Origin of the sequence: Myxococcus sp. MISCRS1, from assembly GCF_026626605.1 — a bacterium.
Lineage (GTDB): Bacteria > Myxococcota > Myxococcia > Myxococcales > Myxococcaceae > Myxococcus > Myxococcus fulvus.
On record NZ_JAPNKB010000001.1, the window covers coordinates 5,002,999 to 5,058,598 of the forward strand.

The 55,600-nt window shown below is 70.3% G+C and carries 51 protein-coding genes (2 of these 51 running past the window's edge); 19 read left to right on the forward strand and 32 right to left on the reverse strand.

The features are described from left to right. On the forward strand, positions 1-358 hold the final stretch of the coding sequence (locus tag OWM54_RS19725) for an ATP-grasp domain-containing protein (RefSeq protein ID WP_267698481.1). Its footprint begins 581 nt before the window's first position; 358 of the gene's 939 nt are visible here — the last part of the coding sequence; its start codon lies off the left edge, out of view; its stop codon occupies positions 356-358. Positions 359-364: 6 nt separating this feature from the next. On the opposite strand, the gene OWM54_RS19730 is transcribed toward OWM54_RS19725, so the two are convergent. The 4 genes from OWM54_RS19730 to OWM54_RS19745 all read right to left on the reverse strand — a co-directional run bounded on the left by OWM54_RS19730 (position 365) and on the right by OWM54_RS19745 (position 5,212). Continuing rightward, positions 365-544 (reverse strand): hypothetical protein, encoded by a 180-nt coding sequence (locus OWM54_RS19730; RefSeq protein WP_223751872.1) that lies wholly within the window; start codon positions 542-544, stop codon positions 365-367. Next, positions 541-2,754 (reverse strand): peptidase domain-containing ABC transporter, encoded by a 2,214-nt coding sequence (locus OWM54_RS19735; RefSeq protein ID WP_267698482.1) that lies wholly within the window; start codon positions 2,752-2,754, stop codon positions 541-543. Before OWM54_RS19735 ends, OWM54_RS19730 begins: the two co-directional genes overlap by 4 nt. Before the next feature lie 85 nt (positions 2,755-2,839). Further along, complete coding sequence (locus OWM54_RS19740; RefSeq protein ID WP_267698483.1) at positions 2,840-3,859, reverse strand: terpene synthase family protein; 1,020 nt, start codon at positions 3,857-3,859, stop codon at positions 2,840-2,842. 15 nt (positions 3,860-3,874) lie between these two features. Then, positions 3,875-5,212 (reverse strand): hydroxymethylglutaryl-CoA reductase, degradative, encoded by a 1,338-nt coding sequence (locus OWM54_RS19745; RefSeq protein ID WP_267698484.1) that lies wholly within the window; start codon positions 5,210-5,212, stop codon positions 3,875-3,877. Between the two features lie 492 nt (positions 5,213-5,704). Here OWM54_RS19745 and OWM54_RS19750 point away from each other — a divergent pair, with 492 nt between their 5' ends. Both OWM54_RS19750 and OWM54_RS19755 read left to right on the forward strand, forming a co-directional pair. Continuing rightward, on the forward strand, positions 5,705-6,367 hold the full coding sequence (locus OWM54_RS19750; protein WP_267698485.1) for a TIGR02269 family lipoprotein: 663 nt from the start codon (positions 5,705-5,707) through the stop codon (positions 6,365-6,367). Positions 6,368-6,381: 14 nt separating this feature from the next. Then, a complete protein-coding gene (locus OWM54_RS19755) occupies positions 6,382-7,107 on the forward strand; it encodes a double-CXXCG motif protein (protein ID WP_267698486.1) in 726 nt (241 codons plus the stop codon). A 14-nt stretch (positions 7,108-7,121) separates the two neighbouring features. Here OWM54_RS19755 and OWM54_RS19760 read toward each other — a convergent pair whose 3' ends face one another. From OWM54_RS19760 to OWM54_RS19775, 4 genes are read right to left on the reverse strand one after another with little or no spacing between them, the layout of a single operon-like run. Beyond that, positions 7,122-8,384: an MlaD family protein gene (locus tag OWM54_RS19760; protein ID WP_267698487.1), complete on the reverse strand. Its 1,263-nt coding sequence runs from the start codon at positions 8,382-8,384 to the stop codon at positions 7,122-7,124. After that, the gene (locus OWM54_RS19765) at positions 8,381-9,205 is read right to left on the reverse strand and encodes an ABC transporter ATP-binding protein (RefSeq protein ID WP_223751880.1); all 825 of its coding nucleotides are present in this window, start codon (positions 9,203-9,205) and stop codon (positions 8,381-8,383) included. The genes OWM54_RS19760 and OWM54_RS19765 overlap by 4 nt, the downstream gene beginning before the upstream one ends. Positions 9,206-9,211: 6 nt before the next feature. Next, on the reverse strand, positions 9,212-10,024 hold the full coding sequence (locus OWM54_RS19770) for an MlaE family ABC transporter permease (protein WP_141324118.1): 813 nt from the start codon (positions 10,022-10,024) through the stop codon (positions 9,212-9,214). After that, entirely contained in the window at positions 10,021-10,524 is a 504-nt protein-coding gene (locus OWM54_RS19775) for a hypothetical protein (protein ID WP_174816692.1), read from the reverse strand. The genes OWM54_RS19770 and OWM54_RS19775 overlap by 4 nt, the downstream gene beginning before the upstream one ends. Before the next feature lie 327 nt (positions 10,525-10,851). Here OWM54_RS19775 and OWM54_RS19780 point away from each other — a divergent pair, with 327 nt between their 5' ends. Then, complete coding sequence (locus tag OWM54_RS19780) at positions 10,852-11,250, forward strand: hypothetical protein (protein ID WP_223751882.1); 399 nt, start codon at positions 10,852-10,854, stop codon at positions 11,248-11,250. A 7-nt stretch (positions 11,251-11,257) separates the two neighbouring features. Here OWM54_RS19780 and recF read toward each other — a convergent pair whose 3' ends face one another. Further along, positions 11,258-12,397: a DNA replication/repair protein RecF gene (gene recF / locus OWM54_RS19785; RefSeq protein WP_223751883.1), complete on the reverse strand. Its 1,140-nt coding sequence runs from the start codon at positions 12,395-12,397 to the stop codon at positions 11,258-11,260. 353 nt (positions 12,398-12,750) lie between these two features. Here recF and OWM54_RS19790 point away from each other — a divergent pair, with 353 nt between their 5' ends. After that, positions 12,751-13,593 (forward strand): SDR family oxidoreductase, encoded by an 843-nt coding sequence (locus OWM54_RS19790; RefSeq protein WP_223782128.1) that lies wholly within the window; start codon positions 12,751-12,753, stop codon positions 13,591-13,593. Between the two features lies 1 nt (position 13,594). Here OWM54_RS19790 and OWM54_RS19795 read toward each other — a convergent pair whose 3' ends face one another. Next, a complete protein-coding gene (locus OWM54_RS19795; RefSeq protein ID WP_267701149.1) occupies positions 13,595-15,577 on the reverse strand; it encodes a PAS domain-containing sensor histidine kinase in 1,983 nt (660 codons plus the stop codon). A 157-nt stretch (positions 15,578-15,734) separates the two neighbouring features. Between OWM54_RS19795 and OWM54_RS19800 the strand changes: the two genes are divergently transcribed. Then, positions 15,735-16,847, forward strand: coding sequence for a DNA alkylation repair protein (locus OWM54_RS19800; protein ID WP_267698488.1), 1,113 nt, complete (start codon positions 15,735-15,737; stop codon positions 16,845-16,847). Positions 16,848-16,860: 13 nt separating this feature from the next. Here OWM54_RS19800 and OWM54_RS19805 read toward each other — a convergent pair whose 3' ends face one another. Beyond that, complete coding sequence (locus tag OWM54_RS19805; protein ID WP_141324112.1) at positions 16,861-17,151, reverse strand: hypothetical protein; 291 nt, start codon at positions 17,149-17,151, stop codon at positions 16,861-16,863. A 59-nt stretch (positions 17,152-17,210) separates the two neighbouring features. Here OWM54_RS19805 and OWM54_RS19810 point away from each other — a divergent pair, with 59 nt between their 5' ends. Together OWM54_RS19810 and OWM54_RS19815 are read left to right on the forward strand one after the other, a co-directional pair. Next, entirely contained in the window at positions 17,211-17,903 is a 693-nt protein-coding gene (locus tag OWM54_RS19810; protein ID WP_267698489.1) for a DUF1990 family protein, read from the forward strand. Next, on the forward strand, positions 17,896-19,158 hold the full coding sequence (locus OWM54_RS19815; RefSeq protein ID WP_223751887.1) for a DUF1990 family protein: 1,263 nt from the start codon (positions 17,896-17,898) through the stop codon (positions 19,156-19,158). Before OWM54_RS19810 ends, OWM54_RS19815 begins: the two co-directional genes overlap by 8 nt. Before the next feature lie 359 nt (positions 19,159-19,517). On the opposite strand, the gene OWM54_RS19820 is transcribed toward OWM54_RS19815, so the two are convergent. Both OWM54_RS19820 and dnaN read right to left on the reverse strand, forming a co-directional pair. After that, complete coding sequence (locus tag OWM54_RS19820) at positions 19,518-20,726, reverse strand: hypothetical protein (RefSeq protein WP_267698490.1); 1,209 nt, start codon at positions 20,724-20,726, stop codon at positions 19,518-19,520. A gap of 425 nt (positions 20,727-21,151) precedes the next feature. Next, on the reverse strand, positions 21,152-22,258 hold the full coding sequence (dnaN, locus tag OWM54_RS19825) for a DNA polymerase III subunit beta (RefSeq protein WP_074948321.1): 1,107 nt from the start codon (positions 22,256-22,258) through the stop codon (positions 21,152-21,154). Between the two features lie 270 nt (positions 22,259-22,528). On the opposite strand from dnaN, the gene OWM54_RS19830 reads away from it, so the two are divergent. Further along, complete coding sequence (locus OWM54_RS19830; protein ID WP_267698491.1) at positions 22,529-23,029, forward strand: DUF6748 domain-containing protein; 501 nt, start codon at positions 22,529-22,531, stop codon at positions 23,027-23,029. A gap of 5 nt (positions 23,030-23,034) precedes the next feature. On the opposite strand, the gene OWM54_RS19835 is transcribed toward OWM54_RS19830, so the two are convergent. Genes OWM54_RS19835 through OWM54_RS19845 form a run of 3 tightly spaced genes read right to left on the reverse strand, consistent with a single transcriptional unit; the run spans position 23,035 to position 24,931 of the window. Then, on the reverse strand, positions 23,035-23,646 hold the full coding sequence (locus OWM54_RS19835; RefSeq protein WP_223751945.1) for a peptidase: 612 nt from the start codon (positions 23,644-23,646) through the stop codon (positions 23,035-23,037). Beyond that, positions 23,646-24,449 carry an ActD-like protein gene (locus OWM54_RS19840; RefSeq protein ID WP_223782124.1) on the reverse strand — a complete coding sequence of 268 codons (804 nt, stop codon included), beginning with the start codon at positions 24,447-24,449 and terminating at the stop codon, positions 23,646-23,648. Before OWM54_RS19840 ends, OWM54_RS19835 begins: the two co-directional genes overlap by 1 nt. Continuing rightward, on the reverse strand, positions 24,446-24,931 hold the full coding sequence (locus OWM54_RS19845) for an RNA polymerase sigma factor (protein ID WP_046710437.1): 486 nt from the start codon (positions 24,929-24,931) through the stop codon (positions 24,446-24,448). Before OWM54_RS19845 ends, OWM54_RS19840 begins: the two co-directional genes overlap by 4 nt. Positions 24,932-25,225: 294 nt before the next feature. Here OWM54_RS19845 and OWM54_RS19850 point away from each other — a divergent pair, with 294 nt between their 5' ends. From OWM54_RS19850 to OWM54_RS19865, 4 genes are read left to right on the forward strand one after another with little or no spacing between them, the layout of a single operon-like run. Beyond that, positions 25,226-25,879 carry a cobalamin B12-binding domain-containing protein gene (locus OWM54_RS19850; protein WP_267698492.1) on the forward strand — a complete coding sequence of 218 codons (654 nt, stop codon included), beginning with the start codon at positions 25,226-25,228 and terminating at the stop codon, positions 25,877-25,879. A 9-nt stretch (positions 25,880-25,888) separates the two neighbouring features. Then, a complete protein-coding gene (locus tag OWM54_RS19855) occupies positions 25,889-26,593 on the forward strand; it encodes a hypothetical protein (RefSeq protein WP_141327985.1) in 705 nt (234 codons plus the stop codon). Further along, positions 26,590-28,635, forward strand: a complete 2,046-nt coding sequence (locus OWM54_RS19860; protein ID WP_267698493.1) for a hybrid sensor histidine kinase/response regulator — start codon at positions 26,590-26,592, stop codon at positions 28,633-28,635. Before OWM54_RS19855 ends, OWM54_RS19860 begins: the two co-directional genes overlap by 4 nt. Continuing rightward, positions 28,628-30,154: a response regulator gene (locus OWM54_RS19865; protein ID WP_267698494.1), complete on the forward strand. Its 1,527-nt coding sequence runs from the start codon at positions 28,628-28,630 to the stop codon at positions 30,152-30,154. Before OWM54_RS19860 ends, OWM54_RS19865 begins: the two co-directional genes overlap by 8 nt. A 54-nt stretch (positions 30,155-30,208) precedes the next feature. On the opposite strand, the gene OWM54_RS19870 is transcribed toward OWM54_RS19865, so the two are convergent. After that, positions 30,209-30,574 (reverse strand): helix-turn-helix transcriptional regulator, encoded by a 366-nt coding sequence (locus OWM54_RS19870; RefSeq protein WP_223751950.1) that lies wholly within the window; start codon positions 30,572-30,574, stop codon positions 30,209-30,211. A 500-nt stretch (positions 30,575-31,074) separates the two neighbouring features. Here OWM54_RS19870 and OWM54_RS19875 point away from each other — a divergent pair, with 500 nt between their 5' ends. Both OWM54_RS19875 and OWM54_RS19880 read left to right on the forward strand, forming a co-directional pair. Beyond that, the gene (locus OWM54_RS19875) at positions 31,075-32,727 is read left to right on the forward strand and encodes a methyl-accepting chemotaxis protein (protein WP_267698495.1); all 1,653 of its coding nucleotides are present in this window, start codon (positions 31,075-31,077) and stop codon (positions 32,725-32,727) included. 100 nt (positions 32,728-32,827) lie between these two features. Continuing rightward, complete coding sequence (locus tag OWM54_RS19880; RefSeq protein WP_267698496.1) at positions 32,828-33,427, forward strand: DUF2378 family protein; 600 nt, start codon at positions 32,828-32,830, stop codon at positions 33,425-33,427. Here OWM54_RS19880 and OWM54_RS19885 read toward each other — a convergent pair. From OWM54_RS19885 to OWM54_RS19910, 6 genes are all read right to left on the reverse strand, one after another. Further along, positions 33,375-34,808 (reverse strand): sensor histidine kinase, encoded by a 1,434-nt coding sequence (locus OWM54_RS19885; RefSeq protein ID WP_267698497.1) that lies wholly within the window; start codon positions 34,806-34,808, stop codon positions 33,375-33,377. The genes OWM54_RS19880 and OWM54_RS19885 overlap by 53 nt on opposite strands. After that, positions 34,805-35,533 carry a response regulator transcription factor gene (locus OWM54_RS19890; RefSeq protein WP_267698498.1) on the reverse strand — a complete coding sequence of 243 codons (729 nt, stop codon included), beginning with the start codon at positions 35,531-35,533 and terminating at the stop codon, positions 34,805-34,807. Before OWM54_RS19890 ends, OWM54_RS19885 begins: the two co-directional genes overlap by 4 nt. 270 nt (positions 35,534-35,803) lie before the next feature. After that, positions 35,804-37,306, reverse strand: a complete 1,503-nt coding sequence (locus OWM54_RS19895; RefSeq protein ID WP_223782120.1) for a ricin-type beta-trefoil lectin domain protein — start codon at positions 37,304-37,306, stop codon at positions 35,804-35,806. 491 nt (positions 37,307-37,797) lie between these two features. Then, positions 37,798-39,318 carry an acyl-CoA synthetase gene (locus OWM54_RS19900; RefSeq protein WP_267701151.1) on the reverse strand — a complete coding sequence of 507 codons (1,521 nt, stop codon included), beginning with the start codon at positions 39,316-39,318 and terminating at the stop codon, positions 37,798-37,800. 31 nt (positions 39,319-39,349) lie between these two features. Further along, the gene (locus OWM54_RS19905) at positions 39,350-40,909 is read right to left on the reverse strand and encodes an LVIVD repeat-containing protein (protein WP_267698499.1); all 1,560 of its coding nucleotides are present in this window, start codon (positions 40,907-40,909) and stop codon (positions 39,350-39,352) included. Between the two features lie 324 nt (positions 40,910-41,233). Beyond that, positions 41,234-42,271 (reverse strand): synaptic vesicle VAT-1 family membrane protein, encoded by a 1,038-nt coding sequence (locus tag OWM54_RS19910; protein WP_267698500.1) that lies wholly within the window; start codon positions 42,269-42,271, stop codon positions 41,234-41,236. A gap of 156 nt (positions 42,272-42,427) precedes the next feature. Between OWM54_RS19910 and OWM54_RS19915 the strand changes: the two genes are divergently transcribed. Beyond that, positions 42,428-43,447 carry a lipase gene (locus OWM54_RS19915; RefSeq protein WP_267698501.1) on the forward strand — a complete coding sequence of 340 codons (1,020 nt, stop codon included), beginning with the start codon at positions 42,428-42,430 and terminating at the stop codon, positions 43,445-43,447. A gap of 520 nt (positions 43,448-43,967) precedes the next feature. On the opposite strand, the gene OWM54_RS19920 is transcribed toward OWM54_RS19915, so the two are convergent. From OWM54_RS19920 to OWM54_RS19950, 7 genes are all read right to left on the reverse strand, one after another. Beyond that, complete coding sequence (locus tag OWM54_RS19920) at positions 43,968-45,149, reverse strand: alpha/beta fold hydrolase (protein WP_267698502.1); 1,182 nt, start codon at positions 45,147-45,149, stop codon at positions 43,968-43,970. A 2-nt stretch (positions 45,150-45,151) separates the two neighbouring features. Next, positions 45,152-46,810, reverse strand: a complete 1,659-nt coding sequence (locus OWM54_RS19925; protein ID WP_267698503.1) for a hypothetical protein — start codon at positions 46,808-46,810, stop codon at positions 45,152-45,154. Positions 46,811-46,990: 180 nt separating this feature from the next. After that, on the reverse strand, positions 46,991-47,197 hold the full coding sequence (locus OWM54_RS19930) for a hypothetical protein (RefSeq protein WP_267698504.1): 207 nt from the start codon (positions 47,195-47,197) through the stop codon (positions 46,991-46,993). Further along, the gene (locus OWM54_RS19935) at positions 47,194-47,592 is read right to left on the reverse strand and encodes a hypothetical protein (RefSeq protein WP_267698505.1); all 399 of its coding nucleotides are present in this window, start codon (positions 47,590-47,592) and stop codon (positions 47,194-47,196) included. Before OWM54_RS19935 ends, OWM54_RS19930 begins: the two co-directional genes overlap by 4 nt. Before the next feature lie 124 nt (positions 47,593-47,716). Beyond that, positions 47,717-49,270 carry a class I adenylate-forming enzyme family protein gene (locus tag OWM54_RS19940; RefSeq protein ID WP_267698506.1) on the reverse strand — a complete coding sequence of 518 codons (1,554 nt, stop codon included), beginning with the start codon at positions 49,268-49,270 and terminating at the stop codon, positions 47,717-47,719. 15 nt (positions 49,271-49,285) lie between these two features. Continuing rightward, on the reverse strand, positions 49,286-50,281 hold the full coding sequence (locus OWM54_RS19945) for a 3-oxoacyl-ACP synthase III family protein (protein ID WP_223751964.1): 996 nt from the start codon (positions 50,279-50,281) through the stop codon (positions 49,286-49,288). A gap of 9 nt (positions 50,282-50,290) precedes the next feature. After that, positions 50,291-51,043, reverse strand: a complete 753-nt coding sequence (locus OWM54_RS19950) for a TetR/AcrR family transcriptional regulator (RefSeq protein ID WP_267698507.1) — start codon at positions 51,041-51,043, stop codon at positions 50,291-50,293. 241 nt (positions 51,044-51,284) lie between these two features. On the opposite strand from OWM54_RS19950, the gene OWM54_RS19955 reads away from it, so the two are divergent. Continuing rightward, positions 51,285-52,223, forward strand: a complete 939-nt coding sequence (locus OWM54_RS19955; RefSeq protein WP_267698508.1) for a TraB/GumN family protein — start codon at positions 51,285-51,287, stop codon at positions 52,221-52,223. Between the two features lie 9 nt (positions 52,224-52,232). On the opposite strand, the gene OWM54_RS19960 is transcribed toward OWM54_RS19955, so the two are convergent. After that, the gene (locus tag OWM54_RS19960) at positions 52,233-52,799 is read right to left on the reverse strand and encodes an imm11 family protein (protein ID WP_141330985.1); all 567 of its coding nucleotides are present in this window, start codon (positions 52,797-52,799) and stop codon (positions 52,233-52,235) included. Between the two features lie 17 nt (positions 52,800-52,816). After that, on the reverse strand, positions 52,817-54,142 hold the full coding sequence (locus OWM54_RS19965) for an AHH domain-containing protein (RefSeq protein ID WP_267698509.1): 1,326 nt from the start codon (positions 54,140-54,142) through the stop codon (positions 52,817-52,819). Between the two features lie 600 nt (positions 54,143-54,742). Between OWM54_RS19965 and OWM54_RS19970 the strand changes: the two genes are divergently transcribed. Continuing rightward, complete coding sequence (locus OWM54_RS19970) at positions 54,743-55,138, forward strand: hypothetical protein (protein ID WP_223751967.1); 396 nt, start codon at positions 54,743-54,745, stop codon at positions 55,136-55,138. A gap of 62 nt (positions 55,139-55,200) precedes the next feature. Further along, positions 55,201-55,600, forward strand: the 5' portion of a protein-coding gene (locus OWM54_RS19975; protein ID WP_223751968.1) for a hypothetical protein. 101 nt of this gene lie beyond the right edge of the window; the window shows 400 of its 501 coding nt (coding positions 1-400); the start codon lies at positions 55,201-55,203; its stop codon lies off the right edge, out of view.

The window sequence follows — 55,600 nt, forward strand, 5'->3', positions numbered from 1 at the left end:
CGCGTCTCCCGTCACCTTCCAGGAGCTGCTGCCCGGCGAGGACATCCGCGTCTTCGTGCTGGATGGCGAGGTCATCGCGAGCCTGCACATCGTCACCTCCGCGCTGGACTTCCGGCAGAACGAGGAGCGCATCGAGCAGGTGGTGCTCCCGGACGCGGTGGCGCGGCAGTGCGTGAGGGCGTGCGAGGTGCTCGGCCTGCGCTGGACGGGGCTGGACCTCAAGCGGGGCGTGGACGGTGAGCTGAAGTTCCTGGAGCTCAACGGCTCGCCCATGTTCCTCGGCTTCGACGCGGGCGGAGGCACGGACGTGGCCGGGCACTTCACGCGGGCGCTGGCGAAGCACGCGCGGGGCGGCTGAGGCGCGCTATCGCCACAGCGCGGCGAGCACGGTGCGCGAGGCCCCCCACGCCAGCGCGCCGAGGACGAGCACCAGCGCGGCGGTGAACAGCAGCGGGCGATGGGGACGCGGGTGCATCACCGCGCGCAGCTCCTCCGTCATCGCCGGGTCCGCGTCCAGGTCCTCGTCGTCACGGGGGGACGTCATCGCTGCTCCATCTGGTTCTCGACGAGCGCGCGGTAGCGGCCGCCGGGGATGAGCACCAGCTCGTCGTGGGTGCCTTCCTCGACGACGCGCCCCTGGTCGAGCACGACAATCTTGTCCGCGCGGCGCACGGTGGACAGGCGGTGGGCCACGACGACGAGCGTGCGTCCGGCGGCCTCACGCTGGAGGGCCTCGGTGATCGCCCGCTCCAGGGATGCGTCCAGGTGGCTGGTGGCCTCGTCGAGGAAGAGCACGCGCGGATTGCGATAGATGGCGCGCGCGAGCTGGAGCCGCTGCTCCTCGCCACCGGACAGCCGCACGCCCGCTTCGCCGATGCGCGTCTTGAGGCCGTTGGGCAGCGCGAGCAGCTCATCCAGGCACGCGGTGCGCGCGGCGTGTAGCAGTCGCTCCGCGTCCGGCGTGTCATCGCCCAGGGCGATGTTCTCCGCGAGGGTGCCGTCGAAGATGTCGGTCTTCTGGAAGACGAAGGCCACCGAGCGGCGCAGCGCCACCGGGTCGAAGGTCTCCAGCGGCTGGCCGTCGTAGCGCACCTGCCCCTGCTCGGGGCGATACAGGCCGTAGAGCACCTGGGTGAGCGTCGTCTTGCCCGCGCCGGAGCGGCCGACGATGGCGGTCATCTTCCCCGCGGGCAGCGTGAAGCTCACGTCGTCCAGCACGGGCGGCTCGTTGGGAGAGCCGTAGCGGAAGGTGACGTGGTCCAGGCGCAGCTCGGGGGCGCGGGTGAGGGCGCCGGTGCCTTGCGCGGTGTCGTCGCGCAGCTCGGGCGTGGACTCGTAGACGATGTCCACGCGGCGCAGGGAGATGACCACGTCCTGGAGCTGGTGGATGAACATCACCAGGTTCTGCATGGGCGCGAGCGCGAGGCCGAGAATCGCGAGCGTCGCCACCATCTGCCCCAGCGTGAGCCGGCCCTCGAGGACCAGGTGCGCCTCGTAGACGAGGATGCCCATGGACACGGCCTGATTGACCAGCTGCGCGCCGGAGGTGTGCACGGTGTCGTGCAGCCAGATGCGGCGCGCGGCCTCGGCCTCGCGGGCCTGGAGCTTCTCCCAGCGCGTGCGGGCCTGTCGCTCGGCGCCGCAGGCCTTGAGCGTCTGGATGCCGCCGAGCATCTGCAGCTCCAGCCGGCTGGCCTCGGCCGCGACGCGGAAGCGCTGGTGGTCCAGCACCGTGCGACGCGGCATCAGCAAGAGCGTCCACACCGCGTACACCGCGGCCCCGCCCGCGAAGAGGCCGAAGACGGCGCGGTCGTAGAGGAAGAGCACGGCGCCGTAGCCCACGAGCATCACCAGGTCCAACAGCACGGACACGGACGCGCCCTGGAGGATGCGGCGGATGCGCTGGTGGTCCTCGATGCGTTTGAGCAGGTCTCCCCGGTGACGCCGCGCGAAGAACGTCACCGGCAGGGACAACAGGCGCCGCCAGAACTGCGCGAGCAGCAGCGCGGAGAAGCCTCGCGACAACAGGAAGAGGCCCGCGCCGCGCGCAATCGACACGGCGACCTGCGCGACGAGCAGCACCGCCAGCCCCACGCCCACGGCGGTGAGCAGGGAGATGTCCCGGCCGCCCACGGCCTTGTCCACGAGCCCCTGGATGAGCAGCGGCTGGGCGAGCGCGAGCGCCTGGAGCAGCAGCGTGGTGACGAACACCTGGAACAGCAGCAGGCGGTAGCGCAAGAGGCCCCGTCCGAAGCGTCGCAGCGCGCCGAAGCGGCGGGACGTGACGGGCGCGGTGGGGAGGGGACGGAAGAGGGCCTCGGTGGCCTCCAGCGAGAGGAGGATTCCATCCCAGTGCTCGCCGAGCTTCGCGCGCGGGATGCGCCGCAGGCCCTGCTCCGGGTCCCCGACGACGGCCTCCTTCGGGGTGACGGCGTAGAGGACGACGAAGTGGTGGTCGTCCCAGTGCGCGATGCCGGGGAGGAGCGCCTGGCCCTCCTCGTCCTCGAGGTCCGTGGGGTCGTCGACGTGGAAGGCGCGGACCTTGAAGCCGACCTTCTCCGCGGCGCTGGCGAGGTCCGGCAGCGAGGTGCCGACTGACTGGACGTGGGAGAGGTCCTTGAGCGCGGCGAGCGAGTGCGTGGCGCCGTGATACGCCGCAATCATCTCCAGACACGCGGGCCCGCAGTCCGCCTCCTCGAGCTGGTGGCGCAGTGGATACGGTTCCAGGGCGACGGCGAGCCGGGAGCGGGACACGCCGCAATCGCTATCACGGAGCGCCGGAGGCAACCAGCCACGGGCCGACACGACGCACGGCGGCTCGAGCCCGGAGCCGCGAGCGTCAGCGAGAGACCCGGGCCACGGGGCGCATCAGGTCGCTGGCGTACGCGGCCTCGCCCCTGGGAATCACTCCCTCGTAGCGCCGGGTGGTCCGATACCAGTCCGGGTGGCCTCCGATGTTCTCCTCGAGGCCCTGGACGAGACGAAGCAGGTTGTCCGTCTCCACGCGGGACAGCTGCTGCCGGGCGCAGGCCTCCGGGAGGCCGGCGGCAAGCTGGATGAACTCCTGGCACCAGCGCCGCATGGTGTCGTGGGTCTCCGCCAGGGCCTTCTCACAGGGCCCACCCCGCTCGGATTGCAGGACCAGGACCAGGTTGTGCACGTCACCGCGTGCGCGCTCCTTCTCGAAGGAGCAGACGTCGTTCATGGTGTCGATGAGGTCCGCGGTCAGGTCGAGCAGCGGTTGCACCCCAGGGACCTGTCGGGCCCGCTCGGTGGTCTCGAAGCCGTTCGCCTTCTCCGTCAGGTCCATCATCATGTAGACGAGACCGGACTTGCGGCGCAGCGCGAGAAAGCGGTCACGGGTCAGGCGCACGGAGCCCTGCCGCCACCGGGCCTCTTCGGGGAACGCCTCGAGGAACCATCGCCAATGACGTGCCGCGCGTCGCCGCCACTCGAGCGAGGCGCCACGACAGGTGCGCGCCCACACGTCGGCCAGCGCGGTGGCGAGGACCCCGACGGGAGACGAGGGCGGCCCTTCCACCTGGAGGACCGCGAGCAGCGTCTCGCAGTCCGCGCGGACCTGCTCGGGGGGAATGTCCCGGGCGCCGTCGAACTGCTCGTCGATGAGGGTTCCGACGACGATGGCGTCGACCGCCAGGTCGAGCCTGGCGCCTGAAGCCCGGGGGAGCCAACGGGCGGCGAGGTCGGCGATGTCCCAGGAGCCATAGCGACGCTCGTCGATTTCATTGGTCACCAGGCCGGACGCGCGGGCCCAGTCGAGGTTGCGCCGTCGAGCAGCGTCCCGGTCCGGACTGCAGCGGGACGGGAAGGGCATGGGGAAGTTCACGGCGACATTCATCACGTCCTCCGGACGTCAGGTGTCCTCGTTGTGCGGCGACACGAACGGCAGCACGCCCCCCTTCAGCTCCCCGAGCACGCGCCGGGCCTGGTCCACCTTCACCTCGCCCTGCTGGACGAGCAGCGCGGCGACGGTCTCCACCCACTCGGGCGGCGTGCCCGCGCTCACCGCCACCGAGCGCGCGTGCAACGCCATGTGGCCCTTCTGGATGCCCACCGAGCCCAGGGCGCGCACCGCCGCCAGGTTCTGCGCCAGCCCCACCGAGGCGAACAGGCACGCCAGCTCCCGGACTCCGGGATGCCCCAGCACCTTGAACGCGGCCTTCACCCCGGGGTGCACCAGCAGCGGCCCGCCCACCGTGCCCAGCGCGAGCGGCAGCTCGATTTCGCCCACCAGGTTCCCGTCCTCCCGCCTCCACGTGGACAGCGGCAGGTACCGGCCCGTGCGAGCCGCGTACGCATGCGCCCCCGCCTCGATGGCGCGCCAGTCCTGGCCCGTGGCGAGCGCGATGGCGTCGATGCCGTTCATGATGCCCTTGTTGTGCGTCGCCGCGCGGTAGGGGTCCGCCTGGGCGAAGCGGCTCGCCTGGACGATGCCCTCCGCGATGTCCGCTCCCGGCAGGCCGTAGTCGGCGAGCAGCTCCTCGGGGATGACACACCGCGAGCGCGCCAGCCGCCGGTCCGCGAGGTTGGAGAGGATGCGCAGGAAGACGCGGCCTCCGGTGAGCGCCTCGATGCGCGGCGCCACGCCCTCCATCATGGTGTTGATGAGGTTGGCGCCCATGGCCTCCTGGGTGTCGATGTGGAAGTGCACCACCAGGAGCGGCTCGCCCAGGGGGCCCTCGGGCGCGTCGATGAGACGGACCTCCAGGTCCTTCGCGCCGCCGCCGCGTCTCACCAACTGGGGTTGCAGCGCGTTGGCCAGCTCCAGCAGCTCCGAGCGCGCGGCGAGGATGCGCGCCCGCGCGGACTCCGGGTCGCCGTAACGGGTGAGCTGTACCTGTCCCACCATCAGCGACGGCTCGGCCCCCGCGACGAAGCCTCCCGCCGAGCCGACGAGCTTCGCGGCGAACGAGACGGCCGCGATGACGGACGCCTCCTCGATGACCATCGGCGCCACGTACGCGCGCCCGTTCACCTGCAGGTTGAGGCCCAACCCGAGCGGCAGGCTGAAGTAGCCCAGCGCGTTCTCCACCATCGAGTACGCCTTCTGCGCGCCCAGGCCCTCTTCCCCGGTGAGCGCGGCCAGGTCCGCCGCACTCAGGCCCAGCTCGGACGCGACCCGCGCGCAGCGCTCCTCCAAGGAGAGCCGGTGGAAACCTGAAAAGGGATTACGGCTGATATCGATGCCCATGGGGTTTCATCCTTGATGTATTTCTTTACCCGGGACTCACTCGCAAGCCGCCACGACATGGTTTCAAAACCATAATCAGTCTGACAACGTCTCGCAGTGGATTCCTTGAACATCTCTTCGTCACGAGAAGTCGACGTCTGATATCTCAAGACCCGCACCCAAACCCAGACAGCCCCGCACGCGGGACAGCAGGTTCCCCGCACCGTACACGGCGGAGGGATGTTGGGGCAGGGCCCGCTCCACCGTGAACACAGTCACGAGCCCCAGCCAAAGACATCAAGCCCCCAGACAGCCGCGACCGCGGCACAGCGCCCGTCCGTCCGTCGCTGGCCGCGGGGCCCGCCGTGAAGACGTGCCCCTCCCGAAGGTCGAGCCAGACACTGCCCGCAGGAACCGTGAGGACACCCGGCTCGCATGGCATCGTTTGACAGCTCCGCCCCACTTGACCACGCTCCACGAAAACCCTGGAACAGAGGGCTTCAAGAGAGCGCCATGCACAGGAGCTTGCGATACGTCGGGGGGCTCCTCGGAGTCCTGTTGATGGCGTGTGCGTCCTCTCCCGAGTCATCCTCCGGGAGCCAGCGGCACCTGGCCCACTTCGAGGGCGAGGATTGTGGAGAGACAGACCGGTGCGTCACGCTGGTCTGCGACGCGGACGCTCGCTGTGGGCTCTACTCATGTGAGGACGCGGGGCGCCTGCTGGCGCGAGGCGGGGGCCCCATCGCTCCACCCTCGGCCCCCGGGTCCGGGCCTCGCCGCCATTGGGGCAACGTCCAGAAGCTCCCCGGTGGGAATGGCCCCATCTTCGTCTTCGACTGGTACAACACGCCTCAGCCCCAGCATCGCTCGCCCGAGCTCCCCTCGGGCCCCGGATGGGTGCGGCAGCATCTGTTCCCTCAGGCAGAGTCCCTCGCACGGTGGTTCACCCGAGCGCCACGAGGGCTGAACGTGCATGACTTCACGATGGTGGTTCCCACGAGCATCCATCAGCGCATCCACAGCGGGCCTCGCGGCGGAGACTGGAACCGGGAGTGGTCGGACTTCGCGAGGCAGTACCCTGGAGCCAGTCAGGCCCAGGTCTGGGAGCATCTCGGAAAGCTCATCCAGAAGTACGACCTCGTGGGCCCCATCGTGCCGTACTACTACCTTCGCTGATGGCCGAGCCGCGCATGACCTTCTTCGAAGTGCTGCCCTCCGACGCACCGACCTTCAACGCCACCCTCGACGGCGTCAGCCGATGGACCCTCCCCAGCATCGACTGCTCGGTGTGCGGAGGCCATGGCGGAATGGGCGAGCACTACCCCACGGTCGCTCTCTCGGACTGGTCCGAGCGGGAGCACCTGGAGGAGCCACGAAGTCTCCAGGCTGTCTCCCTGGAAGAGTATCAGCGCCTGCATGCGCTGCTGCGTCCACGCGTCCCAGCAGGTGCGCCCCTGGAGCCGGGCACCCAGCTGGGGCCCGTCGACGCCCGCTCATCAGGGCGCTTCGGCGACATCTTCTTCCAGGAGCCGTGGCAGCCCTGGATGACACGCTCGGCACTGGAGCGACTCCAGTCCCGGAAGCTCCTGGGCCTCCGGGGGGCCCCCGGAAACCTGCGTCACCGCGGTGCCTCCGCGCCGCCCGAGCTGCTCACGTTGGAGATTCTGGTGCGAGGCGAGCTCCATCCCAGCTGTCGCCCTCCGGACTGGCAGCCCCCATGTCCTCGCTGCGGGAGCCATCGCAACGGATACCCCATGGAGGCCTCCGTCCTCGACGCGAACACGCTGCCCAAGGACGTGGACCTCTTCCGACTGCGGGAGTTCAAGACCGTCATCGTCGCGAGCGCGCGGTTCGTCGAGGCCGTGAACGACCTCGCACTCCGAGACATCCAGTTCCGCGAACTCCCCTCTCGCTGAGGGGCGCAGCACGCTCACTCCACGGCGGTCGCCGGCTCAGGCGGCTGCGTCGCCCCAGACGCGGGCGGCGTCACCGACTCCCCCACCGTCACGGAGGCAGCAGGCCGTGTCTCTCCCGCGGGCGAGGCGGGCGCCTCGGCCTTGGGCTCCACGCGCTTCACCTTGCCCATCTGCTCCAGGTCCTCGCGGTTGTTCAGCGAGAAGCGCACCAGCGCGCGCAAGATGCGGTTGCGCTTCACGTTGCCCAGCACCTCGCGCAGGTCCTCGTACACCGTGGGGTCGCTGATGAGCCCGCCCACCGTGCCCTCGCCCTTCGCCACCGTCGCGGTGATCTGCTTCAGGTCCGCCGCCGCGCTGCCCAGGTCCGCGAACATCCCGCTCGCATCCCCGTACACCAGCTGGTGCACCGCCCCGTTCGGGCTCTTCTTCGCGTCTTCAATCAGCCCCGCCAGCTGCCCCGCCGCCTCGCCCAGCTCGCGCAGCGCCGTGGCGCCCTCGTTGCCGTAGATGAGCGCGTGCGCCGTGCCGTCACCCGTGCGCACCTCGCGCAAGAGCGCCTCCACGTGCCCCACCGCGCCATCCACCCGCCTCGCCGCGCTCGACGCGTTCGCCATGAGCGCGCGCACCTCGCGCCCCGCCTCCTTGTCGTAGAGGAGCGCGTGCAACACCCCGTCCCCGTTCTGCACCTGCTCCAGGATCGCCCGGAGCGACGCCATGCCCCGCTGCACGTCACCCGCGAGCTTCGGGTCCCCGTACGCCTCCACCGTCTTCAGGAGCGACTTGCTGATGGCCACCGAGTTGTCCATCACCTCGCTCGCGCTGCTCAAGAGCTTGGACAAGTCCCCGCTCGTCGACGACGTCAGCACCCCGCCCGGCTCAATCGGCGGCGCCGTGGGCGTGCCCAGCGAGATGTCCACCGCCTTGTCCCCGAGCACCCCCATGCTGCTCAGCTGCGCCAGCGAGTCCGTCTTCACGCGGTCCGCATACCGGGCGGAGACTTGAAGCTGCACCTCCAGCTTCGGGTCGTTGGGGTCCTGGGAGAAGAAGATGCCCGTCACCTTCCCCACCTCCAGGCCCCCCAGCCACACCGGGGACTGGTCGCTCAGGCCCTGCACGTTGGTGAAGTACGCGCGGTACATCACCTGCCGCTGGAACAGCCGCGACTCCTGGCCGATGAAGAACACCACCACGCCCGCCACCGCCAGGCCGATGGCCACGAACAGCCCCGCCCTCAGCGCCAGCCGCTTCTCGCCCGACGTCGAAGTGAAGAGGCTCATGACGCCGCCTCCGGCTCCAGCTCCACCCGCCGCGCGTCCAGGAACGCCCGCACCTCCGGCACCGTCGAGCGCCGGAACTCGCCCGGCGTCCCCACCTGGACGATGCGCCTGTTGGCCAGCATCGCCATCCGGTCCCCCACCGCGAACGCGCTCACCAGGTCGTGCGTCACGACGATGGAGGTGCTGCCGAGCTTGGTCTTCATCGAGTTGATCATCGCGTTGATGGACTGCGTGGTCACCGGGTCCAACCCCGTGGTGGGCTCGTCCCAGAGGATGACTTCCGGATTGGTGGCGATGGCCCGCGCCAACCCCACCCGCTTCTTCATGCCGCCCGACAGGTCCGCCGGCATCAGCCGCTCCGTGCCCGGCAGGTTCACCAGCTCCAGCTTCTCCGCCACCCGGTCGCGCACCTCGGACAACGGCATGTCCGGGTAGTGCTCCCGCAGGGGATACGCCACGTTCTCCCCCACGCTCAGCGAGTCGAACAGCGCCGCGCCCTGGAACACCATCGCCACGTGCCGCCGCACCGGGATGAACTGCCCTTCCGAGAACCCCGTCACGTCCCGGCCCTGGAAGAGGATGCGGCCCGCGTCCGGCCGCTGCAGCCCGATGAGGCACTTGAGCAGCACGCTCTTGCCCGTGCCCGAGCCCCCCAGCACCACCAGCGTCTCCCCTGCCCGCACGTCCAGCTCCAGGTCGTCATAGACGCGCTTGGCGCCGAAGGACTTCTGGAGGTGCTGGAAGTGGATGAGCTGCTCGCCCGGCGTGGGCTGCTGGAACTCGAACGTGGGCGCTTCCTGGTGGCGAGAGGCGAAGGGCATGGCACGTCACAGGTACAGCGTCACCTTGGTGATGAAGAAGTCGGCCAGACACACCGCCACGGAAGTAATCGCCACCGTCTGCGTGGTGGCGCGGCCCACGCCCTCCGTGCCGCCCTCCACCGTCAGCCCCTTGAAGCACCCCACCAGGCCGATGATGAAGCCGAACACCGCGCCCTTGAACACGCCGGACACGAAGTCCTGCATGAACACGGCGTCCAGCGCGCCCTGGAAGAACAGGTCGAAGGAGATGGCGTACTGCGTGTTCACCACCACCGCGCCCGCCACCAGCCCCACCACGTCCGCGAACACCGTGAGCACCGGCATCACCAGCAGGCACGCCAGCACGCGCGGCACCACCAGCTTGCGCAGCGGGTCCGCCCCCAGCGCGCGGATGGCGTCCACCTGCTCCGTCACCGTCATGGCGCCCAGCTCCGCCGCCATGCCGCTGCCCAGCCTGGCGCCCACCGTCAGCGCCGTCAGCACCGGGGCCAGCTCGCGGAACAGCGTGAGGATGACCACGCGCCCCACCGTGTACTGCACCCCGAAGCGCGCCAGGAAGTAGCCGAACTGCAGTGAGATGACGAGCCCGGCGAACATCGCCGTCAGCAGCGCGATGGGCAGCGAGCGCACGCCCAAGGACTCGATGTGGAAGATGAGCGTCTTGCCGTCGAACGGCGGCCGCACCACGCGCTGGAGCACCTGCCCCGTCATCACCGTCATCGCGCCCAGCGACTCCAGCCGCTCCTTCGCCTTGTCCCAGAGCCCGGGGCGCGGGGCCGACACCTGCTCGCCCGCGTCCGCTTCCGTCGAGGCGTTCATCCGACGTGCTCCGACTCGAAGCCCGCCAGCAGCGCGTCGAAGTCCGCCATGCGCTCCATCGCCAGCCCCGGCGGCGCCACGTAGGAGAAGTCGAACACGCAGTTGTCCTTCTTGAGCACCACCAGCTCCAGCTCCACCGGCACGCCGTCCATCTTCGCCAGGTAGCGGCTGCGCAAGGCCTCGCGCCCGTCCATGGCGACCACGCTCTGGGCCACCTCCTGGCGCTCGGTGAAGCCCATCAGCAGGTGCCGGGTGAGCACCGGGAGCGGCGGGTCGTCGTGCCCCTCGCACGTGGCGTTGATGGAGAGCGCGCGGCCGGTGCCCTCCTCGGCGAAGGCCAGGTCGTTGCCGTCCAGCCACACGCGGCGCCAGTGCTTGGGCAGCTCGCCCACGCGGTAGCGCACGTCGGGCTTGGACAACACGGAGTCCTCGAAGCTCACGCGGCGGCAGCCCACGCAGGAGGCAAGAAGCAACACGAGCAGCAGCGTCATCCTCGGCATGGCACCGTTCTTCGCGGCATCTACGTCCGGCCCTTGCGGGCAAGTCATGCGACAGCCCAGCCGCCGCCGCAAGAAATTCCGTGTACTGGAACGTCCACTACCGCGCCCTTCCTCCCACCCCTGGATGGTGGGTACCGGACACTGAACCTCGCGGGTTGCACGCCCAAGGTGCGTGATACCGGAACACTGCCGTGGCATTCCCTCTGGGAGAAGGGGTGGCCCGTCCGCCCCGTCCCCGGTCGGATTCAGCCCGCCCGGGCCCCGGGGAGTGACGACCTGGCGCGAGCGTTCGCAGGTTCTCCTCATCACCCCTCGACAGGAGGCTCCATGGACGGCGGACTCGCGATATTCGGCTTCGGCCTCTTCCTGCTGTCCATCGCCGGCCTGTACGCCCGCACGGCGTACGGCCTGGTGGTCGCCCTGCTGGTGCTCGCGGTCGCCTCCATGGGGATGGCCTTCAGCGAGTCGAAGAAGCTGCGCGAGCTGTCGCTGGGGGTGAGCATCGCGCTGCTGCTGCTCGCCACGGTGTCACTCGCCACGGGCACGGTGTGGTGGCTCACCCTGGGGACGTTCCTGTTCGCCGTGGCCTTCGGCGTGCTGTGGGCGGAGTTCCGCTTCAGCGCCTTCGGCAACGTGCGGCGGGAGGACCTGCCGGTGCACCAGCACCACCCCGCGCGGCGGATGAACGTGCACTGGCCCTGGCACCGGCGTCGCTCGGTGCACTGAAGCGCCGTCAGCCGACCGGGGGCGCGTCCTCTTCGCGGAGCGTGACCTGCCCTGAGTGCACGGAGAGCCACAGCGTGTCCTCGGCCGCGGCGCCCCTCACCAGCGAGCCATCCGTGGTGGACAGGAAGACCTGCGCGCCGCTCCTCGCCAGGTAGTCCATCAGGTAGGCGTTGCGCTCCGGGTCCAGCTCGCTCGACACGTCGTCCAGCATCAACAGCGGCAGGAAGCCCGTGCAGGACTCCAGGTTCTCGATTTCGGCGATCTTCCAGCCGAGCACCAGCGCGCGCTGCTGCCCCTGGCTCGCGTAGGCCCGGGCGCTGCGGCCACCCAGCGTCACCGACACATCATCCGAGTGCGGCCCCACCGAGGTGAAGCCCCGGTCCAGGTCCCGCCGCATCCGGGCCGTCAATGACTCGCGCAGGGAGGAGGCCAGGACCGCCTCGTCCGCCGCGGCGAAGTCACAGGCCAGGTGCGCCGGGTGATAGCCATACACGGCCGGGTCCACCGTGCGGCCAATCGAGGCGAAGGTCGCCTGCGCGCGTGGCGCCAGCTCCGCCATCAGCGCGCGACGTCGCGAGTAGATGCGCGCGCCGGCCTTGGCCAGGGTCTCGTCGTAGGCGTCCAGGTAGGCGGGGTCCACCGCGCCGCCCTCGCGCAAGAGGCGGTTGCGGTTCTTCAGCGCGCGCGCGTACTCGCGGCTCTCGCGCAGGTACGCGGGGAAGCGGTTGAACACGGCGCGGTCCAGGAAGGCGCGCCGTGAATCCGGCCCGCCCTTGACCACCTCCAGGTCGTCCGGGGTGAAGGCCACCACGGAGACGCCGCCGAAGTACTCCTCCAGGCTCGCGGCCTTCTTGCCGTCCACGAAGGCCTGCCGGGTGCCGCCGCCCACCTCCACCGCGATTTCACGCTCGGCCCCCTTGAGCAGGAAGCGGCCGGACACGCGGGCCGTCTGGGTGCCCCAGCGCACCAGCTCCGACAGGCGCCCGGCGCGCAGCGGCTTGAGCGTGGCGAGGAAGTACAGCGCCTCCAGCAGGTTCGTCTTGCCCTGCCCGTTCTGCCCCACCGCGATGGTGGCGTGGGCACTCGGGGTGAGCGACACCTGGGCGAGATTGCGGAAGTCCTGGACGTGGAGTGCGAGGAGGCGCACGGCGCCCCCCGTATACCCGCCTTGGGGCCGACAGGGGAGGTTATCTCGCGGTCCCGAGGCAGGGCCGCGCGGCCTCCCCGCTCCCGCCCCCGCAAAGGCCCTCCACACCAGCGGGCCAGCCCGTGCCCCGCCGGGTCCTCCCGCTCATCCCACAACCAAAGACAAACATTCTACCGGGACATGGAACCAAAGGACACCTTGAAGACATACCCAAATCATAGCAATTCAATCTCCACATCCGTGCAGGGCCACCGGGAACCCAACCCCAAACAAGACAGCGCTGACGGCCGGGAGGAACGCTCCCGACCGCCGCGCCTCCTCGCGCGCCCCCGCGCCCGAAGGGAACGACACACATGGTGAAGAACAAGCGAGTCGTCATCACTGGCGGAGGCCGGGGTCTGGGCCTCGCCTTCGCCCGGAGCTTCCTCGAGCAGGGCGCGAAGGTCACCATCACCGGCCGCGACGCCGCGACGCTGGCCAAGGCCGCCCAGACGCTGGGAGGCCAGGTGCAGACCCAGGCCTTCGACATCTCCAACGCGATGGCCACCAAGGCCGCGTTCGACGACATCCACCAGCGGCAGGGTGCCATCGACGTGCTGGTGAACAACGCGGGCAGCTGGGGCCCCGTCGACTACTTCTGGAACACGTCGCTCGAGGAGTGGCAGGAGGCCATGGACATCAACGTGAAGGGGCCCGTCTACTGCACCCACGCCGTGCTCAGGCACCGCGTCGACCACCAGGTCGACTCCACGACCACCATCATCAACATCACCAGCCACGCGGGGGCCTACCGCTGGCCCACCGCGTCCTCCTACTCCATCAGCCGGGCCGCCATCATCAAGCTGACGGAGAACCTGGCGTTCGAGACGCGCCACAAGGGCGTCGCCCTCTTCGCCTACCATCCGGGCCTGGTGGTCGGCACGGGGCTCGTCGCCGATGGCCTCGCCATCTCCGAGGAGGAGGGGACACCCAGGCGCGCCATCCAGCAGTGGGTGCTGGCGGAGCAGGAGGCCGGCAGGACGGTGTCGGCCGAGCAGGGCGCGAAGAACCTGCTCCGGCTCGCCAGCGGGGGATACTCCGCCCTGAGCGGCTGCTACCTCACCGTCCAGGATGATTTGGACGCGCTGCTCGCCGACCAGCAGGCCATCCGCGCCGACGGCCTGCTCACGCTCCGGGTCAAGTCGCGCTCCGCCTGACTCAGGACGCCAGGTCCGTGGCGGCCGCTTCGGGGGGCGCCTCGGAGACGAGCGGGAGCTCCACGGTGAAGGTGGAGCCCTCGCCCGGGTGGCTGTCCACGCGGATGACGCCCCGCATGGCCTCCACCAGCGTGCGCGCGACGTACAGCCCCAGGCCCAGGCCGCCGTAGTTGCGCTCGGACACCGCGCGCTCGAACTTGTGGAAGATGCGCGCCTGGGCATCCCGGCTGATGCCGATGCCCTCGTCGCGCACGCTCAGGCGCGCCAGCCCCGCGTCCGCCTCCACGCGCAGCCGCACGGGCCGCCCCGCGCCGTACTTCAGCGCGTTGGACACCAGGTTGGTGACCACCTGCTCCAGCCGCATCCGGTCCCACGTCCCCACCGCGGGCGGCCCGCCCTCCAGCTCCACCTGACACTCCGCGCGCTCGGCCTCCGGCTGGAAGCGCGCCACCACCTCCTGCACCAGCGCGCGCAGGTCCACCTGCTCCAGCTCCAATCGCAGCCGCCCCGTGCCGATGCGCGACACGTCCAGGAGGCCATTGACCAGGTCCGCCAGCCGCATCACCTGCCGAAGCATCCCCTGCACCTCGCGGCCGTGGCGCAGCGCCCAGGGGGACTCCGGGTCCGACAGCGTCGCGCGCGCGAAGGCCTGCAGCCGGAGGCTCAGCACCGTCAGCGGCGTCTTCAGCTCGTGGCTCGCCACGGAGAGGAACTCGTCGCGCGCGCGGATGGCCTCCTGCAGCCGCTGCTCCACCGTCTTCAGCCGGGTGATGTCCAGGAAGGGCAGGAGCGTCACCGCGGGGTGGCCATGCATCGCGGGCAGCATCTCCGAGGAGATGCTCAACACCACCTCCCCCGCGCTCGTGTGCCACACCGCCTCCATGCCCTCCAGCTTCTCCCCCCGGGCCGCGCGCGAGGATGGCAGCTCGTCGGCCGTGAGCCTGCGCCCCTGCAGGTCCGTGACGTGGAACAGCGCGCCGTACTCCGACGCGGGCACGCGCGTGGGGATGTGCTGGCCATGCAGCCGGTCCGCCGCCGCGTTGGAGAAGACGAGGTTGCCCGTGCCCGGCTCCGCCATCACCACCGGCAGGGGCATGGAGTCCAGCACCGCCTCCAACCAGCGCTGCTGGTTCTCCACCGCGTGCCGGGCGAGCACCTGCTCGGTCACCTCGAAGGCGAACGTCACCAGCCCGTCCACCCGCCCCCGCTCGTCGCGCAAGGGCTCGTAGAGCATGTTCCAGTAGCGCGTCTCCACCTGGCCCTGGCCGGCGTAGTCGATGGCCAGCGGGTACTCGTGCGCCGCCACCGGCTCGCCCGTCTCCAGCACGCCCAGGTACAGGCTCACCAGCTCCGGGGAGATGTCTGGAATCGCCTCCAGGAGCGCGCGGCCCACCAGCGCGCGGCCGCCCATCAGCTTCTGCAGCAGCGGGTTGGCGAACTCGAACCGCAGCTCCGGGCCGCGCAGGAGGTTGATGGCCACGGGCGACTGCGTGAGCAGCTGGTAGAGTCGGCTCCTCTCCAGCTGCTCCGCCTCGCGCGCGGCCAGCTCCGCCGTCACGTCCTTGTAGGCCAGGGCGATGTGGCGCACCTCGCCTCCGGACGCGGACAGCGGGAAGCACGTACACGCGATGGCGATGCGGTGCGCGTCCTTCACGTCGATGTGCCGCAGCTCCTTCACGTCGTACCAGATGACCGGCGTCTGCACCGTCTCGCCCGCGAAGGCCCGGCGCAGGAGGACATCCAGCCCCAGCTTCGCCACCAGCTCGTCGCGAAAGAGGCTGTACTCGGGCGGCGGCACCGAGCCGAACATCGCCCGGTACGCCGGGTTGCTCAGCCGGCAGTGCCCCTCCACGTCGAAGATGGCGTAGGGCACGGGCGAGTGGAGGAACAAGCCCTCCAGGAGCGCCAGCGGGTCCGTCACGAAGGAGAGCTGTTCGCGAAGCGCGGGCTGGGGCGGGCGCACGACGTCGTCCACACCGGCCATGCGGCCCGTCTGCTTGCGCTGCTTCCCACCCCGAGAGCCGCGGCCTTTGCGTGTCGGCACGGAGCGTACGACTAGCAGAAGACTGTCATTCCTGGCAGCGCCGAAAGGTAGGACACGTCTTGTGGACCACGTCCTGACAGGGTTTGGTGGACCCATCATGGCGGAGCCTCTCAAGACCTTCTTCGACGCGCGGCTGGTGGAGCGGCTGGGCACCTCGCTGCACCGCGCGCACCCCGCGTTCCCAATCGACACGTTCCTGCGCGAGGCCCGAGAGGGCCTGGAGGCGCACGAGCTGGTGGGCCGGGCCCGGCACCTGTGTCTGGCCATGCGGCGCTCGCTGCCGGACGACTATCCCCAGGCGGTGCAGGTGCTGCTGCGCTCCCTGGGGCCGGTGCGGGAGGTGGACCGGGTGGGCGGCATGGAGGTCTTCTTCTACCTGCCCCACACCACCTTCGTGGCGGAGTACGGGTTGGGGCACTTCGAGGAGTCCATGCGGGCGCAGCACGCGCTCACCCAGCGCTTCACCGCGGAGTTCTCCATCCGGCCGTTCCTGGAGAAGCACCTGGAGAAGACGCTGGCGCGGCTCTCCGAGTGGGCCACGGACGAGAACGTGCATGTGCGGCGGCTCGTCTCCGAGGGCACGCGGCCGAGGCTGCCGTGGGGCTCCCGGCTGCGCGCCTTCCAGGAGGACCCGACGCCGGTGCTGGGGTTGTTGGAGCTGCTCAAGGACGACCCGGAGCTGTACGTGCGCCGCTCGGTGGCCAACAACCTCAACGACATCGGCAAGGACCACCCGGACGTGCTGGTGAAGGTGGCGAAGCGGTGGATGAAGGACGCCACGCCGGAGCGCGAGTGGCTGGTGCGCCACGCGCTGCGCTTCGCCATCAAGCGCGGCGAGCCCTCCGCGCTGGAGGTGGTGGGCGCGGGCAAGCCCTCGGGCATCGAGGTGCGGCCCACGCAGCTGCCCCGGCGCGCGAAGCTGGGCGGCGCCATGGACGTGCGCTTCGTGGTGGCCAACCGCTCCCGGAAGGAACAGTCGCTGGTGGTGGACCTGGCGGTGCACTTCTTCAAGTCGCGGGGCGAGGCGCCGCAGCCCAAGGTCTTCAAGGTGCGCGAGCTGGTGCTCGGCGCGGGCCAGGAGGAGGAGGTGGGCAAGCGCGTGTCGCTGGCGCAGCTGTCCACGCGCCGCCACTACGCGGGCCCGCATCGGCTGGAGGTGCGCGTCAACGGCGTGGACCTGCCGCTGGGCACGGTGGACGTGGTGGAGTGACCTGGCCGGGCCGTCAGCGCGAGCCGAGCAGCTTCACCAGCTTGTTGTAGACGCCCATCACCAGGAGGGGGGACACCCAGGAGCCGACGAAGCGCGCGGGCTGGGTGCGCCCCGTCAGCTCGAAGCCCAGGGACACGCCCATCGAGCAGAGGCTGGCGAACAGGAAGACGTGGGAGGGTATCTTGGCCGTCTGCTGCTCGAGCAGGCGGGTGAACGAGCTGTCGGCGTGCTCGGCGCGAACGACGGGCGGTGCCTCGTAGTCGTGCTTCGAGGCCTCGCTCGCGGGGTTGACGTCCAGGCTCATGCTCCCTCCCCTGGCGGCCGGTCAGGCCCGCCCATGCCCCGCACGGGCGGGCAGGCCCCATGCCTCCCGTCGTGGCGGTCCCCATCATGGTGGGACCGGACCAGGCAAAGGGCGAGAGGGTGCACCACACACCACACACGACAGAGGGCGAGGCGGGCGACCTGCAGCTGCCGAAGGCGGGCGCGGGGCCGCTGTTGCAGCGCGACTACTGGGCCGTCATCCGCCAATGCCATCACCGGCCGTCGGACCTGGTGGACTGGGTGGCCCGGCGCTTCCCGGAGCTGGCGCCGGACGAGCTGTGTGTCTTCGAGCGGGAGGACCGCTCGCGCGAGGGGCAGCCGCTGGAGCCAGGTGAGGGGCTCACGGTGCACATCCAGGGCGCGGGGACGTTCGGCGTGCGCGTCATCCACAAGGACCGGCAGAGCCTGACGCTCGCCACGCTGCCGGGGCACCCGGAGGCCGGGCGCATCACCTTCGGCGCGTACCGCAACGAGTACGGGGACGTGCTCTTCCACATCCGCAGCCGCGCGCGCTCGGGCTCGCCCGTCCACTACTGGGGGTTCGTGGCGGGGGGTGAGGCGATGCAGACGAACACCTGGACGGAGTTCGTGCTGCGCGTGGCGGTGTCCACGGGTGAGGGCGTGGTGGGGGCCATCCACGCGGAGACGGTGGAGCTGGAGGATGAGCCCGAGGGGGGCGACGTGACGGCGGGTCCCACGTTCCTCGCGCGAGGAGACGAAGCGGATGATTGAGTGGCGATGGCTCTCCGGGTGGACGGACGAGGAGCTGGCTCCGCGGCTGGCGGCGGCGCGGGCGCTGTCTCGCAACTTCGAGGCCGCGTCGGGGGAGATGACGCTGGAGGGGGGATGGAACCAGGTGCACTCGGTGGCCTCGCTGGGCCATGAGGCGCCGGGGCCTCCGGTGGCGGATGGACTCTTCGCGCGCGCGAAGGGGGTGCTGGAGACGTTCGACTTCTCGGACCCGCGCATCGTGCGGTGGCACTTCAACGCGGACTCGCCGCTGCATGGGCGCACGGTGGTGTTGGAGCTGAAGTCGCTGGCGCAGCGGCTGCGCTTTTTGTGCGCCGTGCGGGTGGGGGACACGCGCGAGGAGCATGGCGGGACGTGCAGCGTGTTCGGCTTCAGCTTCGAGACGCTGGAGGGGCACATCGAGGAGGGGCGCGAGTGGTTCCTGCTGCGCAAGAGCCACGAGACGGGCGAGGTGCGCTTCCACATCGAGGCGGCGTGGCGGCCCGGGAGGTTCCCCAACTGGTGGAGCCGGGTGGGCTTCACGGTGGTGGGGCGGCGTTATCAGCGCGCGTGGCATCGGCTCACGCATGCGCGCCTGCGCGCCTTGACGCTGCATCACCCGGAGCTGGCGGGGCGGCCCGCGGAGCACGGCAAGGTGGACCACTCCGGCCATGAGCTGGAGGAGCTGGGGCCGGTGCGCTTCTTCGCGCAGCGGGCGCCTGGGCGACTGAAGTCACAACTCGAGGAGGAGGTGGAAGCCGTGCAACGAGGACACTGGTTGACGCCCGTCGGGCTGGGAGTGATGGCGGGGATGCGGAGCATGAGCGCGCCGGCGCTGGTGAGCCACCGGCTGGCGGAGTCTCCGGAGCCGAGGACGGACCCGCTGTCGGTCGCGCTGTCGAAGCCCTGGGTGCCTCGGGTGCTGGAGGTGCTGACGCTGGGTGAGCTGGTGGGGGACAAGCTGCCGACGACGCCCGCGCGCGTGAAGCTGGTGCCGATGACGGGGCGCATCTTCATGGGGGCGGTGGCGGCGGCGACGTCGGTGTCAGGGCAGGCGCGAAGGCGCGTGGTGCTCGCGGCGGCGCTGGGTGGGCTCGCGGCGGCGGCGTCGACGTGGACGTTCTATTCGCTGCGCAAGCTGGCCACGACCCGGTTCCGGGTGCCGAGCATGGCGGCGGCGTTCGCGGAGGATGCGCTGGTGGCGGCGCTCGCCTCGCGGCTGATGCCGCTGGTCTCGAATCGCCCCGCGGAGGCGTGAGGGTCCGGGCCTCTCGCGCTCGCCGCGCGGGAGGCCCATGCGCAGGTGGAATCGCGCAACGACACGCGCATCGCGGCGTGGCGCGCACACCGACAAGCACATCGCGGCGGCGTGCGCGCATCGTGGCACGGCGCGCGCATCGACGAGCACATCGCGGCGTGGCGCGCGCATCAACGAGCACATCGCGGCGTGGCGCGCGCATCGACGAGCACATCGCGGCGTGGCGCGCGCATCGACGAGCACATCGCGGCGGGGCACGCGCACCGACGAGCACATCTTGGCGTAGCGAGCACATCGCGACGTGGCGCGCGCATCGACGAGCACCACGGCGCACGCTCGTCCTCATCCAGGCTCGACACTCAGCCGCGCCGAGTGGCTGCGTGCCTCGCGGCCTGGACGAGCGCGGGCAGGTCCTTCATGTCCCGCACATCGCGCCCCGGCTCCTCCGAGGCACGCGGCGACGCGCGGGACGGAGAGAACAGTCGGGCCGGTGTCTGCTCCGTGCCGCGCAGGATGACGAACAGGCGCAGGGCATCGCGCAGTCGCTCCACGTCCGCGCCGCCCTCGTCACGTGCTCGCTGCGCCGCGCTCCACAGCCGCGTCCACGCGGCCTCCTCGTTCCACGCGCCCGTGGGGCGCTCGTGCGACAGCGACGCCAGCTCCGCGGCCAGCTCGAACAGGCCCGCGCGTCCCTCGTCGAAGGATTCACCGGCGCTGAGCTTCGCCTCGCCGCCCGACGCGGCCTCGCGCGCTGCAATCCACGGCAGCAGCGCGGGCACCTCCGTCTCCAGCGGGGACACCGGCGCCAGTCGCTCCTCCAGCAACGCGCGCAACCTCGCTCGCGCTACGCCGTGCCAGAACGCCGCATGCAGCACCAGCTCCGGCCCGCTCCGAGGCGCATGCAGCGGCGTGCGCGAGGCCCGGCGCGACAGGAACTCCTTCACCCGCCCGCTCGTGTCGAAGTGCTCCAGCCGCGCCCACAGCGCCCCCAGCGCGGACTCCGCGAGCGGCAGGGCACGGCGCAGCTCATCCGCCTCCGCCTCACTGAACGGCAGGGCCCCCGGCCGCGTGGGCCGCTTGAACACACGCTCGAACACCTCGGCCGCGGCGCAAGCGGCGCGCAGCTCCGGGAGGTTCCGGGGCAACAGCTCGATGGCCCGCGCCCACGTGCGTCGGCCCAGCAGCGGCCCCGCCTCCAGCACCACCTCCTCGAGCCGCAGCAACATCTCGCCCAGCGACGTTGAGCGCTCCTCCTCCGGTAGCCGCTTCCGGGCCACCTGCTGTACGGCGTCCCGCAGCCGTGTCACCTCCGCCATCAACTTCATGGGCGCGGCGTCGCGCGGCCAGCTCTCGGCGGCGGCGCGACGCTGGAGCGCGGCGAGCGTGGCGTCCACCTCGGGCTGCACCTGCGCCACCTCGCGCAGCAGCTCGAAGTGCGCGCGCACCCGGTCCTTCCAGAAGAAGGCATCCAACATGCCGCGCAGGGCGACGTAGCGCAGGCGCGTGGCCTCCAGGAGGTCCGCGCGGTCCTCCAGTCGTGCGCGCAGGTCGTCCGGGTGCGTGGCCACGGCCTCACTATAAAAGCGCGGCCCTCATCTCGCAGGCCCCCCGGCCCCTCTCTCCTCGGAAGAGCGTGCACGATGTGTCACCCGGGACCGCGCCCCGCCCTCCCGAGTGCGAGCCCCGCGCGTTCCCCGTCCAGAATGAGGCATCCGGCGCGCCGCGCTCGGGCGAGGCCTCCCGCCCAAGTGCGCGTGTGGAGCACGTCCTCTCGTCGCGCACCACGCCGGACGAGCCGCTCTCGATCTCGGACTCCTCGCCCAAGCAAGCGCGGAGCAGTCCGCGTCCTCTCACGCCGGACGAGCGCGGCTCGAACCCGCACGCACCTCCGCGCGAGCACCCCGCCCCCGCGCCCACGAAAAAGCCCATGCGACCCCACCCCGAAGGCGGAGCACGCATGGGCTCGCACGGCGAGACGCCGGCCGTGGCCGACTCAGACGCGCATCGGCATGACCACCGCGGTGAACGTGCGGTCCCCCGGCGCGTGCAGCACGCCCGGGCTGTGCTCGTCACCCAGCTCGAAGCTCACCTCGTCCGTGTCCGTCACCGCGAGCACGTCCATCAGGTAGCGCGCGTTGAAGCCCACCGTGATGTCCTTGCCCTGGTACGCCAGCTCCACCTCGTCGCGCGCCTCGCCCAGGTCCGGGTTGCTCGCGGTGATGATGAGCTTGTTCTCCGCCAGCCCGATTCGCACCGCGTTGCTCTTGTCCGCGGACAACAGCGCGATGCGCTTGAGCCCCTCCAGGAGCCGCACCTTGGGAACGAGGACGACCTTCTCCCCCTCCTTCGGAATCACCCGCTGGTACTCCGGGAACTGCCCGTCGATGAGCCGCATCACCATCGTCAGGCCCGGCTTCTTGAAGAGCGCCGAGTTCTCCGCGAACCCCAGGTGGCACTCCGCGTCCGGCGCCTCGTCCAACAGGCGCTTCAACTCCATCAACCCCTTGCGCGGGATGATGACGCCGCTCTTGAGCTTGAAGTCCCCCGTCAGCTCCCGCTCGATGAGCGACAGCCGGTGACCGTCCGTGGCCACCATGCGGACCTTGCCGCTGGCCTGCGGCTCGAAGAAGACGCCGTTGAGGATGTAGCGCGTCTCGTCGCTGGAGATGGCGAACTGGGTCTTCTTGATCATCTCCAGGAGGGTGTTGCCGCCCACCTGCACCAGCGGGGCGTTCTCCTCCTTGGGCAGCTTCGGGTACTCCTCCGCCGCCATGCCGACAATCTTGAAGTGGGCGGAGCCGCTGGCGATGTCCACGTAGTTGTTCGCCAGCTTCTTGAGCGTCACCTGCGCGTCCGGCAGGTTCTGCACGATGTCGAAGACGTACTTGGCGCTCAGCGTGACGGCGCCCGTCTTGATGACCTCGGCGGGGTGCTCGGACACGATGCCGATGTCCAGGTCGAACGCGGTGACGGTGATGCCGCCCTTCGTCGCGTTGACGAGCACGTTGGCCAGGATGGGCATCGTCGTCTTGCGCTCCACGATGCCCTGGGCGCGGTAGAGGGCCTTCTTCAGCTCGTCGGCGGCGATGCGGAATTCCATCGGAGGTCGTCCTTGAATCCCGGCCCCCCAGAGGGAGCCGATCAGGCGGTCGATGTAGCCCGTGAGTCCAGGCGGGTCAACGCGCCAGAAGCACTCTGGACACGAGCGCCAGGACGTCAACTGAAGCACATCAGCCACCCTACCCGCCCTGTACGGGCATTCAGCCACGGGCAGTCCAATTGACCGCCAGTCAGCCGGGTGAACGGGAGACTGGCCCAATCGCCGGGGGCGATGGACACTGGGTGCCTTCCCGCCTTCCGGAGCCTTCCCATGAACGTCCGCCCGCTGTTGCTCGCCGCCCTCGCGCTGGGCTTCGCCGCCGGCTGCAGCAAGCCGTCCGCCTCCTCGTCGTCGGCCGCGGGCGAGCCCGGTACGCCCGCCCCGGGCGCCCCCCGCCCGGCCGCGGAGAACGCCGCCCCCGACAATGACCGCAGCGGCACCCCTGTCGCCCCGCCCCCCTCCAACGCCAACGGCGGCGAGGCCAAGCCGGGTGAGAGCGCCGTCTACATCGTCACGGACAGCGGCATCCGGTGCATCGCACCGCCGTGCCCCTCGTACAACGCGGTGCTGGCGGACAAGCCGGGCATGGACGCGATTCCCGTCCACGAGCTGGACCTGACGGCGGTGACGGGCGGCAACGAGCAGCAGATGGAGTCGCTCATGCAGCAGACCACCAGCGGAGGGCTGCGCATCCGCGCCACGCTGGAGACGCGCGCCAAGGCGGGCCCCGCGGGCGACGCCACGGTGCTGCGCGCCAGCAAGGTGGAGTAGCCCGACTAGAAGTGCAGTCCCAGCTGGAGGCCGGGCCAGTGCTGCAAGCGCTTGTCGGCCTTCGGGTGGCTCTCACGCACGGACATGCGCGTCACCGACGCGAAGTCCGGCTGTCCCCACACGAGCCACGCGTTGTACGTGGGGCCGACGAACACCGCGAAGCGCGGCATCACCTGGACGCCCAGCATCAAGCGCAGCTGGCCCAGCACGTTGCCGCCGTCGCCCTCGAGCGGCTTCTGCACCGGCTGCACCGCGCCGCCCGTCACGTCCAGGTCCAGCCAGAAGCGGTGCGACAGCACGATGTGCCCGCCCACGCCCAGGCCGAAGTTGAAGCGGGCCTCGTCGCGGCTGCCCGGCTCGATGCCCGCCAGCAGCGTCAGGTAGAAGGGGCCACCGCCCAGCTTCACCGCGAGGTTGGCGAGCTGGATGTCGCTCGACCACAGCTCCATGTGGACGTTGCCCTTGCGCAGCCCGCGACGCTCGGGCTCGGGGCCCGGGTCCGCCGACTGCGCGAACGCACCTTCACCCTCCTCCATCGCGAGGGGGCGCGCCGCCCTGACATCGGCGACCGCCGCCCCCGCCCACAGCCACAGTGCGAGAAGGGCTCGGGGTTTCATCACTCCTTCTTTTGAAGGGTGAAGGACACCTGCGTCAAGCCCTCGGGCAACATGAGCGACGCGGTGTCGGCCCCGGCCGACGCCGCCAGTCGCCGGGCCGCCTCCACCACGGGTTCCACCTCGAAGGGCGCGTCGGACGTCACCAGGAAGAAGCGCTCGAAGCCTGGCGCGTCATCCAGCTCGTAGGCCCCCGGCAGCCGCTGTGTGCCGGAGGGGGACAACGCCGCGGCCCGGGCCCCGTGCTCCGGCGCGTGCAGCGTGACGGCGCCCCGCCCGTCCACGGAGAGGATGACGCCGTGCGCCCGACCCGCCGCCACGTACGCCAGCTGCACCACGTCTCCCGGCGCCGCGCGCGCGCCGTCCTGGAGCGCCTCGTCCGCCTGCCCCCGCTGGCGGTGCACCTCCAGCTTCGGCTTCAGGCCCTTGGAGCGCGTGGTCTCCGTGTCCCACCCCGCCACCGGCGCCTCCACGCCGTCCGAGGGCCGGGACGCGGGCTTCACCACCATGAACAGCGCGAGCGCCGCCAGCACCGGCACCAGCCCCATCGCGGGCGTCAGCCACGCGGGACGAGTCGCACGACGCTCGGCGCCCCGGCGAAATCGCGCATCCACCTCGCGGGTCACGCGCTCGGCGGGCAGCCGCTCCAAAGTGGCGCGCGTGTCGGCCTCCAGCGCGGCCAGGCGCGCCAGGCCCTCCGGCTCCGACTCCAGCCGCGCGCGCGCGGCGGCCAGCTCCTCCGGGGGGAGCTCGCCCAGCAGGATTCGCTCCAGCAGCCAGTCCGGGGTGCGTTGGGGGGAAGTCATGCGGCCTCCAGCTCGAGCTCCTGCAACACGGACGTCAGCGCGCGCAGGCGCTTGCGCACACCGGACACGGACAGGCCCACCTCGCGCGCCGTCTCCTCCAGCGTCATCCCATCCACCAGGTGCAGCACCGCGATGTCGCGGCTGGACGCGGGCACCCGTCCGAACAGCCGGTCCAGCATGCCCCGCGCGCTCGCGCGCGACTCGGTGTCGTCCGCGGAGGCGATCTGCAGCACCAGCTCGTCCTCGCGGTCCTCCGGGCGGCGCCGGGCGCCGCGCAGGCGGTTGAGGCACACGGTGGTGGAGATGCGGTGAAGCAGGCTGGAGGGAGCGGCGTCCTTCAGCGCCCCCTGGTAGCGCAAGAGCTGCACGAACACGTCGTGCATGGCGTCCACGGCCTTCTCCTCGTCACGCAGGAGGAAGCGGCAGCGCCGGAGCACCTGGGGGCCGTAGCGGCGGTAGTAGGCCTCCACATCGATAGACACCGGCGTCGCGCCTCCCTCGTTCCGCGAAAGGGAACACCAGTGCCTTGCGAAAGTGTCACCGGCCTCTTCGCGCTCCGGTTTCCCTATCCCGATTCCCCCCGCCGGCGAAGCCCGATGGGCCCGCGCCACCTGCAAAATCTACAGGGCGGGCGGCTTCACGAGCGCTCGTCTTCCCGAGCGTTCAGTGTCAGGTTGTCGATGAAAACACCCCCGCCCGCGTGTACTCGACTGTATCGAGGCAGGTTCCCGTCACTACTTTCCGAAACTCGACGCCCCCGGCAGCTCGCGCCCCCTGTGACCGAAGACGCCCTCACCCAGCTCAGGACGCGCTACCTGGCGGCGCAGCTCGCGGGCAACCGACAGGAAGCCCTGCGCCTGCTGGTGGATGACGGTCTGCTGCGGGGCATCCCCCTGCAGCTCATCCACCTGGAGGTCATCCAGCAGGCCCAGTACGAGATTGGCCGGATGTGGCAGGAGAACGTCATCTCCGTGGCCCAGGAGCACCTGGCCACCGCCGTCTCCCAGCTCGCCCTGGCCCACCTCTACCGCCACCTGCCCCGCGACCCGCCCAACGGCAAGGTCGTCATGGTGTCGTGCGTGGAGGGGGAGCTGCACGAAGTCGGCGCGCGCATGGCCAGTGACTTCCTGGAGATGGCGGGCTTCGACGTGCGCTTCCTGGGCGCCAACGTCCCCCCCGAGCACCTGGCGCGCATGCTGCGCGAGCAGACGCCGCACCTGCTCGCCTTGTCCGTCACGATGTCGTACCACCTGCCCGCGCTGCGCCGCGCGGTGGAAGCCGCCAGAGAAGTCGCCCCCCACCTTCCCATCGCCGTCGGCGGACACGCCTTCCGATGGGCCCCCGGCCTGGAGAAGGAGCTCGACGTGACCTTCCACGGCAAGGACGCGCGCGAGCTCGTCTCGGCCGCGTGCCGCACGCTGGGAGTTTGAGGAAAACGCATGGAGAAACCCAGTCGCCAGTTGGCTGCGCGCGCTGACGCCATCGCCCAGGCCTCCGTCGAACCGATGTATCAAGACCCCTTCTGGGAAGCGCGCTACGGCCCCGAGCGCGCGCGCCGCTTCGGCGACGAGGATGCGCGCTTCCATGTGCGCTACCTTGTGCAATCCCTCGACGAGCAGCGCCCCTCGGTGATGGAGGGCTATGCGCGCTGGCTGCGCACCTTGCTGGTGTCGCGGGGAATGTCCACCTTCCATCTCGACGCGAACTTCGCCGGGCTGGCCTCCGCGCTGGAGGCCGAGGGGTGGGGCCCCGGCACCGAGCCGTACGAGCATGTGCGCGCCGCCCGGGAAGCCTTGCGCTACCCGGAAGGTCCCTCACGCACCCTGCAAGACGACGCGGCGGAGCTGTCCCGTGCCGCCACTGCCCGGCTGGCCCTCTACCTCACCCAGGAGGACCGCCCCCGATTGGAGGAAGAGCTGAGACTCCAGCTTTCATATCTGGCGGACGCGCTGGACGCGGACAAGCCCGAGCTGATGGCGGACCACGTGCGCTGGTACGTGGGCTTCTGGCCCCGGCGGGGCTTCGGCCTGCTCGCCTTCCCCACCGTGCTGGGGATGTTGAAGGCGGTGCTGGGAGGCCGGCATCCGCAGGCGCGCGCGCTGCTCGCCACCGCGGGTGTTTCGTGGGAGGAGACCCGCTCATGAGACTCTCCGCTCCCGACAAGAGCCCCCCCGTGGACGAGCTGAGCCGCGAGGTCGCGATGATGTGCGACGCGGAGGGCGTGCTCACCTGGGTGGACGCGCGCGCCCAGGGCGTGCTGGAGGCCGTCCCGGGCAAGACGCTGCGGGCCCTGGCGGCCCAGGGCACCGAGGACAAGGTGGACCGGCTGTTGATCCAAGCGCGCGACGAGCGCGTGGACGGCTGGGAGCTCATCCTGTGCCGCGGCCAGACGCCCACCACGTTCGCCTTCCGCGCGCGCCCGCACGAGGGCGGCGTGCTGCTGGTGGGCAGCCTGGTGCCGGAGGACTACGGCAACGCGCTGGAGCAGGTGAGCACGACGATGAGCGAGCTGTCCGCGCTGCATCGCGAGGCGGAGACCCAGCGCCGCGAGCTCAAGCGCCGCGCGGACGAACTGATGCGGCTCAACCGCGAGCTGGAGGAGTCCAACCGCGGCGTGAGGAGCCTGCACGCGGCCCTGGACGAGAAGGCGGAGGGGCTGCACCGCGCCGCCGAAATCAAGAGCCGCGTCGTCGCCAACGTCAGCCACGAGTTCCGCACGCCGCTGCACTCCATCCTCGGCCTGTCCAAGGTGCTGCTCAACCCCATCAACGGGCCGCTGTCCTCCGAGCAGGAGAAGCAGGTCCAGTTCATCCGCAACTCCGCCGAGTCGCTCTTCGAGCTGGTCAACGACCTGCTCGATTTGTCCAAGGTGGAGGCGGGCAAGACGACGCTGCGCCACAGCCGCTTCGTGGTGCACGACCTGCTCAGCGCGCTGCGCGGCATGATGAAGCCCATGCTGCCGCCGGGCTCGCCGGTGGACCTGCGCCTGGTGGAGCCGGAGGCGCCGCTGGAGCTGGAGACGGACGAGACGCGGCTGAGCCAGGTCCTGCGCAACCTGGTGTCCAACGCGCTGAAGTTCACCGAGGCCGGCCACGTCACGGTGAGCGCGGCGCCGGGCCCGCGCGACACGGTGGTCTTCACCGTGAAGGACACGGGCATCGGCATCGCGCCGGAGGACCACGAGCGCATCTTCGAGGAGTTCACCCAGCTCGACAGCCACCTGCAGCGCAAGGTGAAGGGCACGGGCCTGGGCCTGCCGCTGGCGCGCCGGCTGGTGGAGCTCTTGGGCGGCACGCTCACGCTGCAGAGCGCGCCCGGCGAGGGCTCCACCTTCACCATCACCCTGCCGCGCGTGCACATGGAAGTGTCGGAGATGGCGGGGCTGTCCGAGCGCAGCCAGCACCTGGACACCAGCCGCGCGCCGGTGCTGGTGCTGGAGGACGACCGGCAGACCCTGTTCCTCTACGAGAAGTACCTGGCCCGCTCGGGCTTCCAGGTGCTGCCGGTGCGCAGCACGGACGACGCGCGCCGGGTGCTCCAGCGCGTGCGGCCCGCCGCCATGGTGCTGGACGTGATGCTGGAGGGCGAGACGAGCTGGAACTTCCTGGCGGAGATGAAGAACGGCGACACCACGCGCGACATCCCCATCCTCGTGGTGACGGTGACGGACCGCGAGCAGAAGGCGCGCGCCCTGGGCGCGGACGAGTTCTGGCTCAAGCCGGTGGACGAGGTCCGCCTGCAGAAGAAGCTCCAGGAGCTGGCGCGCAACGGCCCCGTGGAGCGGCTGCTCATCATCGACGACGACGACGTGCACCGCTACCTGCTCAAGCAGCTGCTCAAGGACATGCCCTACGTGCTGCTGGAGGCCGCCGGTGGCAAGGACGGCGTGCGGCTGGCGCGCGAGCAGGTGCCACAGCTCATCTTCCTGGACTTCGTGCTGCCGGACATCACCGCCTTCGACGTGCTGGACGAGCTGAAGGCGGACCCGCGCACGCGGGAGATTCCCGTCATCCTCCACACCTCGCACGAGCTGCGCGAGGACGAGCGGGCACGACTGGCGAACGAGACGGCGGCCATCCTCGCCAAGCACACCCTGAGCCGCGAGGTGGCCATCAGTCGCATCCGCGACGCGCTGGCCAAGGCGGGCCTGGGCTCGCACACCCCACAGGAGGGGCGCCGTGGTTGAACCTCGACTGGCCACCGTCCTCAACGTCAACGACGACGACGCCAACCGATACCTGGTCAACCGCATCCTCGAGATGGCGGGCTACCACGTCATCGAGGCGGCCACCGGCATGTCCGCGCTGCTCATGGCCGAGCAGCACCGCCCGGACGTCGTCGTCCTCGACGTGAAGCTGCCGGACATCAGCGGCTACGAGGTCTGCGCGCGGCTGCGCGCCAACCCGGACACCGCCGCCATCGCGGTGATGCACACGTCCGCCACCTTCGTCACGTCCGACAAGAAGGCCCGCGGCCTGGACGGCGGCGCGGACGCGTACCTCACCCAGCCCTTTGAGTCCTCGGAGCTCATCGCCACGGTGCGCTCGCTCTTGCGGCTGCGGCACGCGGAGCAGGCGGCGCGCCGGCGCGCCGACGAGCTGGCGGAGATGGACCGGCGCAAGGACGAGTTCCTGGCCATGCTCGCGCACGAGCTGAGAAACCCGCTCGCCGCCATCATGACGGCCATCGGCATCCTGGAGCGCAAGCCCACGGATGACACGAAGGAAGCGCGGATGCGCGGCATCATCCACCGCCAGACGAACCACCTGGCGCGGCTGGTGGATGACCTCCTGGACGTGAGCCGGATCACCCGCGGCAAGGTGGAGCTGCGCTCGGGCCGGCTGGACCTGCGCGCGGTGCTCTTGCAGGTGGTGCAGGTCATCCGCCCCATCACCGAGGCGCGCGGGCTGGGGCTGGAGGTGTCGCTGCCCGAGGGGCCGCTGCTCATCAGCGGCGACGCCACGCGGCTGGAGCAGGTCTTCACCAACCTGCTCGACAACGCGGCCAAGTACACCGACAGCGGGCACATCTCGCTGCGCGTGGAGAAGGAGGGCGTGGACGGCACGGCGCAGGCGGTGGTGCGCGTGCGCGACACGGGCATCGGCATCCCTCCGGACGTGCTGCCGCGCATCTTCGATTTGTTCGCGCAGGCGGACACCTCGCTGGAGCGCACGCGCGGGGGCCTGGGCATCGGCCTCACGCTGGTGCGGCAGCTGGTGCACCTGCACGGGGGCCAGGTGCAGGCGGTGAGCCCCGGGCCCGGCATGGGCGCCGAGTTCGTGGTGCGGCTGCCGCTCCTGCACGTGCACGAGGTGTCGCTGGCGCCGCCCGTCAACACCGTGTCGCGCGGGGGCCGGCGCATCCTGCTGGTGGAGGACAACCCGGACGCGCGTCAGGCCATGCGCGAGCTGTTGGAGCTGTGGGGCCACGACGTCGAGGTGGCGCCGGACGGCCTGCAGGGCGTGGAGCTGGCGGTGAGGAAGCCACCGGAGCTGGCGCTGGTGGACATCGGCCTGCCGGGGCTGGATGGCTACCGGGTGGCGCGGGAGCTGCGCATGCGCATCGGCCGCGACATCCGCCTGGTGGCGATCACCGGCTACGGCGGGCCGGAGGGACATGACCGCGCGCTCGAGGCGGGGTTCGACCTGCACATCGTCAAGCCGGTGAAGCCCGACGAGCTGGATCGCCTGCTGTCCAATCTGTGAGGGATGCGGGGGTGGGCGCGGGCCGGCGCCCTTCACTGCTTCGGGCGGGGCGCTTCAGCGCCGGCCCAGGGCGTTGGCCACCAGCCCCAGGAGCTTCACGTGGGGGGCCTCGAGCTGACGCACGGTGCGAAGCAGGCGGCGCACCTCGGGCCGCTCGGGTGGGGACGACGACGACTCGCTGACGCGCGAGGGCTGCACGCCCTGCGAGGCGAGCCCCAACAGCTCGTCCGCGGAGACATGCAGCTCGTGACACAGCTTCAGCAGCGTCTGCACGCTGGGAAGCATGCCGCCGCGCTCCAGTCGCCCATACACCTCCGTGGCCACGTCGATGCGCTCGGCCACGTCAGCCTGGGTGAGCTCCAGCCGGGACCGCGCGGCTCTTGCTCCCGCTCCGATGGTGGTTGCCAGTTTCTTGTCCATGCCTTACCGACCCGAAACGTTTGGCCGCTGGCATAGGACGTATAGAGGCAGACAGACAGAACTTGTCGGGTCAGCCTCAGGTTGTTCACCCAGCGGGTCACCGCTGTAGAGGGAGACTTTCGGGGTTCCGAGGACCTCGATACCCGCCCCTTTCTCTCGACGGAAGAGCTGTCTTCCACGCTCAACCCGGCACCCCGAAGTCGGGGGGAGAGGCCCTGGGAGGGGACGACCTGAGACGTCGGGCGTCGATTTTCCTACGGTGCCTGGGAGTCCTGCCGCCAGGGCCACCCCGCAAGGTTGTATCCCCTGTCGGACGCGTCGCCCCGTCATCGCCCGCGTGTGGCGGCGGACCGGGGCAGGCAGGCGGGCCGCGACGCTCGCCCTGCCACACACGGCGTGCGCCGGGGATGATGAGACCTGGGACCACCGGTGGCAATCGACGGGGGGACGACCTTGGGAGTCGCGCGCGCCCAGGGCGGGAGGACTAGTCTTGCGCGCCGATGGCGCTCGGACAGCGCAACCTGCTGGTGAAGCTCTGTGTGGCGATGGGCGTGGTCGCCCTGCCGCTGCTCGTCGCCATCCTGGGCTACGTGTTGCCCCAGCTGCGCGCGCAGCTGCACGCGGACCGGGTGCGCGGCCTGCGGCAGGCGGTGGAGACGGCGTACGGAATCCTCCGGGTGTACGAGGCGCGCGAGCGCGAGGGCACGCTGACGCGCGACGAGGCCCAGCGGCAGGCGTCCGTGCTGCTGTCGACGCTGCGCTACTCGCAGGTGGAGTACTTCTGGGTCAACGATTTGGACACGCGGCTGGTCATGCACCCGCACCTGCCGAAGATGGTGGGGCAGGACATGAAGGGCTACCGCGACGTGCGCGGGCGGGCGGTGTTCTCGGACATCGTCGCGCTGGTGCGCGCGCGGGGCGAGGGCGCGCTGGGCTACGAGGCGACGCGGCCGGGCTCGCCGGACCCCATCCCGAAGGAGAGCTACGTGAAGCTCTTCGAGCCGTGGGGCTGGGTGCTGGGCACGGGCGTGTACGTGGAGGACATCGACCGGGAGGTGGCGGCGGTGCGCCAGCGCATCCTCATCGCCGTGGGCGGGGCGCTGGTGCTGGCGGCGCTGGCGGGGGTGTACGTCTCGCGGCGCGTGGTGAGGCCCGTGCGCGCGCTCGCGCTGGCGGCGCACCAGGTGGCGCGCGGAGACCTGTCCGTGCGCGTGGAGGCGCGGACCGAGGACGAGGTGGGCCAGCTCACCGGCGCGTTCAACACCATGGTGGCGGGGCTGGGCGAGGTGGTGGGCGCGCTGACGCGGGCGGCGGGTGACACGGCGGCGGACGCCGAGCGCATCCGTGTCTCGGCGGACGGCCTGTCGCGCACGACGCGCGAGCAGGCGGAATCCCTGGAGCGCGCGGCCAGCGCCGTCCAGGAGATGAGCCGTCATGTCTCGCTGGGCGCGGCGGACGCGCGGGTGGCGGCCCGCTCGGCGTCGAGCCACGGGCAGGTGGCGCGCGAGGGCGGCGCCGCGGTGGACCAGGCGTCGCGGAAGATGGTGGAGATTGTCGACGTGGTGGAGCGCTCGGCGCGCACGGTGGAGGAGCTGCAGGCCTCCGGCCGCGCGACGTCGCGGATGCTCCAGCTCATCCAGGCGGTGGCGGACGAGACGCGCATGCTCGCGGTGAACACCGCCATCGAGGCGGTGCGCGCGGGCCAGCACGGCAAGGGCTTCTCGGTGGTCGCCGGCGAGGTGCGCAAGCTGGCGGAGCGCACGCACGAGGCGGCGGACCAGGTGCAGGTGCTCCTGACGAAGCACGAGGCGGACACCACCGCGGCGGTGGAGCTGATGCGCCGGGGCACGTCGAAGGTGGACGAGGGCATGGGCCTGTCGTCCGCCGCGGCGCAGGCGCTGGCGCGGCTGTTGTCCGGCGTGAAGGAGCTGGGCGAGCGCGTGGAGGCGCTGGCGGAGCAGAACGCGCGTCAGTCCTCCTCGGGTGAGGCCATCGCCGAGCGCATCCAGGCGCTGTCGGAGCGCTCGGCCGAGTCCGTGTCGGGGGTGGAGCGCATCGCCCGCTCGGTGGAGGACCTGCGGGCCCGGGCGGGACGGCTCCAGGAGCTGGCCTCCCGCTTCACCCTGGGCGGGCCCCCAGGCTCCGGGCGTTAACCTTTCTTCACACCCGCGCAACGCCCGGGACAGCCGCGCCGGGCAGTCTGCTGCTCCAACCTGGATGGACGTCTTTCATCCCCACATGGAGGTAGCAGACATGGCGCTGGCATTGACGCGGGCCCCCGGGCGCGAGCCCGTGGTGTTCGGATACGCGCTGGAGACGCTGCTGTCGGCGGCGGCCCCCTTGACGGAGCTCACCCAGAAGGCGCTGGAGCGGCAGGGCATCTTCGCGCTGCGGCCCCTGCACACGGCCTACCCCTGCGCGGTGTGGCCGCAGAGCATCCAGTTGCTGGCCGCCACCACCCTGCCCCAACTGTCGCGCGAGGAGGCCGAGTACGAGCTGGGCCTGCGCTTCGGGCAGGCGTTCATCCAGGCGCGGCTGGGCACGGCGCTCCAGGACTTCGCCCAGGTGGTGGGCCCGGAGAAGATGTTGCTGCGGCTCGCGCGCTCGCTGCGCTCCATCAACAACTTCCTCGACGCCTCGGTGACGCCGACGGGCGACGACGGGGGCTGGGAGCTGAGCCTGTACCCGGTGCGGGAGTTCCTCGACCACCCCCGCCGCCGGGCGGATCCGCCGCACTTCATGCGGGGCCTGCTCACGTTCGCCTTCCAGCACAGCGGCGCGCCCACGGCCCGGGTGACGCTCACGCGCCACGACGATGCCCGGGCGGTGACGACGTTTCACGTCGGCCTGTAGTCAGCTCCGACGGAGGCAGGGGCAACAGGATGCGCGCCGTGGTGCCCACGCCCGGCTGGCTCTCCAGCGTCAGCGTGCCGCCGTGTGCATCGACGATGCGTCGGGCCAGCGCCAGGCCCATGCCGATGCCTCCGGTGCGCCGGGCGCGGCTGCGGTCCGTGCGGAAGAAGGGGGTGCCCACGCGCAGCAGGTCCTCCGACTCGATGCCGATGCCCTCGTCCGCCACCTCCAGCGAGAGCGTGTCCGGCGTCCCGGCGGCCTGGGCTCGCAGCCGCACCGGGCTCTTCGGCTCCGAGTACTTGCCCGCGTTGTCGAGCAGGTTGTCCAGCGCGCGGCGCAGCAGCACCGGGTCCACCTCCACGGGCGGCAGCGAGCCCTCCACGCTCACCTCCAGCACCCGGCCCGGCCGCGCGGTGCGGAAGCGCGAGGCGGCCTTGTCCACCAGGCTCTGGACCTCCACCTGCTCCTGGCGCAGCGGCGGCGCGCCCACGCCCGCGTTCCCCGTGGCCAGGTCCAGCCGCGCCGCGGTGAGCACGTCATCCACCAGCTGCTCCAGCTCGGCCAGGTCACTGGTGATGTCGGAGAGCATCTCGCGCGCGGTCTCCGCGTTGCCCTCCTCCGCCAGGTCCAGGGCCACGCGGATGCGCGCCAGCGGCGTGCGCAGCTCGTGCGACACGTTGGCCAGCAGCTCCTTCTGCGAGCGCAAGAGGTGGGTGAGCCGACAGGCCATCTCGTCGAAGGCCTCCGCCACCTGCCCCAGCTCATCGCGACGCCGGATGCCGGTGCGCGTGTCCAGCTTCCCCTCGCCCAGCGCGCGCGCCACCTCGGCGAGCCGCTGGAGCGGACGGGCCAGCGTGCGCGCGAAGGCCAGCGAGGTGATGGCCGTGGACAGCAGCACCGCGCACACCACCAGCGCGGTGTTCCCGGGCGGCGGCTCGGGGGGCCGGGTGATGATGGTGGCGTATGCCTCCAGCGGCCCCTCCTCCGGAATCGGCAGCGTGAGCGAGTGAGGCGGACGGCCGCGCGACAGCCGCTCGCCGTGCAGGGTCAGCTCGTCCAGCTCCACGGGGGTGAGCTCGGGCGAGGGCGCGGAGGTGTTGGTGGCGATGAGCCGACCGGACGCGTCTCGCAGCGTCACCTTCGCCTCGAGCAGCCGCGCGGCGCGGTCCAGCGAGGCCTGGAGCGCCACCGGGTCTTCGAGCAGCTCCTCCCACTCGCGGATGTTGTACGCGGCGTGACGGATGAAGCCGTGCCGCAGCGGCTTGTCGACAATGAACGAGCGCGCCGCGAACAGCGTGGCGACGACGAGCACGAGCTGGGCGATTCCCACCAGGTAGATGCGGAACAGCAGGCGGCCGGGAGTGCGCGGACGACGACTCACGACTCCTCTCCGGTCGCGAGCATGTAGCCGGCGCCGCGCACCGTCTTCAGCAACAGGGGGTTGCGAGGGTCCACCTCCAGCTTCTGGCGCAGGCGGAAGATGTGCACGTCCACCGAGCGGTCGAACACCTCGTCCGCGCTGCCCTTCACCAGATCCAGCAGCTGCTCGCGGCTGAGCACGCGACCGGCGCGCTCGGCCAGCACGCGCAGCAGGCTGAACTCGTAGGTGGTGAGGTGCAGCGCGCGGCCGTCGAGCGTGGCGCGCAGGCTGCGCGGGTCCATCATCAACCGTCCGGCCTGCACGGGCTGGGAGGAAGGCCCCGCCTTGCCCCGGGCGCGGCGCACCTGGGCGCGGATGCGGGCGAGCAGCTCCCGCGAGGAGTAGGGCTTGGCCAGGTAGTCGTCCGCGCCCGTCTCCAGGCCGAGCACGCGGTCGGCCTCCTCGCCGCGCGCGGTGACCATGATGATGGGGACGTCGGTGCGGCCTCGCAAATCCCGGCACACCTCCAGGCCATCGCGGCCGGGGAGCATCAGGTCCAGGAGGATGACGTCGAACACGTGGCGGTTGGACTCGACGAGCGCGTCGGAGCCGCTGTGCGCCAGCGTCACCACGAGGCCGTGCTCCTGCAGGTAGCGGGCGGTGAGCCGCGCCAGCCGCTCGTCATCCTCGACGAGCAGGACCTGGATGGTGCCCTCCTCCAGCGTGGGACGGCTGAGCTGTTCCATGGGTTCCAAGCCTCCTGCCTTTCCGCGGACCTTCCCACCGGGAGGGTAACAGCGGAGCGGTGGCCCGGGAGCAGGCGGGAGGAGTCTGTCGCCGCTCGCCGGGCCCCGGCCGGGTCCAGCGAGGGCAGTCGAGCTCCCGGGCCACGCTTCGAACGGTGGCACCGGGATGTGTCCGGGGTGCGTCCCCCGGATGACGATTTGTTACAAGACGACTCCGCCCGCCCAGGAGCCGGACGGGCATCCGCCGCCCCGTCCAGCCCGGCGCACAGGTCAGCGCAGGTACCACTTCTGGTTCGCGGTGCCGGCGCACTCCCAGATTTGCAGCCGCGTGCCGTTGTTGGTGTTCCACTCCGACACGTCCACGCACTTGTTGGCCTGCGGGTTGACCAGGTCCCCGGCGCCGCTCAAGACGAACTGCTGCGCGGGGTTGCCCGTGCAGTCGTGGAGCTGGATGAGCGCGCCGTTGGCCGTGGAGCCCCACGTCACGTCCATGCACTTGCCGAAGGCGCGCAGCGTCCCGTCGCCGTGGAAGGTCCACTTCTGCGCGTTGGAGCCGTTGCAGTCCCACAGCTGGATGGCCGTGCCGTTGGCCGTGTTGGAGTGGTCCACGTCGATGCACTTGCCCGCGAGCCCGACGATTTCACGGCCCCCGCCGCCGTTGGTGGTGAGCGACAGGCCGTAGACGGAGAGGATCTCGTTCACCGGCTGGAAGTACGTGGTGCCGCCGGTGGAGCAGTCGCCCGAGCCGCCCGACGTCACGCCCTGCGCCTGGTTGCCGGAGATGAACGAGCCGCCCGAGTCGCCGCCCGCCGCGCACGCGTTGCTGCGCGTGAGCCCGTACACGGGGCCGACGTCGTAGTTGACGGTGACGTTCTTCGCCTGGATGACGCCGCAGCGCCAGCCGGTGGTGGAGCCGGAGCGACACACGGACGCGTTGATGCCCGCCTCCGCGGAGCCCGCGACGATGACGTTGCCGCCCGCGTAGTTGTAGACCCACGGCTGCGAGGCCCAGTTGCCGTTGACCTGCACCCAGGCGTAGTCGTTGTTCGGGAAGGAGGAGCCGCGCACCGTGCCCTGGCCCGCGCCGTTGTGGCCCTGGGTGGAGGAGTTCACCCCGCCGCAGTGGCCCGCGGTGACGAAGCCTCCGGCCACGGGGAAGCCGATGGAGCAGCGCGTGTTGCCGTTGATGTAATACGCGTCACCGCCGCGCAGGTCGTAGAAGGGGCGGGGCTTCTCCTGGGAGATGACCACACGCACGGCGCTGTCGGCCGCGCCGCTCTCCGCGACGAAGCGCTCCGCGTTCACCACCGCCGCGTCCCGGGCGAGCACCACCACGCTGTTGGTGGGCAGGTCCACGTACCAGCCATGGATGTCCTTGCTGGCCACGTCGGCGCCCCGGTCCAGCGCCTCCTTGAGCGCGTCCAGCTCCCTCTCCGTGCGCGTCACCCAGCGAGGCTCCGCGCCCGCGCGCCGCGCCGCCTGCTCTCCCGCGGCGGTGGTGACGCCGACGACGAGCCGGTCTCCCGCCTCGTTCAGCCACGCGCCGCCGAAGGACGCACCCAGCTCGCTCCTCAGCGTCTGCTCCGCGCGCGCCGTGAGCGCCTCCGTCTCCAGTCGTTGACGTGCCTGCTCGGCGGTGAGCCCCAGGTCCCGCTGCATCGCGGTGAGCACCTCGGGAGAGACGTCCTCGCTCGCGGCGAGCGCGGCGCCAGGGAGGGTCAGGGTGGTGAACAACGCCGTCGCGGTCCGGAGCGCATGCAGTCTTCGGTTCATCGGGGGCTTCCTTTCTGAACGGGGGACCGGCGCACGCGGACACCTGCGTCCACGACGCCTCGCGGACCATCGGAAGCGGGATTTGTGACCCGAGTCAATCAATTCAAGTACTCACAGAAAATCACTACACTTTTGACGGACGGAGAATAAAGTCCCGGACACCACGCAGGTTGGACGGAACTGCCGAGCGGCCATGTTTCTCCACTCAGTGGAATAATTCAGAGGGTCGGCGCCCCGTTGAGACGTCTGCCCACACATCCAGCGCGCGACTCGGGAGCAGGCCCGCGGTCCGGATGCATCGGGCAAAACGCGTCATGGAGTGGGCGCCCGCACGAAGCGGGCGCAGGACGCGTCAGACGAAGGGCGCTCACACAAGGCGGACGCAAGACGCGTCAGAGGTCGGGCGCCTGCACGAGGCGGAGGCAAGACGCGTCAGACGATGGGTGCTCGCCCGAGACGGAGGCAAGACGCGTCAGGCGATGGGCGCTCGCTCAGGGCTGACCATGCGAGGCGGACAGCGCGCGACGGTCCACCTTGCCAGCGGAGGTGCGCGGCAGCGCATCGACGAAGCGCACGGAGCGCGGTGTCTTGTAGCGCGCCAGTCGTCCCTCGCAGAACGACAGCAGGGACTCGGCGGTGGGCGTCGTCCCGGCGCGAGGCACGACGAGCGCGCGCGGTGTCTCGCCCCACTTCGCGTCAGGCACGCCAATGACGGCGACCTCGGCGACGTCGGGGTGTCCGGCGAGCACGCTCTCCACCTCGGCGGGGTAGATGTTCTCGCCGCCGGAGATGATGAGGTCCTTGTGGCGGCCGACGATTCTGAAGCAGCCCTCCGCGTCGCGCAGGGCCAGGTCGCCGGTGTGCAGCCAGCCATCGACGATGGTGCGCGCGGTCTCCTCGGGACGCCGCCAGTAACCGGCGCACACGTGAGGCCCGCGCAGCAGCAACTCTCCCACGTCCCCGGGCTGACGCTCGCCGTCGATGCGGGCCTCCACCTGGAACAGCGGCACGCCGACGAAGCCCGGCTTGCGGCGCACGTCCGCGGGCGGGAGCCAGAAGTTGTTGGGCCCCGCCTCCGTGAGGCCGTAGCCCGTCTTGAAGGCCACGCCCTTGGCGAAGAAGCGCTCGAACACGGGCGGCGGACACGGCGCGCCGCCGCTGACGACGAGCTTGAGGCGGGAGAAGTCCATCGCCTCGAAGCGCGCGTGACGCTGCAGCTCGATGAACATGGTGGGCACGCCGAAGAAGAGGCTCACCTCGCGGCGCTCGATGAGGTCGAACACCTGCTCCACCTCGAAGCCCTTGCACACCACGGACGCGCCGCCCACGTACACCAGGGGCAGCGTGAAGACATTGAGTCCTCCCGTGTGGAACAGCGGCGCGTTGAGCACGGCCACGTCGTCGGACGTGAGCCCCCAGCTCACCACCGTGTTGACGGCGTTCGCGGCGATGGAGCCATGGGTGAGCACCGCGGCCTTGGGCACGCCGGTGCTGCCGCCCGTGTAGCAGAGCACCCACGGCGCCTCGGCCTCAAACTCCAGCGAGGGCAGCGGAGACTCGGGGGCCGCGTCCCGCTCGGAAACGAAGTGCCGCTCGTCCGCGCCCGGCGCGTCGAAGGTGAGCCAGTGGCGCACGAAGGGCGCATCCTCGCGCACGGCGAGGGCCTGGGCCCGCAGCTCCGAGCCATACACGAGCACGGCCGGCTCCCCGTCGATGAGGATGCCGGAGAGCTCCGGCGCGCTGAGGCGCCAGTTGAGCGGCTGGAGGATGGCGCCCAGCTTCGCGCAGGCGAAGAGCAGGTCCAGCGTCTCGACGCGGTTGTGGGCGAGCACCGCGACGCGCTCGCCTCTCCGGACACCGAGCACGTGGTGCAGGTACGCGGCGGTGCGCGAGGCACGGGCGTCCCACTCACGATACGAGGTGCGACGTCCGCCCTGGGTGGCGTCGACGAGGGCGAGGTGGTCGGGGTCCAGGGCCGCGCGTCGGGCCAGCCAGTCGTGGACGATGGGCATGGCCCGCACGGTAGCCGAGCACCCCTCCCGCTCAAATCTCCGGGAAGATGAGCAGCCCGCGCGTCGTGTCGACGACGTAGACGTAGCCATCACCCGGGAGCCGGATGCCGATGGCGCCGTCCCAGAAGTTCAGCCCCCGGTTCGGGTCCGACTCCCGCATCGTGTGGAAGTGGCCCAACTGCCGGAGCGCCCGAGGCTTGGAGACATCCAGCACGCGCACGCCGTGCTGATAGTGGGCGAGGTAGAGCCGTGAGCCCTTGAGTTCCATGTTGTGGATGGAGGCCCAACCGGGGAGCTGGTACTCGCCGATGAGCGTGGGGTTCGCCGGGTCATTGAGGTTGAGCACACGCAGGTGGCCACCCCAGTCTTCTCCCCCCTCGAAGGCGATGAGGTTGTTGTTGAAGTACGCCACGCGCGAGGCATGGCTCGTGGCGCGTGGGTACGTGTACGCGCCCAGCCGCTTCACGTTCGCCGGGTCCGCGGCGTCGAGGATGATCAACCCTCCGCGCATGTGACTGACGAAGAGGCGATGGTTCAGGGACGTGGCGTCATGCGGATAGGAGCCAGGGACCACCCTCACGGTCGAGTCGCGGTAGCGGCCGAGCAGCACCGGCTCGCGCGGATTCTTCACGTCGTGGATGTGCACCTCCCCACCGGGACTGAGCACCACGGAGTAGAGCCGGTCGCCGTCCACGAAGAGGGTGTGCACGTCGGCGCGCGCCCCTCCGGACAGGTCGCGCAGGAACCGTGGGTTCGCTGGGTCGGTGATGTCGAACACCAGCACGCCCCGGTCTCCGCTGGCGACGTAGAGCGCATCCCCTTTCGCCCACACACCGTTCCAGTAGGAGTCCTCGGGGAACTGGATGAACTTCACCAGGCGAGGCGCCTTGCGGTCCTTCACGTCGTAGACCTGGAGCGCGCCGGCCCCGAGGAAGTAGTCGTCGATGGAGACGACATAGGCGTGCTCCTTCGTGACATAGACATCCACGGCCCGCCCGCTGTGCCCGCCCGCCTCGCCGACGAGCTCCAGCCCTCCGGAGGACTCCGCCTCTCCAGGGAGCCACTGAATCCGTCGGGCCTCCCAGGTGTAGAGCTGCGGCGCGTCGCTCTCGGTGCAGGTCGCCATGCAGCCGGTCACGTGGTCCCCCGTCGGCGCCGTGCAGCCCACCATGGCGAAGTGGTAGGGCGTCCCGTCTGGAAAGGTATCCGGGTCGACGTTGTACAGCGGATGGTCGTTCCCTGGGCTCGGCGCCCAGCGTGAGAAGTCGTCGACCCCGATGAACTGCCACGAGTCATCCGTCGCGATGTCCACGCCATGGAAGCGCATGTTGTAGTTGCCCGTGCGCTTCAGCCCCTTGAGGCTCTGGAGGTCGCAGCCCGACAGGTCGAAGGACTCCACGGTTCCACAGGCCGGGAGCCGCTCCATTCCAGGCTTCAGCTTGCACGCGGCCAGCGGCACCGGCTCCCAGTCCGCCCGGTCCTGGATGGCGGGCCCGGGTGACAGGTCCACGGGAATCTCAACGACCTCGTGGTCCCGACTCTGGCACGACGTCGACGCGCCCGCGCACCACAGCGTGACAACAGCACTCACGATACGCTTCACCATGTCAGCCCCCGGGGTTGGGGCCGGCGACACAGGAGGCTCGAGCGAAGAGGGACTGCCGGCCTGCTTCCGACATCCTACGAGCGACGCGAGCCGCCCCCTCCGGATGCCCCTCATTCCAGAAGCGTCATCCCGGTCCTCACACCTCCGTCCGATTCCAGACCCTTGGCCTCACAACGCCAGACGCCCGGCGCAATGCCTCCCCGGGGCAGGGGGACAGCGACGTCACCCGCCTGTCCGCGAAGCTGCTTCCCCTGGGGCCCTTCCCTCCCAAGCGCGGGAGCCAGGGCACCGGCGACTGAAGCCCGCCGCTCACGGCACCAGCACCAGCTTGCCCACCGTCGTGCCGGACTCCAGCGCCTGGTGCGCCTGGGCCACGTCATCCAGCTTGAAGGTCGTCACCTTCGGCGACACCACCTTCCCCTCCTCCACCCACGCGAGCAGCCGCGCCATGCTCTCCTCCAGCACGAAGCGCTGCTCGAACAGGTACGACAGGTTGAACGCGAGCACGCTCGTGTTGTCGTTCGTCAGCGTCAGCGGGTCGAAGCGCGGCGTGCGCAGCCAATCCCACGCGAGCTTCGCGTAGTTCGGCTTGCCGCCCGTGCGCGGCAGCATCGAGTGGAACCCGTAGATGACCAGCTTCCCCGGCGACGCCAGGTGCCGGTAGCTGTCCTTCAGCGTCGACGGCCCGTTCGCGTCCAGCACCACCTCGTAGCCCTTGGGTGACGCCGCCTCCGCGGCCTTCCACAAATCCTCACGGCTCTTGTCGATGACCACGTCCGCGCCCAGCGCCCGCGCCGCCTCCACCTTGTGCGTGCCGCCCACCACGCCCACCATCCGGCACCCGGCGATGCGCCCCAGCTGCAACAACGCGCTGCCCACCCCGCCCGCCGCCGAGTGCACCAGCACATTCATTCCCGGCCTCGGGTGCGCCAGCTCGAACAGCGCGTAGTACGCCGTCAGGAACACCGCGGGAAACCCCGCCGCCTGCTCCATCGTCAGCTTCGACGGCAGCGAGAACACCTGGTGCCGGGGCACCACCACGTGCGTGGCGTACCCGCCGAACCGCGTCACGCCGAAGACGCGGTCGCCGGGTGCCAGGTCCGTCACGCCCTCGCCCACCGCGTCCACCGTGCCGGCGAACTCGAAGCCGGGGGTAATCGGCCACCCCACATACTCCTTCGCGGAGGCGTACAGGCCCATGCGGATGACGCAGTCCGCATAGTTCACCCCGATGGCCTGGGTGGCCACCCTCACCTCCCCGCTCCCAGGTGAAACCTGATTCAGGTTTTCGACGCGGAGCTGCTCGTAACCACCGGCCTTCGGGATGACCACCTTGCGTGCGCGCATGTCCCGATGACTATCACGCGACGCAGCGCGACAACGTGCGCGCGCGTCCACTCGGATGACGACGCTCGCGTGAGATGTCTCTACACTGCGTCTCGCGCTCGAAGACATGTCTCGGTCCGAGCGCGTTTGCATCCCCCACAACCGAAGGAGTCCACCATGCGATTGCGGCATTCGCTGTTCCTCATGGCCCCCCTCTTCGTCGGAGCCCTCACCGGCTGCGGCGAGGGGCTCGAGGAGCCCGTCACGCCCGAAGCGCCCATCACCGAGCAGCTCGGCGCCACCGAGTCCGCGGCATCCACCGCGGGCATCACGCCGCACTTCCAGCAGTGGCTCCTGGCCAACGGCTACAAGGACGACAACTTCGCGCGGTACGAGCTGGCCGGCGGCAGCTACGGCGGCAGGGCCAGCAGCACCGACACCGTGGTGAACACGCCGGTCATCTTCATCCACGGCAACTCCGACAAGGCGGTGGGCACCGGCACCGCGGGCCAGTCGGGGTGGAGCGCGTCGCTCGATTACTTCCTGGCCAATGGCTACAAGACGAGCGAGCTGTACGCGCTGACGTGGGGCCCGGCGGACATCATGCAGACCGCCGTGCAGTACCACTCGAAGCCGAACATCATGCGGGTGCGCCGCTTCATCGAGGCGGTGAAGGCGTACACCGGCGCGTCGAAGGTGGACATCATCTCCCACTCGATGGGCGTGACGCTCGCACGCAAGGCCATCCTCGGCGGCACCGCGAACGACTCCGCCAACGGGGGCGCGTACAACGTCGGCGCGCCGCTGACGAACTCCGTCGACACGTTCGTCGGCATCGCCGGCGCGAACCTGGGCCTGACGTCCTGCTACCAGACGGGCCCCACCACGCCGACGTGCGGCTCCACCAACGGCCTGTACCCGGGCTACCTGTACTTCGGCGTGGTGTACGGGCGCTCCACGTTCCTGGACAACCTGCGCGCCACGAGCGGCTACGAGGGCGCGTACCGCTACAGCATCTACTCCACGGCCGACGAAATCATCGGCTACGGCGGCATCGTGTACGGCGACTACACCTCGCGCATCCCCGGGCAGCAGGGTGAGAAGGTGTACTCGGCCTATCCCTACGGGCACTACAACTCGAAGGACCTGACCGGCGCGGTGCAGTACAGCATGGTGCGCAACCACGTCGTCCCGTAGCCACACCCCGCTCTCGTCTCCCGGCGCGTCGTCACCTGAGACGTCGCCGGGAGCACGGGCCCGACCCCTCGGGCCCACCTCGTGGGAGTCCCTTGATGTGAGAACCTTGGCGCGCCCGCCGTCGGGAGCGTGAGCCAGCATCCATCCACGCCGTGGGGGAGTGGACGTGAGCTGGCATCCGCCTCGCGAAGGCGCGCGAAGTCCCGGGCGGCCTCATCCAGGTTTCAGGATGAGGCCGCCCCACCCGCTTCCAGCGCGAACGCGGCATCTCGTCGCGGGGGACCTCTTCCCAGTCGGAGGTCACCTCCCCGCTTCGAGCCTTGCCGCGCGCTCACGACCCGGGTCCCCTATGTCCACACCCGGTAGCGCGCCGCTCGTCTTCACCACCTCCGACCTTCCGGCGCTGGCGGCCCTCCCGCCGCGCGTCTCCACGGAGGGCGTCGTCGCATCCTCCGGAGGGCGCCGTGCGCACCCTCGCGCCGAGGCCGGTCAACCTCTCGGCGCGAGGCCGTGCCTCACCTTACGGCCGCAGCCCGTCCGACGGCGCGGGCGCATCGTTCTGCGCGGGCGTCGGCGAAGGCTGCGTCTCCGGCGCGCCGGGCACGGGCGCGGGCTCGCTCGGCTTGGGCGCCTTGTCCTCGGGCTTCGTCCTCTCCACGAACGGCTTCGCCGCCGCGGGGTCCGCCAGGAACGCGAGCAACACCTCGTTGACGGGCTCCGGGCAGTCCAGCTGCACCGTGTGCCCGCAGCCCTTCATCGGCGCCAGCGCCGCGCCGGGGATGCGGGACGCGCCGTACTCCATGATTTCGCGCGCCTCGCCGCCGTGCAGGAACGGGTTGGGAATCAGCCGGTCATCCGTGCCGTAGACGATGAGCGTGGGCACCGAGACGCGGTGCAGGTTGTCGCGCACGAAGTCGTTGTTCGCCAGGCCCCGCACCGTGCGGACGTTGGCGTACGCGTACGCGTCGAACTCCGGCGACTTCGCCAGCCGCACGCGGTCCTGGATGAGCCATTCCAGCTCCGGCCGCCAGTGCATGAAGTTGCCCTGACGCACGCTGCCCCAGATGCCCGCCTCCGGCGCCGCCTTGATGAAGTCCGAGCTCATCACCCGGCGGAACCACTGCTTCTCCTTCCAGGAGAACTTCTCGAACCCGGCCGGAGACACCAGCACCAGCGCCTCCAGCGCGTCCGGGTAGCGCAGCGCGTACGACAGCGACGTCTGCCCGCCCATCGAGTGTCCCGCGAGGATGGGCTTCTCCACGCCCAGCACCCGCGCCAGCTCCGCCACCGCGTCCGCCATGGCTTCGGTGGTGTACGGGAACGTGGCCGGCTTGTCGGACTTGCCGTACCCCGGCAGGTCCACCGCGACGACGCGGTAGCCCTTCGCGTGGAACACGTCCAGCTGCGCCTGCCAGAACTTCAGATACGAGCCCAGGCCGTGCACGAAGATGACCGTCTTCGCCTCGGGCGAGGGCGCGGGCAGGTCCACGTACGAGACATGGAGCGGGCTGGCCAGGCCATACCGGGCGGTGACGTCCGGCAGGGCGACGCGGTGCACGGGCCAGGCCTGCTGGGTGCCGGCCGTGGAGTAGTCGAGGTCCTGGAAGGACAGCGCGGACTCGCCAGCATACGAGCGCACGCAACCGGCGGAGGACAGCCCCGCCGCGAGGAGCAACGCGGTGAAAGCGCGGGAGGAGCTCATGGTCAGAACGCGTACCAGGTGAAGGTGGTGAAGGCCGCCCACGGGTCGCTGCGCACGGTGGCCGCGCCGTCGTAGAAGCTGCCGCGGAAGAGGTAGCCGCCGTGGAGGCCCACGGTCATCAGGTAGCGGATGTGGTAGCGCAGCTCCGCGTTGACCTCCGCGCCGATGAACCGGCCGCGCCGCACCTCCGCCACCCAGGGCGTCGGGTCCGCGCCCGAGTTGGCCAGGCCCGTGGCCACCTTGAGGTTGAGCTTGTTGGGCACGATGTCCCACGACGCCGAGGCGATGCCCGCGCGCAGGCCGTAGCCCTGGTTGGAGATGTCCGTCACCGCGCCCGTGTAGTTGTTCACCGTGCTGGTGAACGGGAACAGGATGAGCATCTTGTGGTTGAACCACACCGCGCCCGGCAGGCCGTACTGGTTCAGCGTGAAGGCGCCCGTGTACTTGTCGTCCTCCAGGTTGGAGTCACCGGTGGAGAACATGCCCTCCAGCGTGACGACGTCGCCGGGGCCGCGGCCCCACTGGTACATGACCTCCAGGTTGGCGGACACGCCGGAGATGCTCAGCTCGTCGATGGGCGAGTTCTCCGGGTCGTCGCTCTTGTACTTGCCGCCGTTGTACATCACGAAGCCGGAGGCCCCGAGCCGGCCGTTGCGGAAGTCGATGTTGTGGTTGAAGTGCGCGCCCGCCCAGAAGACGGTGCCGGTGGGACGGTTGATGTTGAAGCGCGCCGTGCCGGTGAAGCCCGGCAGGCCCGTGGACGACGGGCCGCTCTTCACCAGGCCCTCGAAGGCGTACGCGTCACCCTTGGTGTCGTCGTTCAGCGCCCACGCGGACACGCCCACGTTGGTGTTGGGGCGCACCGGGTAGACGTAGTCCGCCATCGCCAGCCAGATGTACTTCAGGCGCGGGTCGTTGCGAGTGGCGCGGTCCGCCTGCGCGCTGCCCAGCGGGAACAGGCTCAGGCGCGCGTTGCCCTTCAGGCCGCTGAAGATGGACAGGCCCGTCGCGTCGCTGCCCAGGAAGGCCAGCTTGTAGCCGGTGCGCGTGAGGTCCGACAGCGGCGTGCGCGTCGGGTCATAGGCGCTGTCGTAGACGGGCTGGGTGCCCACCAGCAGCGTGAGCTGGTTGGGGTTGCGCGTCGGGTAGATGGCGACGTTGACGTTCTTGGTCTGGATGTTCACCTGGTCGGCGTTGAAGCCGCCGCCCTCGTTCTGGCCAATGGTGTTGGCCGAGCGCCCCCAGAGGAAGTCCACCTCGAACTGCGCGCGGAACGACGCCAGCCCGTCGACGAAGAACGGGCTGTACTCGATGACCGGAATCCAGCGCTGCTCGATGAAGTACGCCGAGCGGCCGGACTGCGTGCTCACCGCGCTGCCCACGGGCGAGCCGATGGGACCCAGCGCCACGCCACGCAGGCCGGCCGGGTCACCAATCTGGTTCGTCATCGAGACGCGGGTGAAGAAGTAGTTGATGAGGTTGAACTCACGAGGCTCGGCGTCCTCCTCGCGGCTCTTCTCCTCCTGCCATTCGGCGTACAGCCCCGGCACCGGGGTGCTCTGCGCGGCGGCCGGCGTCGCCAGTCCCACGAGGCCCAGCGCCGCGAGCATCCTCGCGTTGCGCCGCAGCGTCTCGCGTGCCTCGAACCCACTTCCCGTCATATCCACCTCGGCCCCGCACGGCGGGGCGCTCCCGGTACACCGGGCTCGGATGTCACCACTGTCGATGGCTCAGGTACGGCCAGGCTCCCCGAGGACGCGGGCGACGAGCACCCGCGTCCGGACCTCCGTCCGGAAGGGAGGGCGGGAGCGCACCCTCCCTCCGGCACGAGGTGAGGCGGGCTAGCGGATGGAGTACGTCTGCACGGCGTTGCCCGTGAAGGGCTGGCCGTTGAGCGTCACGGAGCTGGACGTGCCCACCGCGCCGTTGGCGCAGCGGCTGCCCGTCGCCTGGTTCTTGAAGTACAGCTCCAGCTTGAGCGTCTTCTGGTCCGCGGTGAAGCCGCCGCGGCCCTCCTGCACCAGGCCGCCCGGGAAGGAGAACGTCACGTCGAAGCAGCTCCCGTCGGCCGCCACGTTCTCGATGAGGACGGTGTTGGACGTGAAGGAGAGCGGGTTCTTCGGCGCGTTGTGGTCACAGACGTTGTTGGCGATGGTGCCCGGATGCTGTCGACCTTGAAGTTGCCACCGGCCACCGACATGGTGACGCTCTGGTAGCACTGGGACGCCGCGCCGTAGTCGACATCTTCGCTGAAGCCGTTGGGGTGGCTGGGGATGTTGGCCCCCTCCATGATCATCGACTTGCCCTCGAGGAACGCGAGGATGTTGGCGGAGCTGTCGAGCTTGGGGGCCTGGGGAGTCGGGGTGGGGTCGCCGTCGTCATCTCCGCAGCCGACGAAGCCCAGCGCGCAAACCATGACCGCGGACAGCAGCTTCTTCTTCATGTGGTGCTCCCTTCGTTCCGGCGTCACCGCCGGGGTGTCACGACAGACGACAGGCATGCAGGGCCAACCCCAGACATGCCCGCCCAGACAGTGTTTCAGCGCGGTGCGTCGGAGCCGGTGGGCGTCATCGCCCCTCGGCGTCGGCGGCGATGGCCGCCTCGCGAAGCTCGCGCTTGAGAATCTTCCCCGCCGCGGACACCGGCAGGCGCTCCACCAGCACCACCCGCTTGGGCACCTTGAAGCGCGCCACCTTGCCGCGCAGGTGCTCGAGCAGCGCATCACCCGTGCAGTCCACGCCGGGCTTGAGCACCACGAAGGCGCGCCCCACCTCGCCCCACTTCGCGTCCGGCACGCCGATGACCGAGCACTGCTGCACGGCCGCGTGCTCGTACAGCACGGACTCCAGCTCCAGCGGGTACACGTTCTCCCCGCCGGAGATGAACATGTCCTTCTTGCGGCCGGCGATGGTGAAGAAGCCGTCCGCGTCCTGGCGCGCGAGGTCGCCGGTGTGGAACCAGCCATCGGCGTCGATGGCCTCGCGCGTGGCGGCCTCGTCCTCGAAGTAGCCCGAGCACATGGAGGGGCCCTTCAGGACCAGCTCGCCCACGTCGCCCGTCGGCACCTCGCGGCCGTCGTCGTCCACCAGCTTCGCGGCGATGAAGTAGTTGGGGCGGCCGATGGAGCCCGCCTTGGACACCGCGAACTCGGGCCCCATGCTGAAGATTCCCGGGCCGAACTCGGTCATCCCGAAGCCCTGCTTGAAGGGCACCGCGTGCACCGCCTGCCACGCCTGGATGAGCGGCACCGGCAGCGCCGCCCCGCCGCTGGTCATGAAGCGCACCGACGAGAAGTCCGTCGACTGGAAGCGCGGCGAGTCGAGGAGCTGCTGGTACTGCGTGGGCACCGCGAAGAACAGCGACACCTTCTCGCGGGGAATCAGCGCGAGCAGCTCCTCCGGCTCCCAGCGGCGCATGATGACCACGGTGCCGCCCGCGGTGAGCAAAGGCAGCGTGTACACGAGCAGCCCGCCCGTGTGGAACATGGGCGTGTGCGTCACCGTGACGTCGCCGGGGCGCACCTCGTGCACCAGCGTGTTGAGCGTGTTCCACGCCACCATGCGGTAGCTGACGCACGCGCCCTTGGAGCGCCCCGTCGTCCCGCCGGTGAACAGCAGGCACAGCGTGTCCTCCTCGGACACGGCGTCGTTGCGCACGGGCGCGGTGGGGCGGTGCGCGAGCACCTGCGCATACGGGGCGGCGCCGGGCAGGCCCTGGGCCTCCAGCGCCACGAGGCAGAGCGAGTCCCCCACGCTCTCGCGCACCTGGGCCACGGCGTCGCGGAAGTCGTCGCCGAAGAGCAGCACGCGCGGGCGGATGGAGCGGACCAGGTCGGTCAGCTCGGCGGCGTGCAGACGCCAGTTGTAGGGGACGAAGATGGCGCCCAGCTTGCCGCAGGCGAAGAGGGCATCCAGGTACTCGACGCCGTTGTGGGCGACCAGGCCCACGCGGTCCCCGGGCTTCACCCCGGCGACGTCGCGCAGCCAGCCGCCGAGCGCCTCGGCGCGCGCGTTCAGGGTGCGGTAGGTGAAGCGGCCGGCGTCGCCCTTGGCCGTGTCCACCACCGCGACGTGCTCGGGCCAGTACAGGGCGCCCCGCCCCATCCAGTCTCCGATGAACATGCGCGCCTCCAAGGTTCAGGCCGTCCAGCGGTAGAGGGCGGAGGCCATGGCGAGCCCACCGCCGCTGGCACAGAAGGCCACCAGGTCCCCCGTCTTCACCTTCCCCTGCACCACCGCGTCATCCAGCGTCATGGGGATGCAGGCCGAGCCCGTGTAGCCCCACTTGTCCATCGTGTAGTGCGCCTTGGCCATGGGCTGGTTGAGCACCTTCATGGTGGCTTCGATGGTGCGCAGGTTGAGCTGGGTGAAGACGAAGAGCTTCACGTCGTCCAGCGTCTGGTCCTGCCGCTTGAGCAGCTGGTCCAGCAGCATGGGCCAGCGCTCGGTGTTGAAGGTGGAGGGGAACTTGCGCACGAACTGCACGGCGGGCTTGCCGCCGGTGAGGGGCAGGGTCTCCGCGGTGGCGGGGCGGTTCGTGCCGCCGGTGTAGATGCCGAGCGCGTCGTGGTACTCGCCGTTGGCGAGCAGCTTCGCGCCCATGAAGCCGGGCTTGTCGCCCGCGCCCAGCACCACCGCGCCCGCGCCGTCCGCGAACAGGGTGCAGGTCTTCTTGTCCTTCCAGTTCACGTAGCGCGTCATGCCGTACGCGCCGACGACGAGGATGCGCCGGTAGCTGTCATCCGCCGCAATCGTCTTCGAGCCCACGTCCAGCGCCGTCACCCAGCCCGCGCACGCGCAGTTGAGGTCGTAGGTGCCGGCGTTGGGGGCGCCCAGCTTGGCCTGCACCACGGAGGACGTGGCGGGGCTCAGGTAGTCGGGCGTGTCGGTGGCGACGATGATGAGGTCCAGCTCCTCGGGCTTCGTCCCGGAGCGCTCCAGGGCCTGCCGGGCGGCGGCGACGCACAAATCACTGGTGGCCTGGGAGTCCGCCATGACGTGGCGCTGCTTGATGCCCACGTTCTGCTGGAGCCACTCGTCCACGGGCTCGCCGAGAATCTTCTCGACGTCCGCGTTGGTGAGGACCTTCTCGGGGACGTAACGGCCGGTGGAGAGGATCTGCGCGTATCGCATGTGCTTTCGTCAGCTCCGGGCGCTCCGCGCCGGACGGCGCGCGGGACGCAGGGTGTTCTTCTTCGCGGTCTTGGTGGGGGCGGCGCGGGAGGGCGCGGCCTTGGCGGCGGGCTTGGAGGGCTTGAGCGTGTTGCGGCCCGGGGGCGGCGCGGGGCGGGAGTCCAGGCCGTGGCGGATGAGGCCCATGGCGGTGTCGAGCACGCGCTCCAGGCCCGGGTCCTCCTCCCACAGCACCCAGCGCATGCCCAGGAAGTCACCGATGCCCATCAGGCAGTAGGCGAGCGCCTCCGGGTCCATGCGGCGCACCTCGCCCTCCTCCATGGCGCGCGACAGCCCGGTGACGTAGCCCTTGGCGAAGCGGTCGTAGTAGCGGCGGTAGCAGTCGGCGTCGACGAACTCGGCCTGGCGCACCACGCGGTAGAGGTTGGGGTGCTGGCGCACGAACTGGAAGAAGGTGCGCAGGCCCTCGCGCTCCACGTCGATGCGGTTGTCGCACTTGGAGGTGGAGTCCGCGATGAGCCGGCGCAGGCGCGTGCCCAGGTCGTCCACCACCTCGACGAAGATGGACTGCTTGTCCGGGAAGTAGACGTAGAACGTGCCGAGCGCCACGCCGCCCTTGCGCGTGATGTCCGCGATGGAGGCGCGCTCGTAGCCCTTCTCCCCGAAGACCGACTCGGCGGCCTTCAGCAGCTTCGCACGCGTCCGCTGACCTCGCGGTGTCACGGGTCCGGAGCGGTCTGGAGAAGTTGAAGGCCGATTCATGTTTCACCTAGCGGTAGCACCCGCTCAATGGGGTTGTCAAAGCGCGGAGAATGGCTCCGCGCGTCATGGACTGTGGGCGACGCAGGGCGTCACCGGAAGACCTCGTGTCTTCTGTGAGGAAGCGTACTCCGGAAGCCGTTCGAGGCAGCGCGGGCGTCCCCAGGCCCCGGGGACGTTGTTCCTCGACGCAGTGCGTGCCCGGGTGGTTCGATGGGTGGACCATCTGGGGGAAGCCCACACCATGAAGCGCGCGTCGTCCCTGCCGTGGTCCTTGCTGTTGGTCGTGCTGCTCGGCGCGGGCTGCGCGTCGACTCCCGCCGCGCGGAAGTACACCCCGGTGGACACGGGGAAGGCGTTCCTCTGGGAGGTGAAGGGGACAGGGGGAGGCACCGCGTACCTGGTGGGGTCCATCCACATGGGGAAGCCGGGGGCGCTCGCGTTGCCTGCGTCGATGGACGCGGCGTTCGGCAAGGCGGAGGTGCTCGCGGTGGAGGTGGACACGACGAGGACGGACGCGGCCGCGATGGGGAAGCTGGTGCGTGAGCTGGGGATGTTGCCGGAGGGGCAGCGCCTGACGCAGCGGCTGGACCCGGCGACGCGGGAGCTGTTGGGGAGAGCGGCGACGCGGCTGGGGGTGGAAGTGAAGGGGTTGGAGCGGCTGCGGCCGTGGCTTGCGGGGCTGGTGCTCAACAACCTGGAGTTCGAGGCGGCGGGCTACAAGCAGGGGCACGGCGTGGACCGGGCGTTCCTGGACAAGGCGCACGGGGTGAAGAAGCAGGTGGTGGAGCTGGAGACGGCGGACGGGCAGCTGCGGATGCTCGCGGGCACGCCGGAGTCGTTGCAGGACTTGATGTTGAGGGACCAGCTGCGGCGGGAGCAGGGGCCGGGGGAGATTGTCGAGGCGCTCACGTCGGCGTGGCAGGCGGGTGACGCGGAGGGGATGGCGGGGCTGCTGCTGGAGGGGGCGAAGGATGAGACCTACCGGCCGGTGTACGAGCGCGTGTTCTTCGAGCGCAACGTCCAGATGGCGGACCGGCTGGAGGGGCTCCTGGGTGAGCCGCGCGTGCACCTGGTGGTGGTGGGCGCGGGGCACGTGGTGGGCGCGGAGGGCATCGTGGCGCTCTTGCAGAAGAAGGGGCACACGGTGCGGCAGCTGCCTCGGGATGCCGTGGTGGAGTGAGGGGCGGGGTTACACGGGGGTGAACTTCGCGCCATTGGGCTTCAGGCGCTCCAGGGCCTGCTTGAGGTCCTGGGAGACGATGAGGGCGGTGCGCCAACCCTTGGTGCGGAAGACCTTGGCGTCGCCCACCTTCGATGTGTCGATGCGCATGTCGTCCACCGCGAAGTACTTCCCTTCCTTCCCGGGCGGCGCGTGCTTGGGGTCCCAGAACTGCACCTTGGACGCCTGCTCGTCGATGCAGTGGATGACCTTCGTGGCCACCAGGATGACGTACTGGTCCGGCTGGCCCTTGATGCTCACGGGGAAGGTCTGCACGTCGTCGGGAGCCATCTCCATGAAGAGGGTCGCCAGCCTCACGTGGAGGATGGGGACAACCCCCACGCCCGCGAGGCAGAAGTCCAGCGGCTTTCCTGGCGCATCGATGGACACCCAGAGAGGCCCCTGGACCTGGATGGGTTGCCCCGCCATGAACATCCAGGGGTCGTCCACCTCCTGGCCCGGGGCGCTTTCGATGTCGCCCAGGTACCAGTATCCAGCTCGGACGTCCTCATCCAGCCTGAAATAGCGACTTGGCATGACGTCGTTTCTAGCGGCTATCCGCCCCGAGTGACGAGGATGTTGAGCTCCGTCCCCTTCGTCGCCACTTCGTCGCCCAGTTGCTTGAGCGAGCGCGTCAGCACTGCGCGACACTCATCCACCCGGCGGCAGTCACCGAGCGCCTCGCGCAAACGATCCAGGATGCGTTGGTGGTATGCCTCTGGATGAGGCCCCTTGTGCCCATCGACGCGCACGATGTTCTCGGGGTCCTTCAGCTTCATCCCAGCCCGCTTGAAGAGTCTCTCGAACCTCGGGGTCCAAGGCCCTCCGCGCGCGGCGGACTTGCTGTTCTTGTTCGTCGCGAGGTGGTGCTTCTCGGTGCGCCCGCTCGCCATGGCGACCGCATGAGGCGCCAGCGCCACCGTGAAGCCCTCGGCCGACATCGCCACCGAGCGCACGCTTCCCACCGCCATGTACCGATAGCCCGCCTGCGACTCCACCGCGACCGCCGCCTGCGCCGAGCCCGGCAGCCCTGACGCCTTCGCCGCCAACCCCGCCGTGCTTCCAATCGCCGCCGTCGCCAGCATCACGAAGACCCGCGCCGCGTTCTCCCCGAGCACCTCGCCGTACGCCTCTCCCGCCGCGCTGAGCTCCTCGAAGCTCCGAGCCCGGTCCGCCTCGCGAACCAACACCACCCACCCATCCAGCACCCGCCACACCGTGTCCACGCCCAGGTACGCAATCGCTGTCGCCGTCAGCAGCGCCGCCAGCCCCTTGGACACGGGCTCGGGCAGCGCCCACAAGAGCAAGTACATGCTCACCGACGCCGTCACTGTCGCCAGCAACGCCTGGGGGTCCGTCGCATCCTCCAGCGCCTCCGCCGTCTCCCCCCACACCGCGTCCATCGCGATGGCCAGCGCCAACGAATACCGGCCGTCACTCCCCAGCAACGGTCCCTCTTCCAGCAGGCGCAGACAGTCTCCAGGCTGCGACTTGCGCTCGCACCAGCGCCCGTAGTCCCGTGTCAGCGCGTCATCGGCGTACGTCTCCAGCAACCGGAGTCCTCCGACCTCCGCGTCCCCGCGCGGGACGAGCCTGGGGCCCTGAGGCTGGTACTCGTACACACCACTTCGCTCCGGCACACCGAAGCGCTCGCGGGCCTCTCTCAACGGGTGCTCGAAGGGCTTCACGTCCCGGGCGAGCACCACCAGGGCCTCTTCGAACTCATCGTCGTCCAACTCCACCGGCCCCGCGTCCTCTTCCTCGAAGGGCACATGGACCTCTGGCACGCCCTGGCCTGAGTCCAGTCGGACGACCCGCGTGCTCGAACAGCCCATCAAGGTCAGCGCCAACACCCACACGATGAAGCGATGCGCGCTCATCCAGCCCCCGTGCACATGACTTCGCGAGATTCGGGACGCAATAGCAAAGCAGTCCGACGTTCCACGGCGGTGTCCATCCAAAAGCCGAGGCGATGCGAGCGGCGCTCGTGGAGCAGACGCCGACACGGCCCGAAGTCCGGCCAAGACACCTCCGACAGAGACCTCCGCGCAGGCGCTCGCCTCCCTCCAGGAGGGTCACAAGGTCATCGACAACGCCATCGCCTCCCGACGCTGGACAGACGAGGACGCCAGCGCCCTGCGCCGCACGCTGAACCGCCTGACCGCATCACAGCAAGACGAGGTCGTCCGCAGACTCGTCACCACCCTCAACTCCAACACCCTCGAGCTGCGCACCCATGGCGCTCCGTCCTGAGCCTCGCGCGCCTCATCTTCTCGAAACGGAAGAGCCGTGAGTCCTCGGCGATACACCCGACACGGCTTCGCTCTCAATCCCTGGCAATCCCGCGGTGAGCCGCGGGCGACGCAATCCAGACCCGGGGTGTCTCACGAACCCCGCGTCTCGCGATGTTTGCCTTCACGGACCGTGAACGCCATCCTGCCGCCCGGAGAGACATCCCGTTTCCTCCAGGAGAGACATCCATGACGAAGTACACCGCGAAGCTCGTGGGAATCGGCATCACGGCCCTCATCGGGACGGCGGCCTGGGCAGGCGCCAAGAGCACCAACACCGTCCTCGTCAACCTGTCCGCGATGAACGCCTCGGGCTCGATGGGCGACGCGCGAAACAGCGCGGACACCCGGCAGTTCATCGGCTGCTCCATCACCACGTACGTGGGGAGCGCGCCCACCCTCGGCTGCTTCGCGATGGATTCGGCCGGCAACTACGGCGGCTGTTCGTCGACCAACGCGGACCTGGTGGCGACCGCGCGCTCCATCACGACCGACTCCTACCTCGTCTTCAACTGGGACGCGTGGACCTCCTGTACGTCCCTCCACGTGACGAACGCGTCGCATGGCGCGCCCAAGCAGCCGTAAGCCCGAAGGCCCGTGGGGATGCGCGCCCCCTTCGCGTGCATCCTCATGGGCCGCCCTCCGCGATGACACCTCTGTCGAAGCCCCTCCTCCTGCTGGGCGCTTGCGCCACCGCGTTCCTCGCCGGACGCCAGACCGCCCCGGATACGAACGAGCAGGTCCTCCACGAGCTCGCGAACCAACGCGCGGTGCTCGACACGCTCCTGGCGCGCGCATCCTCACCCTCTCCGGACGTGAATGAGCGGGTCCTCCGTGAACTCGCGAGCCAGCGCGCGGTGCTCGACACGCTGCTGGCTCGGACCGCCCCTTCACCCGACTCGCGCCAGGCCCTCACCCCCGAGGCCAGCGTCCCGGCCTCCGCCGAGAACCTCGCTGCCGCGCAGGAAGGCGAACGGCTCGTCGACGCCGCGCTCCGCGTCCGGCGCTGGACGAGCGACGATGCCCAGGCCTTCCGCGCCGCGCTCG

What these genes read in the sequence shown, in the direction of transcription:
- OWM54_RS19730 (WP_223751872.1), bottom strand. Translation starts at nt 544, where the DNA reads ATGACGTCCCCCCGTGACGACGAGGACCTGGACGCGGACCCGGCGATG.
- OWM54_RS19740 (WP_267698483.1), bottom strand. Translation starts at nt 3,859, where the DNA reads ATGAATGTCGCCGTGAACTTCCCCATGCCCTTCCCGTCCCGCTGCAGT.
- OWM54_RS19745 (WP_267698484.1), bottom strand. Translation starts at nt 5,212, where the DNA reads ATGGGCATCGATATCAGCCGTAATCCCTTTTCAGGTTTCCACCGGCTC.
- OWM54_RS19750 (WP_267698485.1), top strand. Translation starts at nt 5,705, where the DNA reads ATGCACAGGAGCTTGCGATACGTCGGGGGGCTCCTCGGAGTCCTGTTG.
- OWM54_RS19755 (WP_267698486.1), top strand. Translation starts at nt 6,382, where the DNA reads ATGACCTTCTTCGAAGTGCTGCCCTCCGACGCACCGACCTTCAACGCC.
- OWM54_RS19760 (WP_267698487.1), bottom strand. Translation starts at nt 8,384, where the DNA reads ATGAGCCTCTTCACTTCGACGTCGGGCGAGAAGCGGCTGGCGCTGAGG.
- OWM54_RS19765 (WP_223751880.1), bottom strand. Translation starts at nt 9,205, where the DNA reads ATGCCCTTCGCCTCTCGCCACCAGGAAGCGCCCACGTTCGAGTTCCAG.
- OWM54_RS19770 (WP_141324118.1), bottom strand. Translation starts at nt 10,024, where the DNA reads ATGAACGCCTCGACGGAAGCGGACGCGGGCGAGCAGGTGTCGGCCCCG.
- OWM54_RS19775 (WP_174816692.1), bottom strand. Translation starts at nt 10,524, where the DNA reads ATGCCGAGGATGACGCTGCTGCTCGTGTTGCTTCTTGCCTCCTGCGTG.
- OWM54_RS19780 (WP_223751882.1), top strand. Translation starts at nt 10,852, where the DNA reads ATGGACGGCGGACTCGCGATATTCGGCTTCGGCCTCTTCCTGCTGTCC.
- OWM54_RS19790 (WP_223782128.1), top strand. Translation starts at nt 12,751, where the DNA reads ATGGTGAAGAACAAGCGAGTCGTCATCACTGGCGGAGGCCGGGGTCTG.
- OWM54_RS19795 (WP_267701149.1), bottom strand. Translation starts at nt 15,577, where the DNA reads ATGGCCGGTGTGGACGACGTCGTGCGCCCGCCCCAGCCCGCGCTTCGC.
- OWM54_RS19800 (WP_267698488.1), top strand. Translation starts at nt 15,735, where the DNA reads ATGGCGGAGCCTCTCAAGACCTTCTTCGACGCGCGGCTGGTGGAGCGG.
- OWM54_RS19805 (WP_141324112.1), bottom strand. Translation starts at nt 17,151, where the DNA reads ATGAGCCTGGACGTCAACCCCGCGAGCGAGGCCTCGAAGCACGACTAC.
- OWM54_RS19810 (WP_267698489.1), top strand. Translation starts at nt 17,211, where the DNA reads ATGCCTCCCGTCGTGGCGGTCCCCATCATGGTGGGACCGGACCAGGCA.
- OWM54_RS19815 (WP_223751887.1), top strand. Translation starts at nt 17,896, where the DNA reads ATGATTGAGTGGCGATGGCTCTCCGGGTGGACGGACGAGGAGCTGGCT.
- dnaN (WP_074948321.1), bottom strand. Translation starts at nt 22,258, where the DNA reads ATGGAATTCCGCATCGCCGCCGACGAGCTGAAGAAGGCCCTCTACCGC.
- OWM54_RS19830 (WP_267698491.1), top strand. Translation starts at nt 22,529, where the DNA reads ATGAACGTCCGCCCGCTGTTGCTCGCCGCCCTCGCGCTGGGCTTCGCC.
- OWM54_RS19835 (WP_223751945.1), bottom strand. Translation starts at nt 23,646, where the DNA reads ATGAAACCCCGAGCCCTTCTCGCACTGTGGCTGTGGGCGGGGGCGGCG.
- OWM54_RS19840 (WP_223782124.1), bottom strand. Translation starts at nt 24,449, where the DNA reads ATGACTTCCCCCCAACGCACCCCGGACTGGCTGCTGGAGCGAATCCTG.
- OWM54_RS19855 (WP_141327985.1), top strand. Translation starts at nt 25,889, where the DNA reads ATGGAGAAACCCAGTCGCCAGTTGGCTGCGCGCGCTGACGCCATCGCC.
- OWM54_RS19860 (WP_267698493.1), top strand. Translation starts at nt 26,590, where the DNA reads ATGAGACTCTCCGCTCCCGACAAGAGCCCCCCCGTGGACGAGCTGAGC.
- OWM54_RS19870 (WP_223751950.1), bottom strand. Translation starts at nt 30,574, where the DNA reads ATGGACAAGAAACTGGCAACCACCATCGGAGCGGGAGCAAGAGCCGCG.
- OWM54_RS19875 (WP_267698495.1), top strand. Translation starts at nt 31,075, where the DNA reads ATGGCGCTCGGACAGCGCAACCTGCTGGTGAAGCTCTGTGTGGCGATG.
- OWM54_RS19880 (WP_267698496.1), top strand. Translation starts at nt 32,828, where the DNA reads ATGGCGCTGGCATTGACGCGGGCCCCCGGGCGCGAGCCCGTGGTGTTC.
- OWM54_RS19890 (WP_267698498.1), bottom strand. Translation starts at nt 35,533, where the DNA reads ATGGAACAGCTCAGCCGTCCCACGCTGGAGGAGGGCACCATCCAGGTC.
- OWM54_RS19895 (WP_223782120.1), bottom strand. Translation starts at nt 37,306, where the DNA reads ATGAACCGAAGACTGCATGCGCTCCGGACCGCGACGGCGTTGTTCACC.
- OWM54_RS19900 (WP_267701151.1), bottom strand. Translation starts at nt 39,318, where the DNA reads ATGCCCATCGTCCACGACTGGCTGGCCCGACGCGCGGCCCTGGACCCC.
- OWM54_RS19910 (WP_267698500.1), bottom strand. Translation starts at nt 42,271, where the DNA reads ATGCGCGCACGCAAGGTGGTCATCCCGAAGGCCGGTGGTTACGAGCAG.
- OWM54_RS19915 (WP_267698501.1), top strand. Translation starts at nt 42,428, where the DNA reads ATGCGATTGCGGCATTCGCTGTTCCTCATGGCCCCCCTCTTCGTCGGA.
- OWM54_RS19920 (WP_267698502.1), bottom strand. Translation starts at nt 45,149, where the DNA reads ATGAGCTCCTCCCGCGCTTTCACCGCGTTGCTCCTCGCGGCGGGGCTG.
- OWM54_RS19925 (WP_267698503.1), bottom strand. Translation starts at nt 46,810, where the DNA reads ATGACGGGAAGTGGGTTCGAGGCACGCGAGACGCTGCGGCGCAACGCG.
- OWM54_RS19935 (WP_267698505.1), bottom strand. Translation starts at nt 47,592, where the DNA reads ATGAAGAAGAAGCTGCTGTCCGCGGTCATGGTTTGCGCGCTGGGCTTC.
- OWM54_RS19940 (WP_267698506.1), bottom strand. Translation starts at nt 49,270, where the DNA reads ATGTTCATCGGAGACTGGATGGGGCGGGGCGCCCTGTACTGGCCCGAG.
- OWM54_RS19945 (WP_223751964.1), bottom strand. Translation starts at nt 50,281, where the DNA reads ATGCGATACGCGCAGATCCTCTCCACCGGCCGTTACGTCCCCGAGAAG.
- OWM54_RS19950 (WP_267698507.1), bottom strand. Translation starts at nt 51,043, where the DNA reads ATGAATCGGCCTTCAACTTCTCCAGACCGCTCCGGACCCGTGACACCG.
- OWM54_RS19955 (WP_267698508.1), top strand. Translation starts at nt 51,285, where the DNA reads ATGAAGCGCGCGTCGTCCCTGCCGTGGTCCTTGCTGTTGGTCGTGCTG.
- OWM54_RS19960 (WP_141330985.1), bottom strand. Translation starts at nt 52,799, where the DNA reads ATGCCAAGTCGCTATTTCAGGCTGGATGAGGACGTCCGAGCTGGATAC.
- OWM54_RS19965 (WP_267698509.1), bottom strand. Translation starts at nt 54,142, where the DNA reads ATGAGCGCGCATCGCTTCATCGTGTGGGTGTTGGCGCTGACCTTGATG.
- OWM54_RS19970 (WP_223751967.1), top strand. Translation starts at nt 54,743, where the DNA reads ATGACGAAGTACACCGCGAAGCTCGTGGGAATCGGCATCACGGCCCTC.